Raw genomic sequence first — 56548 nt, 5'->3', positions numbered from 1 at the left:
ATCAACGGCTTGTCCAGAACGGAAAGAAGCCAATCGTCGCCATCGCCGCTCTCATGAGAAAGATCGTCGTCATCCTCAATGCAAGGCTCAGAGATCAGATCCAACAACAGAGTTGATGACGGCCGAGGGGATGTGAGGTCATGCCTTCCTCTCAGGACGTCATCCCGGCCGCAGGCGAAGCCGGAGAGCCGGGAACCATTGGCACCCTCAGCGGAGGTTGGTTGCACAGACCTTTCCCCGCGTCGTCCCGGGCAAGGCGCAGCCGCGATCCGGGACCGGAGAGGCACGGTGCGTGTGGCGTCGTTCGGGCGCGCAGCCGACAGGCCCTCGGCTCGCCGGTCCCGGCTCGGCGCTGACGCGCCGTCCGGGAGGACGCGGGGAGGGGCTGTGCCGGAGGATGAAGGGGGTCAGGAACGGACACGGCAAGCGCCGTCAGGCGGGCGTGAGACGGAAGGCGTTCGCTCCATTCCACGGCTGTCATACCTGCGAAGGCAGGTATCCAGTATCCGCCGGGGCTGGTGGTGGCGTGACGGCGGCAGCCTCCGACCGCCCGGCGGTAGCGCCGAAGCTTGAGCCTCGCGACCTGTGGTTACTGGGTCCGGTCTTCGGCAAGCCGAAACCGGGACGACAGGCCGAGCGTGGGGCTAGTGCGGGCGCGTCCTCGCCGCCGCTCTGGCAGCCAATAGACCCCGGCTCTCCGGCTTCGCCTGCGGCCGGGGTGACATCCGTGGGTTGGGTGACCGGCGCGTGCTTGCGCGCGACCGGGGGGCTCCGAGATGGGGTGAGGTCGCGCCTCATTCTCAGGACGTCATCCCGGCCGCGCGCAGCGCAGAGCCGGGACCCATTGGCGCCCTCAGCGGATATTTGTCGCACATGCCTCTCCCCGCGTCTTCCCGGACGAGGCCGAAGGCCGACGATCCGGGACCGGGGAGCCACGAACGTTCGTGGGGATGGACACGGCAAGCGCCGTCAGGCGGATGTGAGACGGAAGGCGTTCGCTCCATTCCACGGCTGTCATACCTGCGAAGGCAGGTATCCAGTATCCGCTGGGCTGCATGATTGTGCGAGGGCAGCAGCCTCCGACCGCCCGGCGGTAGCGCCGAAGCTTGAGCCTCGCGACCTGTGGTTACTGGGTCCGGTCTTAGGCAAGCCGAAACCGGGACGACAGGCCGAGTGTGGGGCTAGTGCGGGCGCGTCCTCGCCGCCGCTCTGGCAGCCAATAGACCCCGGATCTCCGGCTTCGCCTGCGTCCGGGACGACGAAAAGAGAGGCGCGCGGGAGGACGAAACGCGAGGGCGGTGCGTCCCGCGCGCGCCGACGCGTGGCCGTCGCCGCTTTGCTCTTGTCCCGCCCGTCGCGGGGAGGGTCAGTGCGAGGTGACCAGTCGCGCCCGGCCGGCCATGCGGGCGCTCTGCTTGCGCCCGCCCTGCGCCCAGAAATAGGACTGGCGCTCCTCCGTCGGGGTGCAGTTGTAGCGCTCCCGGTAGCATTTGGTGAAATGCGAAGTGGAGGCGAAGCCGCAGGCGATGGCGACGTCGAGCACCGGCCGGTTGGTGCGCCGCAGCAGGTCGCGCGCCGTCTCCAGCCGCAGCTTGAGATAATACTGGCCCGGCGTGCAGTCGAAATGGCGGCGGAACAGCCGCTCCAACTGGCGCGGGCTGAGGTTGACCGTCATCGCCAGTTGCTGGCAGGACAGCGGATCCTCGATATGCAGGTCCATGATGCGGATGGCGTCGAGGATCTTGACGTTGGAAATGCCGGTGCGGCTTTCCAGATCGTGGCGCTGCGCGCTCTCGCCCGAGCGCATGTTCTGATAGAGCGCCACCTCCGCCACTTCATGCGCCAGATAGGCGCCGTGCTGGATGGCGATGACGCGCAGCATCATGTCGAGCGCGGCCATGCCGCCGGCGCAGGTGATGCAGTTGCGGTCGATGGCGAAGAGGTCGCCCGAGACCTCGATCTCGGGAAACTCCTCGCGGAAGGAGCGCAGGTTCTCCCAGTGGATCGTACAGCGGCGACCGTCGAGAAGATGGTAGCGGGCGAGCACATAGGAGCCGGTGCAGACCGCGCCATAGGTGCGCCCGCGCGCGTTCAGCTTGCGCAGCCGCGTCCCCAGTTCCTTGGGCAGCGGCACGCGCTCCACGTCGACGCCGGAACAGATCAAGGTGATGTCGGCGTCCTCAAGGTCGTTGATCGACCCCTGGACCGAGAGATGGCAGCCGTTGCTGGCCTGCACCGGGTTGCCGTCCACCGAATAGGTCTTCCAGGAATAGAACTCCTGGCCGAGCACCCGGTTGGCGATGCGGATCGGCTCGATCGTCGAGGTGAAGGCGATCAGCGAGAACTGATCCAGAAGGATAAGGGCCACCGTCTGCTGTTCGGTGGAGGTGGTCTGATCTGCCATGCGCACTGTGCCCGGGCTGCGAGGGGCTGACCCCTAGTCCAATGGAAGGTTTTTGCTTCTATTTGCGGGCAGTTTGTGAGTAGCCGTCAATCTTGTCAAATAAAAACGGCGGCGAATACATGTATGGCGAAATTATGCCGGCAGACATGAAATAAAGCGGGGCGGGGTCAACAAAACGTCATGGCGATGCGCGGGTGCGACATGCTGCCGGCGTCGGGCATGGGGAAAATCCACAGGCGTCCAAATTCCGCCTTGCGCAAGCCGGCCCGCTCCTTTAGATACCCCTCACCAGCCGACAGGCCATGGGCGATTAGCTCAGCGGGAGAGCGTTCCGTTCACACCGGAAAGGTCACTGGTTCAATCCCAGTATCGCCCACCATTCCTTCCCGCATTTTGGTCCTTCCCGCAGCCCGGCCGTTTCGGCCGTCCTCCGGCGCTCGCGGGCGTCCTGTCCTTCATCGTTTTCGCGACCAGCCTTGCGGCTGCGGTCTCAATGCGCAGTCGCCCGCGATCGGGCAGACGGTGCCTGCGTCATTGTGCGCCGCGCGGCCGCATTTGCGAATGGTTTACTTCATCGGCATTTTTTTAGGCCGCAGGGCGTTTTTGGTCCCGGAATAAAGTCTCGTTCAAGGCCCTGCCGGCATAGTCGCCGGAAACAGAGGGCGGTTTTGCGAATGCACGGACATATCGTCAGAAGCAGTATGGTGCGCAGCGCGACACAACAGTGCAGTCGGCCGATGGAACGACGGGACGTGGCCGGCGTCGCGGCGATTTTCGCGAGCGCCTTTCGCAACGGCCGGCAGGCGCCGGGGCTGGAGGCCTATCTGGAGGCGCTGTGCTTCGGCAGCCCGCATCTGTCGTCCGACAACGGCAGCCGGGTGTTCGAGGACGAGAGCGGCACCGTCCGCGCGGCGATCCTGTCGGTGCCGATGCGTTTTCGCGTCGAGGGCCAATTGGTGACGGCGCGGCTCCTGTGCAACTTCATGGCCTCCGGCGAGGCGGGGTCGCGCGGGGCGGCCAGCCTCTCCCGCTATTTTCGCGGCAAGCGGCACGATTTCCTGTTCTCGGATACGGCCGTCGAGACCAGTTCCCACCACTGGCGGGCCGCCGGGGGGCATGTGCTGCCGATCCAGAGCCTGGAGTGGCGCCGCCTGTTCCGGCCGCTGGCCGCCGAGGTGCCGCGCCTGCACCGCGCCCTGCGGAGCAGGGCGGGGCAGATCGCGCTGGCGCCGCTCCGACTGCTCGATGCGGGCCTGCGCCGTCGCCACAGGCGCCTTGTCGCCAGAATGCCGGAGGGCCTTGCCGTTGAGGCCGTCGGCCCGGCGCGCTTCCTGTTCGAGGCCCGGCCGATGCTGGGGCGGTTCAGCGTCCGTCCCGACTGGGATCCGGCGGAGTTCGCCTGGCTGATGCGGATGGTGGAGAGCAATCCGGGCCTTGGAGCGCTGCGCTTCTGTCTGGTGACCGATGCCGGCGGCGCGATCATCGGCGCCGCCGCCTATTGCGGCAGCGGGCGCGGGCGGGCGACCGTGCTCAACCTCCTGTGTCTCGAAGGGCGGGAGCGCGAGAGCGTCGCGGCGCTGCTGGCCGATCTCGACCGGCAGGGATATGCAGAGGCCCGCGGCATGACGCAGCCCTTCCTGATGCCGGCGCTGCAGGCGATGGCTCACGTAACGTTCCGCCATCGCGGCTTTTTCTGCGTTGCCGGCCGGCTGCCGGCTTTGCACCGGGCGGTGGAACAGGACCTGCTCTATGCGGAAGGCCTGTCGTCCGAAAGCTGGTCGCGGCTGCTCACCGACTTCTGAGCGACTTCTGTCCGCTTTCTGGCCGGCGCCGCCGGCGCCCGGTCCTGGGCTCGGGGCTCAGCCGACGGCGAGGCCGAGGCCGAGACGGTCGAGGGCGGAGCGCAACTCGTCGAAATGGTCGATGACCGCGTCGGGCGAAAGCTCGCGCACCGGCACGGCGGTGTAGCCGAAGGTGACGGCGACCACCGGAATGCCGGCGGCGCGGGCCGCGTCGATGTCGGCCCGGCTGTCGCCGATCATCACCGAGCCGGCAAGCCGCGCGCCGGCGCGCTCGATCGCGCCGAGCACCGGCATGGCGTCGGGCTTGGACCGCGCGAAGGTGTCGCCGCCGACCAGCGCGTCGAACAGGTCCAGCATTTTCAGATGGTCCAGAAGCTGGCGGGCGATCGGCTCGGACTTGTTGGTGCACACGGCCAGCCGCCAGCCTTCGGCGCGGAAGGCGACCAGCAGATCCAGGATGCCGGGAAAGGGCAGGCTGCGGCCGGCGATGTCGGCCCGGTAGAGCGCGATGAAGCGCAGAAACAGCCGCTCGATCTCGATCGGGTCGGGGTCGGCGATGCCGTTCTCCAGCAGCGCCTTGGCGAGCAGCGGCCGGGCGCCGACGCCATAGAGGTGTCCGAACGTGTCGAGACCGACTTCTCCGAGGCCCTCCTCGCGCATCACCCCGTTGACCGCGGCGGCAAGGTCGTGGCGGGTGTCGACCAGGGTGCCGTCGAGATCGAAGACGAGGGCGGGCGAGGGCATGGGCGGCTCCTGGAGGCTGCGGCGGCTGTTCGGGGGCTTATACCCGCGCCGCTTGCCCATGGGGAAGGGGGATAACAGGCCGGCGCTGCGGCGGCCCGGCGGCGACAGGCGCACAGGGCGCCCTCCGGCCCGGCCCTGTGCTTTTGCGCGAGTGTCGCAAGATTCGGCCGTTTTGAGACAGGATTTTGCAAAATCCGTCGCAAATTTCGGCGTGGCTCCCAAAGCGAAACGCCGGCCAAGGCGGCCGGCGTTTCAAGGGTTTGGCTTGTTTTTGAGGCTCAGGCCATCTCGCTGGTGACGCCGAGGCGCTTGTCGAGATAGGCGCCGCACTCGGCCATCAGCTCTTCCATATGGTTCTCGAAGAAGTGGTTGGCGCCCGGAATCACCTTGTGATCGATGACGATGCCCTTCTGCGTCTTGAGCTTGTCGACCAGGGTCTGGACGTCCTTCGACGGCACCACCTTGTCGGCATCGCCATGGACGATCAGGCCGGAGGAGGGGCAGGGGGCCAGGAACGAGAAATCATGCAGGTTGGCCGGCGGAGCGGCGGAAATGAAGCCTTCCACCTCCGGGCGGCGCATCAGGAGCTGCATGCCGATCCAGGCGCCGAAGGAGAAGCCGGCGATCCAGCAGGAGCGCGCGTCCGGATGTACGGTCTGCACCCAGTCGAGGGCGGCCGCCGCGTCCGAAAGCTCGCCCTGGCCATGGTCGAAGGAGCCCTGGCTGCGCCCGACGCCGCGGAAGTTGAACCGCAGCACGGCGAAGCCGCGCTTCGCGAACATGTAGTAGAGCTGATAGACGATCTGGTTGTTCATCGTCCCGCCGAACTGCGGATGCAGGTGCAGGATCAGGGCGATGGGGGCCGTTCGCGATTTCGCCGGCTGAAAGCGGCCTTCGATCCGGCCGGCCGGACCGTTGAAAATCACTTCAGGCATGGACCACCTCGTTCATGGGGCATTCGTTCCTTAACTTTCCTTGCCGTTCGCCGGGCCGCGCGGGGTTGCGAAGCTCAGGGCAATTGCGTAGTCCGACTTGACTCGGCTGGCCCTGGTTCCTACAACTTCTTTAGAATCGTTCGAAAGTTGACGGCGGAGGCCGCGTCTCGTCCGGTTCACGTCGGCGGCCCGGTCGACCAGTCGTGTCGATCTGTCCGTCCGGCCAGCGTGGTATATAGGGATGTCTTAAACCGATCTCCACGCGGAATTGCAAGAATTGCATCGCGCAAGATGACAGCCGGGTCGGTTTTTTTGTCGGACGGACGGTCCGGCGGAGCAGTTTTGAGCGGCGTGTTTTCGGCGCAGACGGTACGAGGGTCATGACGTCAGGGGCCGGCATCTATCTCGATCACAATGCAGGCGCGCCATTGCGCCCGCAGGTGGCCGAGCTTGTCTGCCGGGTGCTGACCCAGACCGGCAACGCCTCGTCGGTGCACGGGCCGGGCCGGCGGGCGCGCGGCACGATCGAGACGGCGCGGGCGCAGGTCGCCCGGCTGTGCGGCGTGCCGGGCGCGCAGGTCACCTTCACCTGCGGCGCCACCGAGGCGAACGTGACGGCGCTGTCGCCGGTCTGGAAGGACGGTCGCGGCGAGCGGCGGTTCACCCGGCTGCTGGTGGCGGCGAGCGAGCATCCCTCGGTCGCGGCCGGCGGGCGCTTTCCGGCCGAGGCGCGCGAGAGCGTCCCGGTCGACGGCCAGGGCCTCGTCGATGTCGCGGTGCTGAGCGCGCGGGTCGGCGAACTGACGGCGGCGGGCGAGAGCCTGCTGGTGGCGGTGATGGCGGCCAACAACGAGACCGGCGTGCTGCAGCCGCTGGGCGAGATTTCGTCGGCACTCAAGGGCAGCGGCGCGGTGCTGCATGTGGACGGCGTGCAGGCGGCCGGCCGCATCGCCATCGACATGGAGGCCTGGGGCGCCGACAGCCTGGCGCTGTCGGCCCACAAGATCGGCGGCCCGCAGGGCGCGGGCGCGCTGGTGGTGCGCAGGGCAGGGTTGCACCCGGCCCCCTTGCTCACCGGCGGCGGACAGGAAAACTGGCGCCGCGCGGGCACGGAGAATGTCGCGGCGATCGCCGGTTTCGGCCTTGCGGCGGAACTGGCGGCGGCGGAACTGGTTGGATGGGACGAAATTACGGCCCTTCGGGATGGCATGGAGCGGCAGCTTCGCCATATATGGGCCGACACAGTGGTTTTCGGCGCCGGCGCACCGCGGCTCGGCAACACGAGTTGCTTCGCGGTGCCGGGCGTGGCGGCGGAGACCGCGCTGATCGCCCTCGATCTGGAGGGCATCGCGGTGTCGTCCGGCTCCGCCTGCTCCAGCGGCAAGGTCGGCGTCTCGCCGGTGCTGTCGGCGATGGGCGTGGAGCGGGATCTGGCGCGCGGTGCCATCAGGATCAGCCTCGGGCGCAACACCGCGCCGGATGAGATCGAGATGTTTCTTGCCGCATGGCGGCGGATATCGGGACGGATCAGGCAGACAGGCGCGGGCCGCGCCGCCTGACGGGATCCGGACCACACGAGCGATAAGGGGCGCGGCCTGCGCCCCGTCACGACCCGGACGCGGCTCGGCTGCGTCCAGAACGGAAGAATGACCGGGGGCGGCCGGCGGCCGCGCCCATCACATAGTGCGACAACCCGCGGTCCTTGACACCGCAGTGGATGGAGACACGCATGGCTGCAGTTCAGGAGACGATCGACCGTGTCCGGTCGATCGACGTCGATCAATACAAGTACGGTTTCATCACCGACATCGAGTCCGAAAAGGCTCCCAAGGGACTCAACGAAGACATCATCCGCTTCATCTCGGCCAAGAAGAACGAGCCGGAGTGGATGCTGGAATGGCGGCTGGAGGCCTATCGGCGCTGGCTGACCATGACCGAGCCGACCTGGGCCCGCGTCGAGTACCCGAAGATCGACTTCAACGACATCTATTACTACGCCGCGCCGAAGTCCGCGCCGGGGCCGAAGAGCCTCGACGAGGTCGACCCGGAGTTGCTGAGGACCTATGAGAAGCTGGGTATCCCCTTGCGCGAGCAGGAGATTCTGGCCGGCGTCGAGCCGAAGAGCCGGGTCGCGGTGGATGCGGTGTTCGACAGCGTGTCGGTGGTCACCACCTTCAAGGAGGAGCTGAAGAAGGCCGGCGTCATCTTCTGCTCGATTTCCGAGGCGCTGCGCGAGCACCCCGAACTGGTGCGCAAGTATATCGGCTCCGTGGTGCCGGTCACCGACAACTTCTACGCGACGCTGAATTCGGCGGTCTTCACCGACGGTTCGTTCGTCTACGTGCCGGAGGGCGTGCGCTGCCCGATGGAGCTGTCGACCTATTTCCGCATCAACGAGAAGAACACCGGCCAGTTCGAACGCACGCTGATCATCGCCGAGAAGGGCGCCTATGTCTCCTATCTGGAGGGCTGCACGGCGCCGCAGCGCGACGAGAACCAGTTGCACGCGGCGGTGGTCGAGCTCATTGCCCTGGACGATGCCGAGATCAAGTATTCGACCGTGCAGAACTGGTTTCCGGGCGACAAGGAAGGCAAGGGCGGCATCTACAACTTCGTCACCAAGCGTGGCGATTGCCGTGGCAAGAATTCCAAGATCTCCTGGACCCAGGTCGAGACCGGGTCGGCGATCACCTGGAAGTATCCGTCCTGCATCCTGCGCGGCGACAATTCGCGCGGCGAGTTCTACTCGATCGCGGTGTCGAACGGCTATCAGCAGATCGACAGCGGCACCAAGATGATCCATCTCGGCAAGAACACGTCGAGCCGCATCATCTCCAAGGGCATCTCGGCCGGCAAGTCGCAGAACACCTATCGCGGCCTCGTCTCGGCGCATCGCAAGGCGTCGAACGCGCGCAACTTCACACAGTGCGACAGCCTGCTGATCGGCCAGGATTGCGGCGCCCACACGGTGCCCTATATCGAGTCGAAGAACGCGACGGCCGTGTTCGAACACGAGGCGACCACCTCGAAGATCTCCGACGACCAGATGTTCTACTGCCAGCAGCGGGGGCTCTCCGACGAGGAAGCGGTGGCGTTGATCGTCAACGGCTTCGTCAAGGACGTGATCCAGCAACTGCCGATGGAGTTCGCCGTCGAGGCGCAGAAGCTGATCTCCATCTCGCTCGAAGGCTCGGTCGGCTGACGCCGGCCGACCGCCTCGCATACCGAACATCCTGAAAGACCGACGGATACCAAAATGCTTGAGATCAAGAACCTGCACGCCCGCATCGCCGAAGACGGCACCGAGATCCTGCGCGGCATCGACCTTGTCGTGAAGCCGGGCGAAGTGCACGCCATCATGGGCCCGAACGGCTCCGGCAAGTCGACCCTGTCCTATATCCTCGCCGGCAAGGACGACTACGAAGTCACCGAAGGCGACATCGTCTATAACGGCCAGAGCCTCCTGGACCTGGCGCCGGACGAGCGCGCCGCCGCCGGCGTCTTCCTCGCCTTCCAGTACCCGATCGAGATCCCGGGCGTGGCGACGATGACCTTCCTGAAGACGGCGCTCAACGCGCAGCGCAAGGCGCGCGGCGAAGACGAGCTCTCGACGCCGGAATTCATGAAGCGGGTCAAGGAGAAGGCCGGCGAACTGCAGATCACCATGGACATGCTGAAGCGGCCGCTGAATGTCGGCTTCTCCGGCGGCGAGAAGAAGCGCGCCGAGATCCTGCAGATGGCCCTGCTGCAGCCCTCGCTCTGCGTGCTCGACGAGACCGATAGCGGCCTCGACATCGACGCGCTGAAGGTGGTGTCGGACGGCGTCAACCGCCTGCGCGGGCCGGATCGCTCCTTCGTGGTGATCACCCACTACCAGCGCCTGCTCGACCACATCGTGCCGGACGTGGTGCATGTCCTGTCGAAGGGGCGCATCGTCAAGACCGGCGGCCCGGAGCTGGCGCTGGAACTGGAGCAGAAGGGCTACGCCGACTTTGTCGACGCGGCCGCGTGAGAGGTCAGGATAGAGACATGACCATCGAACCACGCACCCTGGAGACCAGGGCCGAAACCGACCTGGCCGAGGCCTATTACCGCGACCGCGACGCCCTGCCGGGCGGAGCGGCGGTCGCCGGGCTCCGCAAGTCGGCCTTCGACGCCTTCCGCAGAAGCGGGCTGCCGCATCGCCGGGTCGAGGAGTGGAAGTACTCCGACCTGCGCGCGAGGCTGAAGAGCGTTCCGGCCTTTGCCGCGCGCCGCAGCGACGATGACGCGAAGGCGGCGCTCGCCGCGCTCGACGACGTCTACGGCGTGGCCGACCGCTACCGGCTCGTGATCGTCGACGGCCATTTCCATGCCGGCCTCTCCGACGTTGCCGCGCTGGCCGAGGCCGGCGTGGGCGTGCGCCCGCTCGCCGAGGCGCTTGTCGAAGAGGGCGAGAGCCTGATGCACCTGCCGCAGATCGCCGCCGGCGATGCGGCGACGGGCCTCAGCGCCGTCTTCTGCGCCGACGGCCTCGTGCTGTCGCTGGCCGAGGGGGCCTCGCTCGACAAGCCGGTCGAGATCGTCCACGCGCTGTCGGCGAGCGCCGTCTCGACCAGCGAGCGGGTGATCGTGACGGCGGCCAAGGGCGCCAAGGCGACCGTGCTGGAGACCTTCGTCGGCGGGGCGGAGGGGAGCTTCTCCAACACGCTGACCGACATTCGCGCCGGCGACGAGGCGGAGGTGACCGTCGCCCGCCTGCAGGCGGAAGCCGCCGGCACCACCCATGTCGGCAGTGCCGTGGTGACGCTCGGAGCCGAAACCAAGGTGAAGCTGATCGGCGCCGGCATCGGCGCGGGCTTTGCCCGGCACCAGTCCTTCATCGCCTTCACCGGCGAGGGGTCGCGCGCCGACCTGCTCGGCATCACCATGGTGCGGGCCGGCCAGCATGTCGACCAGACGCTGGTGGTGGACCATGCGGTGCCGCATTGCGACAGCCGCGAGCTGTTCAAGACGGTGGTCGGCGACGGCGCCAAGGGCATCTTCCAGGGCAAGATCATCGTCCGCCCGCATGCGCAGAAGACCGACGGCCAGATGATGACCCAGTCGCTGCTGCTGTCGGACGACGCGGAGATGTCGCTGAAGCCGGAACTGGAGATCTTCGCCGACGACGTGCAGTGCGCGCATGGCGCAACGAGTGGCCAGATCGACGAGGATCTGCTGTTCTACCTGCGCTCGCGCGGCATTCCGGAGGCCGAGGCCCGCACGCTGCTGGTGCTCGCCTTCCTGTCGGAAGCGGTCGAGGAGATCGGCGAGGAGATCGTCGTGGAGGCCTTCGAGGAGCGTATCCGCGCATGGCTGGCCGCCGGGGCGTAAGCCCTGGCCCGGCGTGCTTCCGGGGCACAGAGCCCCGATGCAAAGGCTTCCGGGGCGCAAAGCCCCGGCAGCACCGTACAGGCCGGGGCAGGCGCCCCGGCGAAGCGGGAGAACGCAGATGACGTCGATGCCCGATCCCGGTGCCGTTGCAAGCGCCCCCTATGACGTGATGGCGGTGCGCCGCGACTTTCCGATCCTGTCGCGCCAGGTCTATGGCAAGCCGCTTGTCTATCTCGACAATGGCGCCTCGGCCCAGAAGCCGCAGGCGGTGATCGACGCGGTGACGAAGGCCTATTCGCACGAATACGCCAATGTCCATCGCGGGCTGCACTACCTGTCGAACACGGCGACCGAGAATTTCGAGGCCGCGCGCGAGACCGTGCGCCGGTTCCTCAACGCGCCGTCGCAGGACGAGGTGATCTTCACCCGCTCGACCACCGAGGCGATCAACCTGGTCGCCCAGACCTTCGGCGTGGAGCGGATCGGAGCGGGCGACGAGATCGTCCTGTCGATCATGGAGCACCACTCCAACATCGTGCCCTGGCACTTCCTGCGGGAACGGCAGGGCGCGGTGCTGAAATGGGTCTATGTGCGCGAGGACGGCTCGTTCGACCTTGAGGCTTTCGAGGCGGCCTTGTCGCCGAAGACCAAGCTGGTGGCGATCACCCAGATGTCGAACGTGCTCGGCACCGTGGTGCCGATCCGTGACCTGTGCCGCATCGCCCATGCGCGCGGCATTCCGGTGCTGGTCGACGGCAGCCAGTCGGCGGTGCACATGCCGGTCGATGTGCAGGACCTCGGCTGCGACTTCTTCGTCTTCACCGGCCACAAGGTCTACGGCCCGACCGGCATCGGCGTGCTGTGGGGCAGGATGGAGCATCTGGAGCGGATGCGTCCGTTCAACGGCGGCGGCGAGATGATCCTCGACGTCACCGAGGAGATGGTGACCTACAACAGCCCGCCGCACCGCTTCGAGGCCGGAACGCCGCCGATCGTCCAGGCGATCGGCCTTGCGGCCGCGCTCGACTACATGGACGGGCTCGGACGCGAGCGGATCGCCGCGCATGAGGCGGCGCTGCGCGACTATGCGCAGGAGCGGCTGAAGCAGATCAACTCGATCCGCATCTTCGGCGAGGCGCCGGGCAAGGGCGCCATCATCGCCTTCGAGATGAAGGGGGTGCATGCTCATGACGTGTCGATGGTCATCGACCGCGAGGGCGTCGCCGTGCGGGCCGGCACGCATTGCGCGCAGCCGCTGCTGGCGCGCTATGGCGTGACCTCCACCTGCCGGGCGAGCTTCGGCCTCTACAACACGTTCGACGAGGTCGACAGGCTGGTCGAGGCGTTGCAGAAAGCCCACGACTTTTTCGCATGAGGGCGAGATGAGCGAAGACCAACTGATCCAGGACGAGGACGCCCAGGCCGAGATTTCGGCCACCGGCTCCGCCTTTTCCGAAGACGAGCTGAAGCGCCTGACCGACGACATCGTCGGGGCGCTGAAGACCGTCTACGACCCGGAAATTCCCTGCGATATCTATGAGTTGGGCCTGATCTACAAGGTCGACATCGAGGACGACCGCTCGGTCGCCATCGACATGACGCTGACCGCGCCGGGCTGCCCGGTCGCCGGCGAGATGCCGGGCTGGGTGGAGAACGCCGTCAGCGCGGTTCCGGGCGTCGGCGACGTCAACGTGCAGATGGTGTTCGATCCGCCGTGGACGCCCGAGCGCATGTCGGAAGAGGCCAAGGTGGCGCTCAACTGGTATTGAGCGCCGCTCGGCCCTATATTGACGGCTAACGCGGAGGCTTCGGGCCCCGCCAAACGCTAGTAGAACCGGGGAACGGATATGGCTTCCAGATTCCAGGTCCTGAAACTGACCGACGCCGCCGCCGAGCGCGTGCGCGAGATCATCGACAATTCGGCCAGGCCCGTTCTCGGCCTGCGCGTCGGGATCAAGAAGGGCGGCTGCGCCGGCATGGAATACGACATGAGCCTCGTCGAGGAGGCAAAGCCGGGCGACGACGTGATCGACGACAAGGGCGTCAGGATCTTCATCGAACCGTCGGCGGCGCTGTTCCTGCTCGGCACGGAGATGGATCACGAGGTGACGAAGTTCCGCTCCGGCTTCGTGTTCCGCAATCCCAACGAGGTTTCCGCCTGCGGCTGCGGCGAATCCGTCTCGCTGAAAGAGGCCGACGCTGAGGCGTTCGGGGCCTGAAAGTAAGCCTTGCGCTTGCATTCCCGGCCGCGATGCCGAACGGCCCAAAAGCACGGCGCCGGAGGGCGGGCATGAACCTCTCCTTGCGTCCTCCCGGACGGCGCGTAGCGCCGAGCCGGGAACCAGAGGTACCCTCAGCGAGCGTTTGTCGCACATACCTTCGCCTGCGTCTTCCCGGACGAGGCCGAAGGCCGACGATCCGGGACCGGAGAGCCACGGCGCCAGTGGTGTCCTTCCGGAGCGCGGCCGACAGGCCCTCGGCTCGCCGGCCCCGGCTCGCGCTTCGCTTGGCCGGGGTTGACGAAAGAGAGGCTTGCGTGCAGGAGGACGCGGGGAGGGGTGGTCGGCGCCGCGTCCCCGGCCATCGTCCGCCGGGGCCTGGGCGCTACCTCTCCGTAAACCCTGACTGACCTTCTCAGCCCTCCCGCAGGGCCTTCAGCAGGGTCTCGATCTCCACTTCCGTGTTGTAGGCGTGCAGCGAGGCGCGCAGGACCGCGTCGAGACCGCGACGCGGCAGGTCGATGCGCGCGGAGGAGGCCGTGGAGACGGAGGTGTTGATGCCGGCAGCCGTGAGACGGGCCTTCGTCGCGGACGGGGCCTCGCCCGCCACCGTCAGCGTGACGATGCCGCAGCGGCGCGTGCCGCGGTCATGCACGGCGACGCCGGGGAGCTTCACGAGTTCCTCCCGCAGCAGGGCGGCAAGGGCGCAGATGCGGTCTTCCAGCCGCTGCGCGCCCACCTCCAGCGCATAGCGCACGGCGACGCCGAGGCCGATCTGGCCGGCGAAATAGCGCTCCCAGTTCTCGAAGCGGCGCGCGCCGTCGACGAGGCGGTAGCTCGCCGCGTCGAGCCACTCGGCAGATTCCAGATCGATGAAGGCGGGCTCGAGCTGGTCGAGCACGGCGTCCGAGACATAGAGGAAGCCGGTGCCGCGCGGCCCGCGCAGATACTTGCGCCCGGTGCCGGAGAGCATGTGGCAGCCGATGCGGGTGACGTCGAGGGCGATCTGGCCGGCGGACTGGCAGGCATCCAGCAGGTAGAGCAGCCCATGGCGGCGGGCGATGGCGCCGACCTCCTCGGCCGGATTGACCAGCCCGCCGAAGGTCGGGACATGGGTGAGGGCGATCAGCCGGGTCTTCGGGGTGATCGCCGCCTCCAGCGCCTTCAGGTCGATCTGGCCGGTCTCGTCGTCGTCGATCAGGTCGATCTCGATGCCGGCGCGGGCCTTCATCTGCAACAGCGCCACATAGTTGGAGACATATTCGGCGCGGCCGGTGATCACCCGGTCGCCGGGGCGGAACGGGATCGAGTAGAAGGCCATGTCCCAGGCGCGGGTGGCATTCTCCACATAGGCGATCTCGTGCGGGGCAGCACCCAGCAGCGCGGCAACGGCCGGATAGAAATCGGCGACCATGGACGCCGCCCGGTCGGCGGCCTCGTAGCCGCCGATCTCCGCCTCCAGATCGAGATGCGCCTTGACGGCGGCAAGGACCGGGGCGGGCGGCAGGCTGGCGCCGGCATTGTTGAAATGGACGAGCCGGCTGGCGGCCGGCGTGTCGATCCGCAGACGCGCGGTGTCGGCGTCGGTCCAGCCATGGGATTGCACATAGGGAAGGGTGGTCATCGGCCGGGCGATCCTTTAGGCAGAAGGGAGAGGCGCGCGGGGGGAGCCGCGGGGGCGGCGCGCCACGGGAACGAAACGCATGACCATCACGTATTTCGGTTACGGATCGCTCGTCAACACCCGGACGCTGGGTCCGCAGGCGCGGGCGGAGGCCGGAACGCTCGCAGGCTGGCGGCGCGAGTGGCGCGCCTGGTGGCGCCCAGTAGGGGCGGAAAACCTGCCGAAGGTGTGTACGCTGACCGTGCGCCGGGCGGAGGATACGGCGATCCGCGGCGTGATGGTGAGCGAGCCGGCCGAGCGGCTTGCCGAGCTCGACGCGCGCGAGCGGCGCTATCGCCGGATCGACGGCATCGGCCCGTCCTTCCGCCGCGACGGCGACGGGGCGAGCGGCGCGGCGGGGGCCTTCCTCTACGAGGCGGACAGCGAGATCCGCCGTCCCGGCGACGACGATCATCCGATCCTGCAGAGCTATGTCGACTGCGTGCTCGCCGGCTTTCATGCCTTCTGGGGCGAGGAGGGCGTGCGTCACTTCATCGAGACGACGGACGGCTGGGACGCGCCGATGCTGGCCGACCGGGCGGCGCCGCGCTATCCGCGCGCACAGCAGATCGAGCCGGACCTGCTCGGGTTGTTCGACCGGCTGCTGGCCCAGACCGGCCTGCGCCGCATCGCCGTCTGAGGCGGGTCGCAGGGCCGCTCAGGTCAGCAGCCGCTCCAGGAAAAAGCCGATCGCCCAGGCGAGGGCAGCAGCGCCAAGGCCGATGGCGAGCGTCTCCGTGCCCGAGCGCAGCCAGCCCTGCGTCGACCAGATCGACTTGGCCGAGCCGATGGCGAAGAAGACCGCCCCGGTCGCCACCACGGCGGCGGTGGCGGAGGCCTCCAGTCCGGCGAGGAAGGGGACGAGCGGAACCGCGCCGCACAGCACGAAGGCGGAGAAGGTGGCAAGCGCGGCGCGCAAGGGATCGCGCAGGCCCCCGGAAACGCCATGTTCCTCGGCGAGCATGGTCTCGACCCAGACGGCGCGGCGGGAGGTGATGAGCTCGGTCATCTGCTCCAGTTCGGCGCCGTCATAGCCTTTGCCGCGGAAGATCTGGCGGATCTCCTCGCGCTCGCCGTCCGGCACCTTGTCGATATGGCGCTCTTCCATCGCCTTGAGCCGGCGGTAGTCGTCGTGTTCGGCCTTGGTGCCCGAGTAATTGGCGGCGGCCATGGAGAAGCCGTCGGCGATCAGGTTGGCGACGCCGAGGATCAGCACGACGCGGGCCGAAAGGTTCGCGCCGACGCTGCCGGCGACGATTGCGAAGGTGGTGATGGCGCCGTCGATGCCGCCATAGATCCAGTCGCGCAGGTAGCTGATGCGCGGGCCGCGGGCAAGGCGCGCCGCGATGGCGGCGGCGGAGTGATCGTGTTCGAGCGGCATCCGGCTGGCTCTCCTGCGGGTGGCTGGCAGGTCGTGGCTTGCTGATCCTTGCAGAGAGTTTCAGGTCGCGCGCTCGCGGGCAATGCGCAAAAGCGCGGTGCGGCGTTGTGGCAGGCGCCCGCGACGTTATCTGTGGCCTCGTCTCGCTGGCGCGTGTATAACGCCCGGCACCTGCCGTCCGCGCGACATCCGTTTGGCGTGGCGAGCGGACGGACGAGGCAAACGAAACACGCAACCGGAGCGGATGCCTGCTGGCACAAGATCTTGCCGAAGGTCTTTTACACGGAGTTGGAGCAATGGCGCAGAACTGGACACCGGATAGCTGGCGGTCGAAGCCGATCGTGCAGGTGCCCGAGTATCGCGACGCGGACGCGCTCGCGGAAGTGGAGCGCCGCCTGTCCGACTTTCCGCCGCTCGTTTTTGCAGGTGAGGCGAGAAAGCTGAAGGCCCAGCTCGCCGAAGTGGCCGAAGGACGCGGTTTCCTGCTGCAGGGCGGCGATTGCGCGGAGAGCTTTGCGGAGCACCACGCGGATCATATCCGCGACTTCTTCCGCGTCTTCCTGCAGATGGCCGTCGTGCTCACCTATGCCTCGGCGCAGCCGGTGGTGAAGGTCGGCCGCATCGCCGGCCAGTTCGCCAAGCCGCGCTCCGCGCCGATGGAGAAGCAGGGCGACGTGGAACTGCCGAGCTACCGCGGCGACATCGTCAACGACATCGCCTTCACGCCGGAGACCCGCGAGCCGGATCCGCAGCGCCAGGTCATGGCCTACCGCCAGTCGGCCGCGACGCTGAACCTCTTGCGTGCCTTCGCGCAGGGCGGCTTCGCCAATCTCGACCATGTGCACCGCTGGATGCTGTCCTTCGTCAAGGACAGCCCGCAGAGCCACCGCTATCAGGCGCTGGCCGACCGCATCTCCGAGAGCCTGGAGTTCATGCGGGCCTGCGGCATCGATCCGGACAGTGCGCCGCAACTGCGCTCGACGGATTTCTTCACCAGCCACGAGGCGCTGCTGCTCGGCTACGAGCAGGCGATGACCCGCGTCGACAGCACCTCCGGCGACTGGTACGCCACCTCCGGCCACATGCTGTGGATCGGCGACCGCACCCGCCAGCCGGACCATGCGCATGTGGAGTTCTTCCGCGGCATCAAGAACCCGATCGGGCTGAAGTGCGGCCCGAGCCTGAAGGCCGACGAACTTCTGGGCCTGATCGACACGCTGAACCCGGCCAACGAGGCCGGCCGGCTGACGCTGATCTGCCGCTTCGGCGCCGACAAGGTGTTCGAGCACCTGCCGCAGCTCGTGCGCGCGGTCGAGCGCGAGGGCAGGAAGGTGGTGTGGTCCTGCGATCCCATGCATGGCAACACGGTCACCGCCGGTGGCTACAAGACGCGGCCGTTCGAGCGGATCATGCGCGAGGTCGAGGCCTTCTTCGCCGTGCACCGGGCGGAAGGCACCTATGCCGGCGGCATCCATGTGGAGATGACCGGCAAGAACGTCACCGAGTGCACGGGCGGGGCCCGGGCGCTGACGGCGGAGGATCTCGCCGACCGCTACCACACCTATTGCGATCCGCGGCTCAATGCCGAGCAGGCGATCGAGCTTGCCTTCATGGTGGCCGAGAACGTCCGCAAGGAGCGCGATCAGCGGAGCAATCCGGAGCGCGAGGCGGCCATCGCCTGACTGTAGCCGGCCCGTGAAGCCGAGATAACGATACCCGCCGCCGGTTTGCAGCCGGCGGCGGTTTCGTTTCCCACCCTTGGTAGTTTTTCGGAAACATGTCCTGAGGTAAGGGTCATGCGCGCCGCGCCGGACATTTCACGGCGGGGTTGCACTGGAAAAACTTACGTAAGGAAATTTTTCCGTATTTCGCATATTTTTAAGTATGGGCGCATCGGGAGGGGACCGAGCGGCATGGTTTTAGATCTTTCAGCAGTGTCGGTGCTCGTCATCGACGACAATTCGCATATGCGCAGCCTGTTTCGGGCGATCCTTGGCGGCTTTGGTGTGCGCCGCATCTTTGATGCGGTGGATGGAGCGGAAGGGTTCGCGACGACTGTGGACAGGAAACCGGACGTCGTCATCTGCGACTGGGTGATGTCTCCGTTGAGCGGTGCCGAGTTTCTGGCGCTCCTGCGCGCGGACGCCGACATGGGCGTGGCGACCACCCCGGTGATCCTGGCGAGTGCCGACGCGCGCAAGCCGGTGGTGCTGGAGGCGGTCGACCTTGGCATCCACGAGTTTCTGGCAAAGCCGCTGGCGCCGGCCATGCTGTACCACCGCTTGCAGCGGGTGCTGACCGAGCACCGTCCGTTCCTGCGCAGCGGCGGGCGGTTGCGGCCGGCACCGCGCGGCTGCACGCGGGCGTCGGCACGGCCGTCTCCGGCCGTCGCGGCAGCGGCGCTGGCGACACCAGGGGCGGGGAGCAACACCCTTTATATCTGAGCCGGCCGTCGGGCCGCGGTGTAGCGGCCGCCATGCGTTCTCGCCGATTGCGCAGGCGCAAGGGCCGGGCTACACCGTTTGGCATGAGCGCGACCCCGACCGAATCTTCCCCGAAAACCGGCTCTTCGGCCCTCCCTGACAGGCTGCGCCTGGCGGTGGCGCAGATGAACCCGACCGTCGGCGATGTCGAGGGCAACCTGGCGCTGGCGCGCCGTGCCCGCGCGCAGGCCGCCGCCGGCGGAGCCGATCTGCTGCTGCTGTCCGAGCTGTTCCTGTCCGGCTATCCGCCGGAGGATCTGGTGCTGAAGCCGGCCTTCGTTGCCGCCTGCCGGGCGGCGCTGGACGAGTTGGTGGCGGACACGGCCGACGGCGGACCGGGCATCGTCATCGGCCTGCCCTGGCGCGAGGGCGACAAGCTGCATAATGCGGTGGCGCTGGTCGACGGCGGGCGCATCGAGGGCGTGCGGTTCAAGTATGACCTGCCGAATTATGGCGAGTTCGACGAAAAGCGCGTGTTCCAGGCAGGTCCCTTGCCGGGGCCGGTCGGCTTTCGCGGCATCCGTCTCGGTCTGCCGATCTGCGAGGACGCATGGACCGAGGAGGTCTGCGAGTGTCTCGAGGAGACCGGCGCGGAGCTGCTGCTGGTGCCGAACGGCTCGCCCTTTCACGCCGGCAAGCCGGATGTGCGGCTGCAGGTGATGGTGGCGCGGGTGGTCGAGACCGGCCTGCCGCTGGTCTATTGCAACCAGCTTGGCGGCCAGGACGAACTGGTGTTCGACGGGGCATCCTTCGCGCTGCAGGCCGATCGGCGGCTTGCCTTCCAGATGGCTGAGTTCGTCGAGGAGATCGCGATCACCGACTGGCATCGCGATGCGGACGGGCGCTGGGTCTGTGAGAGCGGGCCGAAGGCGGAGCTGCCGGACAACGATGCTGCGCGCTGGCAGGCCTGCGTTCTCGGCTTTCGCGACTATGTGAACAAGAACCGTTTCCCGGGCGTGGTGCTGGGCCTGTCCGGCGGCATCGACAGCGCGGTGGTTGCGGCCATGGCCGTCGACGCGCTGGGGGCTGACAAGGTCCATTGCGTGATGCTGCCCTATCGCTACACCTCGACGGAGAGCCTTGTCGACGCAAAGGCCTGCGCGGATGCGCTCGGCGTGCGCTACGACACGGTGGCGATCGCCCCGGCGGTGGAAGGCTTTGCCGAGGGGCTGTCGGCGCTGTTCGCCGGCACCGAAAGCGGCGTGACGGAAGAAAATCTCCAGTCGCGGGCGCGCGGCACGATCCTGATGGCGATCTCCAACAAGTTCGGCGCCATGGTCGCGACCACCGGCAACAAGTCGGAGATGTCGGTCGGCTACGCGACGCTCTACGGCGACATGAATGGCGGCTTCAACCCGATCAAGGACCTCTACAAGACGCAGGTCTACCGGCTCGCTGCCTGGCGCAATGCCAACCGGCCGGACGGGTTGCTCGGGCCGGCGGGCGAGGTGATCCCGGTCAACATCATCGACAAGGTGCCGACCGCGGAACTGCGCGAGAACCAGACCGACCAGGATTCGCTGCCGCCCTATGACGTGCTCGACGACATTCTCGAGTGCCTGGTGGAGAACGAGATGTCGGTCGGCGACATCGAGGCGCGCGGCCATGACCGCGCGCTGATCCACCGCATCGAGCACCTACTCTATATCGCCGAGTACAAGCGCCGGCAGTCGGCGCCGGGCGTGAAGATCACCCGCAAGAATTTCGGCCGCGACCGCCGCTATCCGATCACCAACCGCTTCCGCGACCGCAGCTAGGCCGCTTTTCCGGCGGCGGCATCCCGGACCGGGCTGCCGCCGTTCCCGCCACGCGAGGGATCATGCGCCTCGACAGGCTCCGCCTGATCGCCATCCTTGCTGCCGGCCAGATCGTCGGCTGGGGGACGACCTTCGACATGCCCGGCGTGCTGGGGCGGCGGATCGCCGCCGAACTCGGCATGTCGAACGCGCTCGCCTTCGGCGGGTTGACGGCGATGATGCTGCTGGGCGGCTTCGCCGGCCCCTGGACCGGACGGCTGATCGAGCGGCATGGCGCAGCACAGGTGCTGGCAGCGGGCGCCGCGACCATGGCGGCGGGGCTGCTCGCCATGAGCCTGGCGCAGGGCGTTCTGATCTACTACGCCGCCTGGCTGGTGATGGGGATCGGCGGCGCACTCGGCCTGACCGTGCCGTGCAACGCGGCGGTGGTCGAGCGGGAAGGGGCGGGCGCCCGGCGCTCCATCGGCATCCTGATGATCTTCACCGGCCTGTCGGCCGCCGTCGCCTGGCCGCTGTGGAGCCTGCTGGAAGGGGCGATCGGCTGGCGCATGGCGATGCTGGCGGCCGCCGGTACCCAACTCGTGCTGTGCCCGCTCTATCTCTTCGCTCTGCCGTCGCCGCGCGACGAGGACGGAGGCGCCGCGCGGGCCGCGGCGGCCGCGGTGGAACCCTTGCGGCTGACGCAGGCGCGGGCGCGACTTGCCTTCCTGCTGATTGCGCTGGTCTCCATCGTCTTCAGCCTGGTCACCACGGGTCTCGCGCCGTCGCTGATTGCCCTGTTGCAGATGTCGGGCGCCTCGCCGGCGCTGGCCCTGGAACTCGGCGCGCTGCGCTCGGTGCTCGGCATCACGGCGCGGCTTGCCGATGTCCTGGCGGGGCGGTTCGCGACGCCGCTGACCTCCGGCCTCATTGCCGCCGCGCTGCTGGTGGGCTCGCCCGTGCTGTTGCTCCTCGCCGACGGGCAGGCCTCTCTGCTCTATCTGTTCATCGCGTTCTACGGGTTCGGATCGGGCATTTCGGCGCTGACAAGGGCGCTGCTGCCGCTCAGCTTCTTCTCGGCGAGCCGCTATGCGCGCGCGGCGGCCAACCTGTCGCTGCCGAGCAATATCGCGATGGCGGCAGGTCCGCTGCTGGTGACCGTGGTGCTGGACAGTGCCGGTGTGGCGGGTGTGGTGCTCTACGCTTCGGGGTTGGCGATGCTGGCGCTGGCCGCGCTTGCCTGCCTCACCGTCCTGGCATGGAGATGCCCGGCGGAAACCGCGGCGACCTGAGACGGGCATTGTCGGAAAGCGCCCTCTCTTTCGCCGGGGGAGAAACTTCTCTATCCTGACGGCTCTTTCCTGGTCCTGCGACCGGTGCCGCCGGCCCGCGCTCCACCTGATCGACTCGCGGTCGCACCGCCTTTCGTCTCGCGCCAGGCCCCGGCTGACGCGGGCGCGGGCGTGCCGGCCTGCTCACCTGCCACCTTTGCCGCGGATCGCCGCCATGCCGTTCTTCATCTTCCTGCGCGACAATCTCCGCTGGCTCGGCGCCGGGCTGCTGCTGACCTTCTTTTCCAGCTTCGGGCAGACCTATTTCATCTCGCTGGTGGCAGGCGACCTGAGGGCCGAGTTCGGCCTCAGCCACGGCGCGTTCGGCGGGCTCTACATGGCCGCGACGCTGTGCTCGGCGCTGTCGCTGACCTTTGTCGGCAAGGCGGTCGACAATTTCCCGCTGGCGCTGGTCGCCGGCGGCGTGGTGGCGGGGCTTGCCCTGTTCACCGCCGGCATGGCCAGCGTCTCCTCGGTCGCCATGCTGTTCGTGGTGCTCTACGGCTTGCGGCTGTTCGGCCAGGGCATGATGACCCATGTGGCGATGACCGCGATGGGCCGCTGGTACGACGCGCAGCGCGGCCGCGCGGTCTCCATTGCCTCGCTCGGCATCCAGTGCGGCGAGGCGAGCCTGCCGCTGGTCTTCGTGACGCTGGCGGGGCTGCTCGGCTGGCGCGGGACGTGGTGGCTGGGTGTCGCCGTGCTGGTGCTGGTGGCGCTGCCGGCGCTGCTCCTGCTGCTGAAGGTGGAGCGGGTGCCGCGCGGGACCGTGCTCACCGACGCGCGGCCGGTGGCGCAGCGGCAATGGACCCGCGCCGAGGTGCTGCGCGATCCGGCCTACTGGATCATTTCCGCCGGCACGCTGGCGCCGCCCTTCATCGGCACGACGATCTTCTTCCACCAGGTCTACCTGGTGGAGCTGCGTGGCTGGTCGATGGAGCTGTTCGCCTCCGCCTTCATGGCGATGTCGGCAATGACCATCAGTTGCGCGCTGCTGGCCGGCCACCTCGTCGACAAGGTGACGGCGCTGCGGCTGCTGCCGACCTTCCTGCTGCCGCTGGGGCTCGCCTGCGTGCTGCTCGGCGCGGTGGCGCACCCGCTTGCCGCCTTCGGCTTCATGGCGCTGCTCGGCGTCAGCTATGGCTTCAGCTCGACGCTGTTCGGCGCGCTATGGCCGGAGATCTATGGCGTGCGCCACCTCGGGTCGATCCGCTCGGTGACGGTGGCGATGATGGTCTTCGCCTCGGCGCTGGGGCCGGGCCTGACCGGCTATCTGATCGATGCCGGCGTGTCCTATTCCTTGCAGGCCTATGCCATGGCGCTGTACTGCCTGCTGGCGGCGCTGGCGCTGACGCTGGTTTCGCGCCATGTGCGCCAGCGGCAGGGGGAAGGCGCCGTTGCGAGTGCTCGGGCTTCCGGCTAAGAGGGGGCCATGACCGTCACCGTTCGCTTCGCCCCGTCGCCGACGGGCTTCCTGCATATCGGCAACGCCCGCCCGGCGCTGATCAACTGGCTCTTCGCGCTGCGCCGCGAGGGGCGCTTCATCCTGCGCTACGATGACACCGACAAGGAGCGCTCGAGCGAGGAGTTCGCCGCCGCGATCGCGGAGGATCTCGGCTGGCTCGGCATCGCGCCGCATGAGAGCTTCCGCCAGTCGGACCGGCTGCCGCTCTACGACGCGGCGGCCGAAAAGCTGAAGGCGGCCGGGCTGCTCTACCCCTGCTTTGAGACATCGGACGAACTGGAGCGGCGGCGCGCCAGGGCGCGGGCGCTCGGTCGCCCACCGGTCTACGACCGGGCCGCTCTGAAGCTCGGCGATGAGGAGCGGGCGCGGCTGGAGGCGGAAGGCCGGCGGCCGCACTGGCGCTTCCTGCTGCCGAACCATGACGGCGATCCCTTCGTCACACAGCGGGTGGAGCGCAGTTGGGACGACCTGTGCCGCGGGGCGCAGAGCATCGACCTTGCCTCCCTGTCCGATCCGGTGCTGGTGCGCGAGGACGGCAGCTATCTCTACACGCTGCCCTCCATCGTCGACGACATCGCCGCCGGGGTGACCCATGTCATTCGCGGCGAGGACCATGTCGCCAACACCGGTGTGCAGATCGCCATTTTCGAGGCGCTGGGGGCAGCGCCGCCGGCCTTCGGGCACCACAACCTGCTGACGACGGTGTCCGGCGAGGGCCTGTCGAAGCGCAAGGGCGCGCTGTCGCTGCGCTCGCTGCGCGAGGACGGGTTCGAGCCGATGGCGGTCGCCTCGCTCGCGGTTCTGACCGGCACCAGTCATGCGGTGGAGCCGGCGGAAAGCCTGGCGCGGCTGGCGGAGGTCTTCGACCTTGCCGACGTGTCGCGTTCGTCGGCGAAGTTCGATCCGCAGGAGTTGCGGCCGCTCAACGCGAAGCTGGTGCATGCTCTGTCCTATGCGGATGTCGCCGCGCGGCTGTCCGGGATGGGCATCCTTGATACTCCTCCCGGGGGCGAAGCCTTCTGGCTGGCGGTGCGGGAGAATTGCGAGACGGTGGCGGATGCCGCGCGCTGGTGGCGCGCCGTGACTGCGCCGCAGCCACTGCCTGTCGCCGAAGAGGACCAAGCGTTTCTTGTCGAGGCGGCGGAGCTGCTGCCGCAGGAGCCCTACGACGAGACGACGTGGGGCGCCTGGACCGGCGCGCTGAAGGAACGGACGGGCCGCAAGGGGCGGGGGCTGTTCTTGCCGCTGCGCAAGGCGCTGACGGGCGAGGAGCACGGGCCGGACATGAAGGCGTTGCTACCGCTTATTGGGCAACGAAATAGCGCGGCCCGACTATCCTGACGGTGCGCTCCTGCGGCGCCTCGGACGGGTCTGCCGCATCGGATGTGGCCGTCTCCGGCTCCCGGGCGGCCTCGGGCGGTGTCCGCCGTGAGGGCATGCCGAGAACGGGCAGCGATGGCCCCTGGCGCACCGGCGAATAGCCAAGTTCCATGTTGAGGCGGGTGTCCGGATCCTGGAGCTGCAGGGCCTCGATGGCGTCCTGTGCGTCCTCGCCAAGGCCGTCGGGAGCAAGGCCGCTGCGCAAGTCGCGGGACGCACCGGCGGTGACGTCGCGCAGGTAGGACGCGGCCTCGTCGTCGCCGCTGCGGATCAGGCTCGCCATGGTCTGGCGGTCGGCGCTCGGCTGGCAGCCGCAGCCTTCCACATAGGCGGTGCGGAAGCGGTTGGCATTCTCCAGATCGCCATAGGGCATGCCGGTGACCGAGACGAGGTTCTCGACGCTCTCGCCCGGATTGCGGTGAACGAAGAGCTCTGCCTCGGCGCCCGGACACATGGAGCGGCACACGGCGGCGTCGCGGCCGAACCCTTCCTCGCCGGTCGCGAAGCTGACGGGGAAGAAGAAGCCGTCGCACATGCGCACGCACATGGTCCGATAGGTCGGGCCGGAGGGCCGGCGAGCGATGGTGGCGCTGCTGTCGCTGGAGCCGACGCGCACGGTGGAGCGCATGCGAGGCTCGTTGCGGGCCGCGTCCACGCTCACCTGCTGGGGGATGGCCTCATTGCCGCGACCGATGCCGAACAGCGACAGGAAGCCGCCGCCGGACGGCGGAGCCGCCCGGATGCCGGTTGGGGCGGGGGCCTGTGCCGTGCGCGGGGCATCGCAGTTCTGCCGGGCCATGGCGCGGCGCAATTCGGCCTCGCGGGCGTTGGTCCGCGCGCCGGCATGACGGGCGCGCTGGCGCTCGATCTTGGCGAGATTGGCGCGCATGCTCTCGATCTTGGGGCCGAGCCCCTGGCAGGAGGGCGCCGCCGCCGCGCCCGAACACCCGAGGTGGCGGAAGTCGCGCTCGGCCAGCGACAGGGCCTGCGACTGGGCGCGATGGGCCTCGTCCCATCTGGCATATTCGGGCGAGCGGGACGCGCCGGCCGTCACCTGCCGCAACTCGGCGCCAAGATCCGCGCAGGTTGTCGCCAGCGCCGGGCCGGGCGCGGCAAGGACGGCGCCGGCGACCGCAAGGCCGCGCAGCAGCGTCTGTCCTCTGCCTAGTCCAAGAGCCATCGGCCGGATCCGTCCACGCAAACACACTGGCCCGGCCGGGGCCGGGTCTCCTGTGCCGACTATGGCGCCAGGCTCCGCCCCGGCACAAGGAAATGCTCGACTTTTAGTAAATTCACGCCTAACCGGCGGCGGGCGGGTCGTCGCGCTGCAGGTGAAGGCTCAGGTCCTGCGCGCGCCTGGCGAGCTGGTCCAGCACCTTGTCGAACACCTCCCTGTCGGACGGATCGAGGGGCGCGAGCAAGGCGTCGGAGAAACGGCGCGCCTCCGGCACCAGCTTGCGATAGGCATCGGTACCGGCATCGGTAAGCTGCAGGATGCTCTCGCGCATGTCGCGGGTGTTGGGGGTGCGCAGGATCAGGCGGCGCTGCTCGAGGCTGGCGACCGCGCGCGACACCTTGGTCTTGTGCATGCGGCTGTGTTCGCCGATCTCCTTGGCCGTCATCGTGCCGAACTGGCCGAGGGTCGCCATGACGCGCCATTCCGGGACGCTGATCGCATAGCGCCGGCGATAGATGCCGGCCAGCGACTGGCTGACCGTCTCGGCCAGCACATTGAGCCGATAGGGCAGAAAGCCCTCCAGCTCGAGAGGCCTGTCGTCGTTGCGCATCGAGGGCTCGCTTTCAGCGGTTGCAGGGGAGGCGCGACGGGCCGCTGCGATGCGCCCCGCGGAGGTGATTGCGATTGTAACGATCGGGAAAGGGCCGGCAAGGTGCGACACAGGGTTGCGCCGGTCCTGCTTGCGGCCGGCGACGCGGCGTGGCAGTCAGACGCATGCGCGGGCAGATGACCCGGCAGGAAATCGCGAAAGGATGGCAGGCAGGATGGCGAAGGCGGCAGGACGGAAGGGCAGGGCGGCACGGCAGACGGACAGCGCGCCGGCGGCACCCAAGCCGCAGAGTCCGGCGCTGGTCTGGCTTGTCCTCAATCATGTGCTGCTGTTGCCGCTGGCGGGCGCATTCGCGCCGATGCTGGCGTTTCGCGCCGGCCTTCTGCATGGCGACGGCCTGCTGATCACAGCGCTGCTGGGGCTGCTTGTCGTGCTGACCCACGGCGCGTGCTGGCGTCTTGCGGCGCGCGCCGGGGAGAGGCGGCTGGCCGCGGCCTCTCTGGGGCTGGGCCTGCTCAGCCTTGCCGCTCTTCTGCTGTTCTCGACGCCGTCGCCGCTGGTGGCGGTCGTGCACGTGGGCAAGCTCCTGATCTGAGGTGAGCGAGCTTGCGGCCGGGAGCGGCGGCTCCCATATGCCGGTCGGACAGATCTGGAGATCGAGACGATGCAATCCTTCCTGCGTGCCGCCGTTCTTGCCGTGACCGCGCTGGCGGCGCTGGCGCAGCCGGCTGTTTCCGCCGACGAGCCGGACCTGATCTTCAAGAAGTCGACGGTGTGGAAGTTCCTGACGCCCGACCACAAGCTGGCGACCTATGCGGTGGACGATCCGCTGGTCGACGGCGTCGCCTGCCATTTCACCGTGCCGGAAAAGGGCGGCGTCTCGGGCTGGCTCGGGGTCGCGGAGGAAGTCTCCGATATCTCGCTGGCCTGTCGCCAGGTCGGGCCGGTGACCTTCAAGGCCAAATTCGAGCAGGGCGAGGAGATGTTCCGCCAGCGCCGCTCGTTCCTGTTCAAGAAGATGCGGATCGTGCGGGGCTGCGACACCAAGCGCAACGTGCTGGTCTATCTCGTCTATTCCGACAAGATCATCGAGGGCAGCCCGAAGAACTCGACCTCGACCGTGCCGATCATGCCCTGGGGCGAGGCGGAGGCGCCGCGCTGCGCCGACTGGCTGTCGAGGTAAGGGGAAAGGGCGGGCCCGGCGGTAAGACGTCTGCGGCGCCGTCAGCCGGCGCCCGCAGTCTCCAGCCGCCTGCGTGCCCGCGCGGTCGTCTCCGGCGGGCAGAAATGCTTCTCCAGCAGCGACAGCACGTCCTGCGCAATCTCGCTGTCCAGCGTGTAGTAGATCGTGGTGCCCTCGCGGCGCGTGCGCACCAGTCCCTGGGCCCGCAGCAGCGCTAGCTGCTGGGAGACGGTCGGCATGCGCATGCCGGTAAGTTCGGCAAGCTGGCCGACATTGGTTTCGCCATTGGCCATGTGGCACAACAGCATGAGGCGGGGAGCGGAGGCGAGCATCTTGAGAAAACTCGCCGCGTCCTCAGCCCGTTCCTGAAGCGCGTCGATCATGTCTTTCCTTCCCGAATGCCGATGGGGGCAAGGGGCGGTCCCGATACCGCACCTGCGCGACACACCGGCTTCGAGCCGCAACGATACTGGAATTCCCTTAAGGGGAATCCCTATCGTCTGCAATTCGAAGTCGCGACATTAGACGGGAACAATTCCTTCAGTGCAAGATATCAGCGATTGCTAAAAGTCAGGCTTCGACCCGACTGATGTGTGACGCAGCCGATTTCTCCAGCGCGGCACAGGGGATAGGTGTTCGCGCCCTGGGTGCTGAGGGCGATCCGGTCGTTGCCGCGCGCGGTGAAGTCGGTGGCGAGAACGAAGCCCGCGACAGGCGCCAGCATCAGCGCGCCGAACAGCGAGGCGGCGACGATCTGGCGGAGGACGGCGCTGCGGGCGCTGGAAGAACGGGTCGAGAAGGTCGTCTGCATGGCACGGGCTCCGATACGCTGGGCCTTGAATACTCTGGCCTTGAACTGTGCCGATCATGCAGTGGGGCGAGTGAACCCGTGCTGAGGCGCGCCTTTATGCGCCGTTCAGATTGGTAAAGGCGCCGCCCGGTGGGCGACGCCTTGAGTTTGCCTTGGTCGGTCCTGCGAGGGGCGGGCGAACGCCGCCGCTACAGATTGGCCGGACGGAGCTGGGCAATCGCCTTGGCCAGCACCTTGTCGCGCTCATAGATATCGCTGCGGAAATGCACCGAGCCGTCCTTGTTTACCCAGGCGGTCAGATAGGTGAGGTGGACGGGCAGCGGCTTCGACAGCTTGATCACCCGCCGTTCGCCGCTGTCGCGCACCGTCTCCAGCTTGGCCTTGGTCCAGCCGTCGGGGCCAAGCAGCGCCTCGCCGAGGTCGAACGGGGCCTCGGCGCGGATGCAGCCATGGCTGAACGAGCGCTGGGCGCGGGAGAACAGCGACTTCGACGGCGTGTCGTGGATGTAGATGTTGAACTTGTTCGGGAACATGAACTTGATGCGCCCGAGCGCGTTTCCCTCGCCCGGATCCTGGCGCAGGGTGAAGGGGAAGCTGGCGCGGCTGTAGGAACTCCAGGCGACCGACCAGGGATCGATCTCGCGGTTGCCGGAGAAGACGCGGATGTTTTTGCCCTGCAAGGCACCGGGGTCGCGCTGCAGCATCGGCAGGTATTCCGTCGTGGCGATGGAATAGGGCACCGTCCAGTAGGGGTTCACCTCCGCATAGGTCATCTCGTCGGAGAAGACCGGCGTGGCATGAAAGGGCTTGCCGACGACCACGCGGGTGGTGTGGACGGTCTTGTCGTCCTCCACCACTTTGAGGTTCTGGTCGGCGAGGTTGACGAAGACATAGCGGGGCCCGAGATCGTCCGGCATCCAGCGCCGGCGCTCCATGTTGAGCTCCATCTGCCCGATGCGCGTCGAGATCGGCACGTTGATCTCGGCGAGCGTCGCCTTGCCGATGATGCCGTCGACCTCCAGCCCGTGGCGCTCCTGGAACAGTTTCACCGCCTCGACCAGCGCCCCGTCATAGACGGCGCCGGAATGGCTGCCGGGTGAAAACAGGTCCTGCTCCGCGAGGCGCTGGCGCAGAGTGTCGAGTCGCGCGTCGGTCATGCCGGGCTTGAGGGTCTCGCCCTCGGGGACCGGGGTGAAGCCGCCGGCGGCTTCCTTTGCCCGATAGTCGGCGAGCGCGGTCTTCAGTCGGGCATAATTGGGCGTGTTGGGAGAGAGGCCGTCGATCGCCGTGGCGAAGTCCTCGGAGCTCTCGACATATTCCAGCACGACGGACGGATCGGGCGCCTTGGGGAAGAGGTTGAGCGAGCGGTTGACCTCGTTGGGCTTGACCCGGCCGGCAGTCAGGTGATTGGCATAGATCACGAAGGTGTTGGAGATCGCCACTTCCAGTTCGGCGAGGGCGGCGGTGTCTCGCGCCGCACCGGCGAGGTCGCGCAGCCGGTCGGGCGCATAGTCCTGCGGATCGAGGGCATGCTCGCCTGCCCGCTCGAAGGCCGCGAGCAGCATCTCGCCATGCGGGTTGAGCCCCTGCTCGCTGACCCAGAGCGGCTGGAACACCCGGCCCTGGTAAAAGCCCTGGATGCCGAGTTCCAACTCGTCCTCGCTGCCGGCATTGATCGCCGCGTCGAGCATCACGGTGGTGTTGACCGAAAGCTCACGGGCGATCGCCATGGCGAGCGGGTCGGTCGGCAAATGCGCCTCGCCAACGACGATCGAGGTGCTTTCCACCGGCAGGGTCGACTGGGCACGCGCCGGGGTCGCGGCGCTCGTCAGCAGGGCGGTCATGGCAAGCGCGGTGCCGGCAAGGGCAAGGCGCGCAAAAACACCCGGCCGGAACCGGGTTTCACTGGCGATCGGGCTCATCACATTCTCCCACATATGGCCCCCGTCATACGGCGGAGCCGCAGCCCTAATATGACGCAGCCTCCTCAACGCCAGTGTGATGCAGGACACGCGGCGAACGCCAGTAAAAAGCCCTGCCGGAGCGCGCGAAGACGTCTATTGCCGCTTGACCGGGCAGGGCAAACCGGTCAGAACACTTGCCATGCACACGGCCCATCGGAAGATCATTTCGATTCTCATTATTTGCAGCTAGCGACAAAGCTGGCTGTGGCCGTTCCCCTCATGCGCGAAGCTCTCCGACAAGGGAGATGAGACGGACGCCCCGGCCAGCCGGCCAGGAGACGACCGATCATGCTGTCCGCTCATCGATTGAAACTGACCAACACGCTGACCCGGGCGAAGGAGGACTTCGAGCCGGAGGACGCCGGGAACGTGCGCATGTATGTGTGCGGGCCGACGGTCTACGACTACGCCCATATCGGCAACGCCAGGCCCGTCGTGGTGTTCGACGTGCTGTTCCGCCTGCTGCGGCATCTCTATGGAGACGCCCATGTCACCTATGTGCGCAACATCACCGACGTGGACGACAAGATCAACGCGCGGGCGCTGCGCGACTATCCCGAGCTGCCGCTGAACGAGGCCATCGCGCGGGTGACGCGGAAGACTGCCGACCAGTTCCATGCCGACGTGAAGGCGCTGGGCTGCCTCCCGCCCAGCCACGAGCCGCGCGCCACCGCCCATATCGGCGGGATGATCGAGATGATCGGCACGCTGATCGCCAAGGGCCATGCCTACGAGGCGGAAGGCGAGGTGCTGTTCGATACCGGCTCGATGCCGGCCTATGGCGAACTCTCCAAGCGCAATCTGGAGGATCAGAAGGCGGGCGCGCGGATCGCGGTCGACGCCCACAAGAAGAACCCCGGCGACTTCGTGTTGTGGAAGCTCTCGTCCGACGAGGAGCCGGGCTGGGACAGCCCGTGGGGGCGCGGGCGTCCGGGCTGGCACATCGAATGCTCGGTGATGAGCGCCCATCACCTCGGCCCCGTCTTCGACATCCATGGCGGCGGGCTAGATCTGATCTTCCCGCATCACGAGAACGAGATCGCCCAGTCCTGCTGCGCCCATGGCACCAAGCTGATGGCGCGCTACTGGCTGCATAACGGCTTCCTGCAGGTGGAAGGCGAGAAGATGTCGAAATCGCTCGGCAACTTCATCACCCTGCACGACCTGCTGCAGACGGAGAAGGTGGGCGGGCGCACCTGGCCGGGCATGGCGATCCGCCTGGTGCTGTTGATGACCCAGTACCGCCAGCCACTCGACTTCACCGAGAAGGCGCTGGAGGAGGCCGAAGGGCTGCTGCAGCGCTGGGACGAGCTGATCACCCGGGCGGGCGTGCAGCCGGCAGCGGAGGCGCGGCCGCCGGAGGCGCTGATCGAGGCGCTGTGCGACGATCTCAACACGCCGCGCGCGATCGCCGCCCTGCATGGGCTTGCCCGCGAGGCACGCGGCGGGGATGCGGCCGCCGCTCAGGCGCTTGCCGATGCGCTCGGTTTTCTCGGCTTCGACCTTGCCGAAATCCGTGCGGCGGTGGAAGCGGCGCAGGAAGCGGCGGCTGATCCGGACCTGGTGGCGAAGGTGGACGCGCGCATCGCCGAGCGGCTCGCCTTTATCGAGGCGAAGGACTGGGGCGAGGCCGACCGCATTCGCGCGGAGCTGGCCGATGCCGGCGTCCTGCTGAAGGACGGCAAGGACCCGGCGACCGGCAAGCGCGTGACGACCTGGGAACTGGCGCAATGATCGTGGCATCTCGCTCAAGACTCGTTGAAAAGTCTCATGCTGGACCCACGCGCCAGTCTCCCCCCTTGAGGGGGAGATGCCGGCGGAGCCGAAGAGGAGACAGCAGATGACTGACGCGGTCATTCATACCGGCGGATGCCAGTGCGGGGCGATCCGCTTTCGGGTCGAGGGCGCGCTGGGCACGGCCTCCGTCTGCCATTGCCGAATGTGCCAGAAGGCGTTTGGCGGCTTCTACGCGCCCCTGGTCGCGGTCGAGCGGCCGCAACTGACATGGACGCGGGGGGAGCCGGCGCATTTCCGCTCCTCCAACCATGTGACGCGCGGCTTCTGCCCGTCCTGCGGGACGCCGCTCACCTATGAGGAGCCGGACGACAAGCTGGCGCTGGCCATCGGCGCCTTCGATCATCCGGAGGAGATCGTCCCGACGATCCAGTTCGGCGTCGAGGCGAAGCTGCCTTACGTCGATACGGTTTCGGCGCTGCCGCGGCGCGATACGCTCGACGACCTGGAGGCGGCCTCCTTCCTCGCCTCGATCCGCTCCAACCAGCATCCCGACCATGAGACCGAAAGCTGGCCGCCCGCCGAGTGGCCGCAGGACGCCTGGTCGAACGCTCCCTCCCACCTGCCACGCAACCCCGGGAAAGCCTGACCGGCCAGGTGCCGGCCCCCATCCACGAAGACCGGCCGCAAAGGCCGGCGACCCAAGGACCAGACCATGACCCGCGAACGCCTCTACCTGTTCGACACGACGCTGCGCGACGGAGCGCAGACGGCCGGCATCGACTTCTCGGTGGAGGAGAAGATCGTGATTGCCGAACTGCTGGACCGGCTGGGCGTCGACTATGTGGAAGGCGGCTATCCGGGCGCCAATCCGACCGACACGGCCTTCTTCGAGGTCAAGCGCACCGCGGGTGCGACCTTCACCGCCTTCGGCATGACCAAGCGGGCAGGGCGCTCGGCCGCCAACGATCCGGGGCTGCAGATGCTGCTCGGCTCGGCGGCGGAGGCGGTGTGCCTCGTTGCCAAGAGCTGGGACTATCATGTGCGCGTGGCGCTGGGCTGCAGCAACGAAGAGAATCTCGCCTCGATCCGCGAGAGCGTGCAGGCGGTGGCCGCGAGCGGCCGCGAGGCGATGATCGACTGCGAGCATTTCTTCGACGGCTACAAGGCCAATCCCGACTATGCGCTGGCCTGTGCGAAGACCGCCTATGAGGCCGGCGCGCGCTGGGTGGTGCTGTGCGACACCAATGGCGGAACGCTGCCGCAGGAGGTCATGGAGATCGTCGCGGCGGTTGCCAAGCATGTGCCGGGCGCGCATCTGGGCATCCACGCCCATGACGACACGGGGCATGCGGTCGCCAATTCGCTGGCGGCTGTCGCGGCCGGCGTGCGCCAGATCCAGGGCACGCTCAACGGCATCGGCGAGCGCTGCGGCAATGCCAACCTGATCACCCTGGTGCCAACCCTGATGCTGAAGGCGCCCTATCGGGAGACGTTCGAGCTCGGGGTCAGCCAGGGGGCGCTGGCCGAGATCACGGCGATTTCGCGCGCCTTCGACGAGATCATCAACCGCTCCCCCGACCGGCACGCCCCTTACGTCGGCGAGAGTGCTTTCGCCACCAAGGCCGGCATCCATGCCTCGGCGATCCTGAAGGAGCCGGAGACCTATGAGCATGTGCCGCCGGAAAGCGTCGGCAACCGGCGCCGGGTGCTGGTCTCCGACCAGGCCGGCAAGTCGAACCTGATCGGCGAACTCGCCCGGCTCGGCATCGCCGTCGACAAGGCCGACCCGCGGCTCGATGCGCTGCTGGCCGACGTCAAGGAGCGCGAGGCGCAGGGCTATGCCTATGAAGCGGCGGATGCCTCCTTCGAGCTGCTGGCGCGCCGGCGGCTCGGCGAGGTGCCGCGCTATTTCGACGTGCTGTCGTTCCGGGTGATGGTGGAGCGGCGCTTCAATGCCATCGGCGAACTCGTCACCGTTTCCGAGGCGGTGGTGAAGATCGACATCGACGGCGAGGTGCACATGTCGGTGGGCGAGGGCAACGGCCCGGTCAATGCGCTCGACACGGCCCTGCGCAAGGATCTCGGCCGCTACCAGTCGGTCGTCGACGAGATGGAGCTGACCGACTTCAAGGTGCGGATCCTCAATGGCGGCACGGATGCGGTGACACGCGTGCTGATCGAGAGCCACAACAGGAAGACGCACAAACGCTGGTTCACGATCGGCGTTTCGGGCAATATCGTCGATGCGTCGTTCCAGGCGCTTATCGATTCCCACACCTACACGCTGCTGAAGGCCGGGCTCTGACAGGCAGCCTCGCAGCCCAGCGGACCACGCGATCATGACCTCCCAACCGACAGCCGCGGCGGCCGATGCCGAGCGGCGCCTCGGGCTTGCCTTCGCCCTCTCTGCGTTCCTGCTGTGGGGCTTCCTGCCGGCCTATTACAAGTGGACGGCGGCGATCCCGGCGGATCTGGTGGTCGCCCACCGGATCCTGTGGTCGGTGCTGTTCCTGGCGATCTTCCTGGGGCTGCGCGGGCGGCTCGGCGAGGTCGGGGCGATCCTGCGCGACCCGGCGACCCTGTCGAAGCTGGCCTTGTCCGCCTCGGTGATCTCGATCAACTGGCTGGTGTTCATCTGGGCGGTGGAGCGCGGCCGCATCCTGGAAGTGAGCTTCGGCTATTTCGCCAATCCGCTGGTCTCGGTCGCTCTCGGCCTGATCGTGCTGAAGGAGACGCTGAGCCGCTGGCAGTCGATCGCCATCGCGCTTGCCGTCGTCGCGGTGGCGGTGCAGGCGGTGGCGCTGGGCGGATTTCCCTGGGTGTCGATGGCGCTGGCCTTTTCCTTCGGCGCCTATGGCTACTTGCGCAAGACGGTGGCGGTCGGCGCCTCGCCGGGGCTGATGGTCGAGGCGATCGTGCTGGCGCCGCTGGCCTTTGCCTATCTGGTCTATGCGGGCATTGCCGGGGGCGGGGCGGCGATGGCCGACGTGCTGCCGGTGGACCGGCCGGGCCTGTTCCTGCTGCTGATCGGCACGGGCGTGGTGACGGCGGTGCCGCTGGCACTGTTTGCCGCCGGCGCAAGGCGGCTGTCCCTGACGGCGGTCGGGCTGATGCAGTACATCGCCCCCAGCATCCAGTTCGTGCTGGCGATCTATGTGTATGGCGAGGAGGTCGAGCCGGTCAGGCTTGCGACCTTCGCTCTGATCTGGGTGTCGCTGGCGATCTTCACCACCGACACGATCCTGCGGCACGAGCGCTCGCGCGGCTGACAGGTTCTTCCTGGCCTGCCGCGGATCGAGAAAAACCCCGATGCCGCTTGCCGGAAGCGGTGGGGAGAGCTAGAACCCATTCATCGGTAAATAACGATGATTGGGCATCCCATGCAAAGCCGCGCCGCCGCCAAGCTCCGCAACGGGCCGGCACGCTATCCCGCCGCCGCCGTCGAGAGCGAGCGTCTCGCCCGCATCTTCAAGGCCCTGGCGCATCCGGTGCGGGTGGAGATCGTCTCCTCGCTCGCCGCCTGCTCCGGCGCCTTTTGCGGCGACATCGTGCGCGGCCTGCCGCTGGCGCAGTCGACCGTCTCGCAGCATCTCGCCATCCTGCGCGAGGCGGAGCTGATCGAGGCGGAAGAAAACGGCCGCTGCTGCCACTACCGTCTGACCGCCGGCGCCCGTGCGCTGGTGGAGGGCGCGGTGGCCGGGCTCTTCGCCGCCGCCTGCTGCGGCGAGCCGGAAGAGGCGGGCGGCCGCGCCGCACGCATGGGAGCCTGTCGAAAGGACACGGAATGACCAGCCGCCGCTCCGGCGTTTCCGGCCCCGCCCCGCGCATATCGGCGGACGAGGTCTCCACCTTCCGCACCCTCGGCCAGCTCTGGCCCTATATCTGGCCCTCCGACCGTCCCGACCTGAAGGCGCGGGTCGCCCTGGCCGTGCTGGCGCTGGTGGTGGCGAAGATCGTCACGGTGCTCTCGCCCTATTTCTTCAAATGGGCGACCGATGCGCTGACCCTGCAGCAGGGCGATCCGTCGGCAGCCGGCGGCACGCTCGGCCTCGATGTGCTGCCGGCCTGGCTGGTGGCGCCGGTGATGCTGGTGATCGCCTACAATGTCGCGCGGGTGCTGTTCGTCGGCTTCAACCAGCTTCGCGACGCGCTGTTCGCCCGTGTCGGCCAGCACGCGGTGCGGCAACTCGCGTTCCTGACCTTCCGCCACCTGCACGCGCTGTCGCTGCGCTTTCATCTCGCCCGGCGCACCGGCGGCCTGTCGCGGGTGATCGAGCGCGGCGTCAAGGGCATCGAGAACATCGTTCGCTTCACCATCCTCAACGGCATCCCCACCGTGATGGAATTCGGCGTGATGGCGGCGGTGATCTGGTACCAGTTCGGCTGGATCTATGTCGCCGTCGTTGCGGTGATGATCGTCGCCTACACCTGGTTCACGGTGCATACCTCGAACTGGCGCATCGCCATCCGCCGGGAGATGAACGACAACGACACGGAGGCGAATTCCAAGGCGATCGACAGCCTGCTGAATTTCGAGACGGTGAAGTATTTCGGCAACGAGCAGATGGAGGCGGAACGCTTCGACCGGTCGATGGCCGGCTACGAGCGGGCGGCGACCCGGACCTGGACCTCGCTGGCCTGGCTCAACTTCGGCCAGGCGGTGATCCTCGGCGTCGCCACCGCGATCTGCATGGTGATGTCGGCGCGCGCGGTGATGGCCGGCACGCAGACGCTGGGCGACTTCGTGATGATCAACGCGCTGCTGCTGCAACTGTCGATCCCGCTCAACTTCATCGGGTTTCTCTATCGCGAGATCCGCCAGGGCCTTGCCGACCTGGAGTCGATGTTTCAACTGCTCGGTCAGCCGGCGGAGATCACCGACCGGCCGGGCGCAGCGCCGCTCGCCGTCGCGGGTGGCACCGTGCGCTTCGAGGATGTGACCTTCCACTACGATGCCAACCGGCCGATCCTGAAGGGCATCAGCTTCGAGGTTCCGGCCGGGCGGACGGTCGCCATCGTCGGGCCCTCGGGGGCCGGCAAGTCGACCATCTCGCGGCTGCTGTTCCGCTTCTACGACGTCAGTGGCGGGCGCATCACCATCGACGGACAGGACGTGCGGGACGTGACGCAGGAGAGCCTGCGCCGGGCGACCGGCATGGTTCCGCAGGACACGGTGCTGTTCAACGACACGATCGCCTACAATATCCGCTACGGCCGGCCCGGGGCGAGTGAGGCGGACATACGCGAGGCGGCCCGCATGGCGCAGATCGCGGGCTTCATCGAGGCATTGCCGGACGGCTATCGCACGGAGGTGGGCGAACGCGGGCTGAAGCTGTCGGGCGGCGAGAAGCAGCGCGTGGCGATCGCCCGCACGATCCTGAAGGCGCCGCCGATCCTGATCCTCGACGAGGCGACCTCTGCGCTCGATACGCACACGGAACGGGAAATCCAGGCCGCGCTCGACCAGGTCTCGCGCAACCGCACGACCCTGGTGATCGCGCATCGGCTGTCGACCGTGGTCAATGCCGATGAGATCCTGGTGCTGGAAAAGGGGCGTATCGTCGAGCGCGGACGTCACCAGGACCTGCTGGCCGGGGAGGGGCTCTATGCCTCGATGTGGGCGCGTCAGCAGGAGGCGAGCGAGGCGGAGGAGCGGCTGCGGGCGGCAACCGCCGACAGCGACGGCTTCGTCGTCCGGGGCGCGCGCGCCGGCGAGGACGTGCTGGCGGAATAGGGCCGGCGGAATAGGGGGAGAAGGCCGCCTCAATGAGGCGTTGACGCCGGCATGGATTGATTTTCCGGCCCGCTCCGGTGCACAAGGGGCGGGTTCGCCCTGTCTGCGGGATATGCCTTCCGCGACGGGCCGCCACAAACGGAACCGCTCATGTCGCTGACCGATACGATCACCAAGACCTTCGTCCCCATCCACCGTGAGGGCTGGCCCTTTGTTGCCGGAGCCGGCGCGGCGACGCTGATCATCGGCTGGTTTTCCTCTCCGGTGTTCTGGGTCGGCCTGATCCTGACCGCCTGGGTCGCCTATTTCTTCCGCGATCCGCAGCGGGTGACGCCGATCGACGACGACATCGTCGTCTCGCCCGCCGACGGAGTGGTCTGCCAGGTGGGGCAGGCGGTGCCGCCGCCGGAACTGGATCTCGGCAGCGAGCCGATGATGCGCGTCTGCATCTTCATGAATGTCTTCAACTGCCACGTGAACCGTGCCCCCTATGGTGGCCGCATCACCCGCGTCGCCTATCGTGCCGGCAGCTTCCTCAATGCCGAATCCGACAAGGCGAGCGAGGAGAACGAACGCAACGGCCTGGTCATCGAGAGCGGCGAGACCCGGATCGGCGTGGTGCAGATCGCTGGCCTCGTGGCGCGGCGCATCGTCTGCTTCGTGCGCGAGGGCGAGAACATCGGCGCGGGTGAGCGGTTTGGACTGATCCGTTTCGGCTCGCGTCTCGACGTCTACCTGCCGGACAACGCCGGCGTGAAGGTGGCTGTCGGCCAGACCATGGTGGGCGGCGAGACCGTTGTTGCGGAACTTGGCGCCGAGACGCGCGGCACCGTCCTGACCCGCGTCAGTTGAGCGAGCAGTCGCAGATGACAGGTCCCTTCGCCCCTTACGATCCCGGTCCGACACGCCGCCGGCGTGGCCGTGCCCCGCGGTTCCGCCGGGTGCCGCTGCGCCTGATCCTGCCCAACCTGGTGACCCTGCTCGCCCTGTGTTCCGGCCTCACCGCCATCCGCATGGCGCTGGAGGAGCGCTGGGACTATGCCATCGGCGCCATCGTCATCGCAGCGGTGCTGGATGCGCTGGACGGACGGGTGGCACGGCTGCTCAAGGGCACGTCGAAGTTCGGCGCCGAGCTCGATTCCCTCGCCGATTTCGTCAATTTCGGCGTCGCTCCGGCCCTGATCCTCTATTCGTGGCTGCTGCAGGAGGTGAGTTCGATCGGTTGGATTGCGGCGCTGATCTTCTCGATCTCCGCCGCCCTGCGGTTGGCGCGCTTCAACGTGTCGATCGACGATCCGAACAAACCGGCCTGGGCGGTGAACTTCTTCACCGGCGTGCCGGCGCCGGCCGGCGCCTTGAGCGTGCTGTTCCCCGTCTATCTCGAATTCGTCGGCATCCTGCCGCACTGGCCGGAACTGGCTCCGGCCGTGGCGCTCTATGTGGTGGCGATTGCGCTGCTGATGGTCAGCAGATTGCCGACCTTCTCCGGCAAGAAGCTGGGCACCCGGGTGCGCCGCGATCTGGTGCTGCCGCTTTTTGTGGCCGCCGTGTTCCTGGTGGCCCTGCTGGTGAGCTATCCGTTCGAGATGCTGGCCCTGGGGGCGGCGGCCTATCTGGTGTCGATCCCCTTCGCCTGGCACTGGTATCAGCGCTATCGCAAGGCGGAGCCTGTCGTGGAGGGCGCTGCCGGAGCGGACAAGGGCGACGATGACGAGGAGACCGACCTCGATCATCTCGGCGAGAGCGACAAGGACGACGCGCCGTAAGCCGGGACTTGCGAAGGTAAGCCACCGGAACGGAAAAAGCCCTGCGTCAGACGCAGGGCTTTTCGATTCAGGTCGGAGACCTTGTCAGTCTTGACAGTTTTCCAGGGTTGAGGGCCGTCGGCTCACGTTACGAGGCGACTTGAACAAAGTCCCGCAACTGTCTGGACGGAAAATCGAACAGCTTGCCGTTGGCGGTGTTGTCCGGTGCCACGAAATCGAGCAGCGCTGGGGCAAGTTCCGAAGGATGCGGCAGGGTCTGCGGATCCTCGCCCGGCATCGCCTCGGCCCGCATGGCGGTGCGCACGGGACCGGGATTGACCAGCATGCCGGTGATCGGCGTCTGGGCGGTCTCGGCGACATAGGTGCGCACCAGCGCTTCCAGGGCGGCCTTGGAGACGGAATAGGGCCCCCAATAGGCCTTGCACTTGTGGGCGGCGCCGGAAGACAGGAACAGCACGCGCCCGGCATCCGACTGGCGCAGCAAGGGGTCGAACGAGCGGAGCAGCCGCCAGTTGGCGGTGACGTTGATCGCCATCACCTTGTCCCAGATGCGCGGGGTGACGTGGCCGAGCGGCGACAGGCCGCCAAGGATGCCGGCATTGCCGATGAGGACGTCGAGCTTGCCCCAGCGTTCGTGGATGGCCGCGCCGAGCCGGTCGAGGGCGTCGTAGTCGGTCAGATCGACCGGCACCAGCGTCGCCTGGCCGCCGGTGGAGCGGATCTCGTCATCCAGTTCCTCAAGTCCGCCGACCGTGCGGGCGAGCGCGATCACATGCGCCCCCTCGGCCGCCAGCGCCTTGGCGGTGAAATAGCCGATGCCGCGCGAGGCGCCGGTGACGACGGCAACCCGTCCCTCGAAGCGTTTGGTCATGTGCTGCCTGTCATCCTACTTCGACGAGGCGAGGCATGTGGGTGAGATCCCCGTCCTGCGCCATGTCGGTGAGCGGCGTCGGATAATCGCCGGTGAAGCAATGGTCGGTGAACTGCGGCGCCTCGTTGTTGCGCCCCTCATAGCCGATCGCCTTGTAGATGCCGTCGACGGAGAGGAAGGCGAGCGTGTCGGCGCCGATATAGTTGCGCATCTCGTCGAGGCTGTATTTCGCCGCCAGCAGCTTTTCGCGCACCGGCGTGTCGATGCCGTAATAGTCGGAGAAGCGGATCGGCGGCGAGGCGAGACGGAAGTGCACCTCGCGGGCGCCGGCGTCGCGGATCATCTGCACGATCTTCAGCGAGGTGGTGCCGCGCACCAGGCTGTCGTCGACCAGCACGACGCGCTTGCCCTCGATCTGGGCGCGGTTGGCGGAGTGCTTCAGCTTGACGCCAAGGGTGCGGATCTGCTGGGTCGGCTCGATGAAGGTGCGACCGACATAGTGGTTGCGGATGATGCCGAGCTCGAAGGGAATGCCGGACGCATCGGCGAAGCCGAGCGCCGCCGGAACGCCCGAATCCGGAATGGGGACGATGACGTCCGCCTCGACCGCGGTTTCCAGGGCGAGCTGACGGCCGAACTCCTTGCGCACATCGTAGACGCTGCGCCCGCCGAGGATCGAATCGGGGCGCGAGAAATAGATGTATTCGAAGATGCAAGGCCGGGCCGGGCGGCGGCCGAAGGGGAAGAAGCTCTCGATGCCGCCGGGAGTGCAGACGATCACCTCGCCGTTCTCGACCTCGCGGATGAACTTGGCGCCGATGATGTCGAGCGCGCAGGTCTCCGAGGCGAAGATCGGCGCGCCGTTGAGGTCGCCGAGCACGAGCGGGCGGATGCCGAACGGGTCGCGGGCGCCGATCAGCTTCTTGCGGGTCAGTGCGACCAGCGAGAAGGCGCCTTCCATCTGCATGATGGCATCGATGAAGCGGTCGACGATCTTGTCCTTGCGCGAGCGGGCGACGAGCTGCAGCACGACTTCCGAATCGGAGGTCGACTGGCAGATCGCGCCGTCCTTGATGAGCTTGCGCCGGAGCGTCATCGCATTGGTGAAGTGGCCGTTGTGGCAGACGGCGATGCCGCCCCCGTCAAGTTCGGCGAAGAGCGGCTGGACGTTGCGCAGGATGGTCTCGCCGGAGGTCGAGTAGCGCACATGGCCGATCGCGTAGGGACCCGTCAGGCGACGGATCGTTTCGGCATCGGAGAAGTGGTCGCCAACGAGACCGAGATGACGCTCGGAGCGGAACTGGTTGCCGTCGAAGGTGACGATGCCGGCAGCTTCCTGGCCGCGGTGCTGCAGGGCGTGCAGGCCGAGCGCGGTGATCGCGGCGGCATCGTCATGGCCGAGAATGCCGAACACGCCGCATTCCTCGTGAAGGCGGTCGCCTTCGATCTCCTCGCGCCAGAAATCCCTGGCGGTGTCGCGGTTAGGGCTTGCAGCGTGATCGGGGGCGGTCTGATTATCGGCGTAGGCCATGGCCTTGGCTCCTGGTTGCCCGTGCGCTGCGGGGCGGTTGCGCAACGGGCCTTCAAAACGCGCCAGGGACGGCACCGGCTTGCGGTCCGTCCGTGGCACAGGGAAACTCGGTCATATGGTGCGATCCGTTTTGAGCGGATGCGCCTTAGTTGGTGGACGAACCCGAGGTCGTCAACTGCTCGATGCTGCGGCGCTCGCTGTCGGTATAGCCCTGATCCTCGGTCGCAGGCGCGTCGGCCGGCGGGGCGTCCTGCGGGCCGGCCGGGGCGGTTTCGGGCCGGTTGCGGATGCGGTTGAGGATGGTGTTCTCGGGGCTTTCCGGCAGGGCGTTGACGAGCCGGGTGCCGATCGTGTCGAGCACCGGCTTCGACTTGGCCGTGGCGATCCAGGCCGGCTGGTCCTGCGGCACGAACCAGTTGAAGAACATCATCGCGACGACGACCAGCAGCAGCCCGCGCAGCGCGCCGAAGACGAAGCCGAGCGTGCGGTCGAGCGCGCCGATGCGGCTGTCCAGCACGAAGTCGGAAATGCGCATCGTGATGTAGCTGACAATGATCAGCGTCAGCAGGAACACGGCGGCGGCGGCGACGCCGAGCGCCACGTTGTCGTTGTTGATGTACTGGCGCACGAAGGGAACGACGTGCCCGTGCAGGTAGAAGGCGGCAACGGCCGCCGCGATCCACGAGGCGATGGACAGGACCTCGCGGACGAAGCCGCGGATCATGGCCAGAATGGCCGACAGGAACATGATGACGAGAAGGATTCCGTCGAGAAGCGTGATCGGCATCGCTCGGCCTGGTCCCTGATCGCGTCGCTAGACGCCCTGTCGACCCAGTTCTCCGCGTGGGTCGGCCGCGGTGTTTACTGCCTTGCCCGGCGCGTGCAGCGATCGGGCGCTGCCGGCTGCCGGGTCTCGTCCGGGCCGGACCTAGTCCCGCTCGGAGGCGCCCGCGGATCGCGCCGCCACCTGGGCGACCAGATCCGCAAGCTCGCTCAGCCCCGTCACCGGGCCGCCCTCGCTCGCACCGTCTCCGGCATTCGATTCCGGCACGAAGGCCGAGGTGAAGCCGAGCTTGCGGGCTTCCTTGAGGCGGCTTTGCGCCTGCGAAACCGCGCGGACCGCCCCCGAGAGGCTGACCTCGCCGAAATAGACGCAATCGGCGGGAAGGGCAACCCCGCTGAGAGAGGAGATGAGCGCTGCGGCAACGGCAAGATCGGCGGCCGTCTCGTTGACCCGCAAGCCGCCGGCAACGTTGAGATAGACGTCGTTCTGGGCGAAGCGCACACCGCAGCGCGCCTCCAGCACCGCAAGGATCATCGAAAGGCGGGCGCTGTCCCAGCCGATGACGGCCCGCCGAGGGGTGCCGAGCGGCGAGGGGGCGACCAGCGCCTGGATCTCGATCAGGAGCGGGCGGGTACCCTCCAGCCCTGCGAACACGGCGGATCCGGGCGTGCGGCCCGAGCGTTCGCCGAGAAAAAGCGCCGAGGGATTGGCGACCTCGGCCAGCCCCTTGTCGGTCATCTCGAAGACACCGATCTCGTCGGTGGCGCCGAAGCGGTTCTTCACCGAGCGCAGGATGCGGTACTGGTGGGCGCCGTCGCCCTCGAAATAGAGCACGGCGTCGACCATATGCTCGACGACGCGGGGGCCGGCGATCTGGCCGTCCTTGGTGACATGGCCGACGAGAATCACCGTCGCCCCGCTCGACTTGGCATAGCGGACCAACGCCTGGGCGGAGGCGCGGACCTGGGTAACAGTGCCGGGCGGCGAATCGACCATCTCCGACCACAGGGTCTGGATCGAATCGATGATGACGATGGCCGGCGGCGGCCCGCTGGTAAGAGTGGCGAGGATGTCCTCGACGCTGGTCTCCGCCGCCAGGCCGACAGGCGCATCGGACAGGCCGAGGCGGGCGGCACGCAGGCGCACCTGGTCGATCGCCTCCTCGCCGGAGATGTAGACGGCGCGGTGACCGAGACGGGCGATCCGGGCGGCGGCCTGGATCAGCAATGTCGATTTGCCGATGCCCGGATCGCCACCGACGAGTAGCGCCGAACCGCGCACGAAGCCGCCGCCGGTGACCCGGTCGAGTTCGCCCACCCGGGTCTCGACGCGCGGCGGCGTGTCGCTCTCCCCGGCAAGGCCGACAAGAGGCACGACGCGGCCGCGCTTGCGGCTTGCTGCCGTCGGCGAGCCGCCGACCCCGCCGCCGCTGCGCTCCTCGACCAGCGTGTTCCACTCGCCGCAGCTCTCGCAGCGGCCGGCCCATTTGGACGTGACCGCTCCGCAGGACTGGCAGACATAGGCGGTGCCGCGCTTGGCCATCAGGCAGGGGTCCCGCTGTCGGAGGGCGTGCCGACATAGTGGCGGGCGAAGCGGGGCCCGAGCGATGTCAACAGTTCGTAGCCGATGGTGCCGGCACGGGCCGCCGTGTCGTCGACCGCGACATTGCGGCCGAACAGTTCGACGAAGGCCCCGCGGACGGCGATCCCTTCCGGAACCTCGCTGACATCGAAGGCGCTCATGTCCATCGAGATGCGGCCGAGTGCCGGCAGGCGATGGCCGGCAAGCCAGGCTTCGGCACCTGTCTTTGTGTCGGTGGAGCCGGCCGCGCGCAGGAACCCGTCCGCATAGCCGGCGGCGACCATGGCGACACGCATGTCGCGGGGGGCGATAAAGGTCGCGCCATAGCCGATCGCGCCGCCCTTGCGCAGCGTGTGGACCTGCAGGATGCGCGCCTCCAGCGTGACGACGGGATCGAGCCGGCTTTCCTCCAGCGCCGAGGCCTGGCCGCCATAGAGGGCGATGCCGGGGCGGGCGAGCTCGAAATGGAAGTCGGGGCCGAGGAAGATGCCGGCGGAATTGGCGAGCGAGCGAGGAACGCCGGGAAAGAGATCGGCAAGAGCGCGGAACCGGGCGAGCTGCGCCTGGTTCATCGGGTTGCCCGGCACATCGGCGCAGGCAAGATGCGACATGATCAGCGCGAGGTCGAGCGGCGGGCCGCCGGCCACCGCCTCGGCTTCCTCCGCCGTCAGTCCGAGACGGCTGATGCCGGTGTCGACATGGAGCGCGGCAGGGCCGGGCGCGCCTGCCGCCCGCCATTCGGCGACCTCGTCCGGAGAGCCGAGGCAGGGGCGCAGGCCGTTGGCGGCGTAGAAGCTCGCTGCGCCGGGATAGAGCCCGTTGAGCACATGGATCACGGCGTCGGGCAGGTGGCGGCGAACGCTCGCGCCTTCCTGCGGCGTTGCGACGAAGTAGCTGCGGCAGCCGGCGATCCACAGCGCCTGCAGGCATGGCGCATCGCCGAGGCCGTAGCAATCGGCCTTGACGGCGGCGCCACAGGCCGTGCCCTCGTCGAGCTGTCCGGCGAGCCGGCGCCAGTTGGTGGCAAGCGCGGCGAGGTCGACGGTGATGCGGCCGTTGTCGCCGGGATCGGTGGCGCTGGCGCCGGAGTGGGTCTCGGTCACATCCCTGGTCCAGGCTCTGGCCGCGTCAATGCGGCTCGGGGAATCGGTCCGGATCGGCGAGGTCGGAGAAGCGGGTGAACTCGCCCTGGAAGTGCAGGTTCACTGTGCCGGTCGGGCCGTGACGCTGCTTGGCAATGATCACTTCGGCCCGGTTGCGCACCCTGTCAAGCTTCTCCTCCCACTTGACGAAGTCCTCGGTGCCTTCCTCCGGCATCGTCTTGCCCAGGTAATACTCCTCGCGGAACACGAAGAGCACCACGTCGGCGTCCTGCTCGATCGAGCCGGATTCGCGCAGGTCCGACAGGATGGGGCGCTTGTCGTCGCGCGATTCCACCTGGCGGGAGAGCTGGGAGAGCGCGATGATCGGCACATGCAGCTCCTTCGCCAGCGCCTTCAGCCCGGTGGTGATCTCGGTGATCTCCTGGACGCGGTTGCCGCTGTTCTTCTGCGAGCCGGTGAGGAGCTGGATATAGTCGACGATCAGCAGGTCGAGGCCGCGCTGGCGCTTGAGGCGGCGGGCGCGGGCCACGAGCTGGGCGATGGAAATGCCGCCGGTCTGGTCCACATGCAGCGGGACGAGCTGCATGGTCTGGGCGGCGGCGGCCAGTTTTTCGAAGTCGTGCTCGGAAATGTCGCCGCGGCGGATCTTCGAGGAGGAAATTTCGGTCTGCTCGGAAATGATACGGGTTGCGAGCTGCTCGGCCGACATTTCCAGCGAGAAGAAGCCGACGACGCCGCCATTGACGGTCTTCATCGAGCCGTCCGGCTGTTCCTCGGCCATGTAGGCCTCGGCGACATTGTAGGCGATGTTGGTGGCGAGCGAGGTCTTGCCCATGGCCGGGCGGCCGGCGAGCACGATGAGGTCGGAGGGCTGGAGCCCGCCCATCAGCGCGTCGAGATCGCGCAACCCGCTGGCGATGCCCGACAGCGCGCCCTCGCGTTGGAAGGCGGCGGCCGCCATTTCGATGGTGGCGGTCAGCGCATCGCCGAAGGAGACGAAGCCGGTATCCGTGCGACCCTTTTCCGCCAGTTCGAACAGGCGCCGCTCGGCATCGTCGATCTGGGCTGCCGGCGGCATGTCGATCGGCGCGTCGAAGGCGATGTTGACCATGTCCTCGCCGATGCGGATGAGGTTCCGGCGGATGGCGAGGTCGTAGATCGCCCGGCCGTAGTCTTCCGCATTGATGACGGAGGCGGCGTCGGCGGCGAGCCGCAGGATGTATTGCGCCGCCGACATATCGGCGATGCGGGCGTCCTGCGGGAAGAAGGTCTTCAGCGTGATCGGCGAGGCGACCTTACCGGCACGGATGAGCTGGCCGGCTTTCTCGTAGATCTCCCGGTGCGGGGCGATGAAGAAGTGGTCCGGCTCGAGAAAGTCGGAGACACGGTAATAGGTCTCGTTGTTGACGATGATGGCGCCCAGAAGCTGGCGCTCGGCCTCCGCATTGTGCGGGGCAACGCGCATCGATGCGGCGCTGGTGTCGTTCGCCGGAACGGTAGCCTTCATGACGCCTGTTTTCCCTTCTCAGCCCTTGTTCCTAGCGGAGGCGGAAGGAGGGGGGAAGCGCAAAACCCGGGCAGCAGGATTTCCACGAAAGGAACGGGGAAAACGCCGCCGTCCGGTTGACGTGGCGAGCCGACTTCGTTCCGCCGGCAAAGGGCCTGACAGCGGCCTTGACCCCGCGCATGACAGGAGTTTGACCGCCTTGTCCGCAGTCGCTGGGGGAACGGGGCGGATCTGCGATTCCATACGTGCAAACGGGCTCTTGCGTCCGTCATGGAAGTGTCGCTTAATGTTCATGTGAGCGACATAAGGCGTTCATATGAAACAAATACGAAATGCGGAGAGTTTCGTTCAACGCGCCTTCCATGCCGGAAGCCGTGTTGGCCAGAACCGCATGTCGGGCCGGTTGCCCGAGCTTTGGGAGAGCAAAACATGGCTTATCGCAAGACCCTGGCCGGTCTGGTCGCCGCAACGATGCTTGCCGGCAGCACCACCGCGTCCTTCGCCGCCACCGAGATCCAGTGGTGGCATGCCTTTACCGGCCGACTCGCCGATCTGCTGAACGAGCAGGTCGAGAAGTTCAACGCCTCGCAGAGCGACTATGTCGTCGTCGCCTCGCACAAGGGCAACTATTCCGAGGCGCTGAATGCCGGCATTGCCGCCTTCCGCGCCGGCGAGCAGCCGCACATCCTTCAGGTCTTCGAAATCGGCACCGCCACGATGATGGCCGCCAAGGGCGCCATCAAGCCGGTCTACGAGCTGATGGCCGAGGCCGGCAAGCCGATGGACCAGAGCGCCTATCTCGCCTCCGTCGCCGGCTACTACACCACCACTGCCGGCGAGATGCTGTCGTTCCCCTACAACTCCTCGACCCCGGTTCTCTACGTCAACAGTGACGCCCTGCAGGCGGCCGGGATCGCCCCGGACGTCGACCTCACCACCTGGGAAAAGGTCGGCGAGGTGCTGGACACGCTGAAGGCTGCCGGTGCGGCCTGCCCGCTGACGACCGCCTGGCAGAGCTGGGTGCATCTGGAGACCCTGTCGGCCTATCATGACGCTCCGTTCGCCACCAAGGAGAACGGTTTCGCCGGCACCGACACCGAACTGACCTTCAACGGTCCCGTTCAGGTTGCCCATATCGAGGCGATGGGCCAGTGGGCCAAGGACGGCAAGTTCATCTATGCCGGTCGTCGCAACGAAAGCGGTGCCCGCTTCCGCGCCGGCGAATGCGCGCTGTTCACCGAATCCTCGGCCGGCTATGCCGGCGTGAAGGCCGAGGCGCAGTTCGCCTTCGAGATCCGCCCGCTGCCGTACTGGGCTTCGGTCGAGGCCGCGCCGCTCAACACGATCATCGGCGGCGCTTCGCTGTGGGTGATGGCCGGCCACAAGGCCGAGGAATATGCCGGCGTTGCCGAGTTCCTGAACTTCCTGTCGTCGGCCGAAATCCAGGCCAAGTGGCACCAGGACACCGGCTATCTGCCGATCACCTATGCCGCCTTCGACACGACCAAGGCGTCCGGCTTCTACGAGGCCAATCCGGGCACGGACATCGCCGTCATCCAGATGACCGGCAAGGCGCCGACGGCCAACTCGAAGGGCCTGCGGCTGGGCAGCTTCGACCAGATCCGCGGCATCATCGACGAGGAACTGGAAGCGGTGTGGGCTGGCGACAAGTCGGCGAAGGACGCGCTGGATACGGCCGTGGAACGCGGCAACCAGTTGCTGCGCCGCTTCGAGCAGGCCAACCGCTGATCTCCTGAAACGGCCGCGGAAGCACGGCGCGCCCGCTTCCGCGCCCACCCCGAGAAACGGGAAACGGTCCGGCGATCCGCCGGGCCGTTTTCGCCCGTCGGCGAGGCTGCCGGGCTGACCAGCCGGGATCGTGCGCCATGCACAAACACGTCGTCTTCAACAACCGGGTGCTGCCCTATCTGCTGCTCGCGCCGCAGATCCTGGTGACGCTCGTCTTCTTCTTCTGGCCGGCGGGCCAGGCGATCTACCAATCGGCCTATATCCCCGATCCCTTCGGCCTGTCCTCGCAGTTCGTCGGCTTCGGCAATTTCGAGTTCCTGCTGCGCGATCGCTACTATCTCGCCTCGTTCAAGACCACGGTGGTGTTCTCGACCCTGGTTACGGTGGTGTCGATGGGCGCCGCGCTCTGGCTGGCGGTGATGGCCGACCGGGTGATCAAGGGCTCAAGCGCCTACAAGACGCTGCTGGTGTGGCCCTATGCGGTGGCCCCGGCGGTCGCCGGCGTGCTGTGGCTGTTCATGTTCAATCCCAATGTCGGCCTGGTCGCCTGGTATCTGAAGGCGATGGGCTACAACTGGAACCATGTGCTGAACGGCGATGAGGCGATGGGGCTCGTCGTCGTCGCCTCCGCCTGGCGCCAGATCAGCTACAATTTCCTGTTCTTCCTGGCGGGCCTGCAGGCGATCCCGAGAAGCGTGATCGAGGCGGCGGCCATCGACGGGGCAAGCTTTGCCCGCCGCTTCTGGACCATCGTCTTCCCGCTGCTGTCGCCGACCACGTTCTTCCTGCTGGTGGTCAACGTCGTCTACGCCTTCTTCGAGACGTTCGGCGTCATCCATACGATCACCGGCGGCGGCCCGCAGCAGGCGACGACGATCCTCGTCTACAAGGTGTTTTCCGACGGCTTCGTCGGCCAGGACCTCGGCTCGTCGGCGGCCCAGTCGGTCATCCTTCTCTTCGTGGTCGGGCTGCTGACGGTGGTCCAGTTCCGCTACATCGAACGCAAGGTGCATTACTGATGAGCGGCATGGTCGAAAAACGCGGGCTCGGCATCTGGCTGACCCATATCGGGCTGATCATCGGCATCGCCATCATCTGCTTTCCGATCTACATGGCCTTCGTCGCCTCGACGGTGACGCAGCCGGAAATCGCCCGTCCGCCGATGCCGCTCATTCCCGGGCCGCATTTGATCGAGAACTACACGGCCGCATTGACGCGGGGCGTCAACTCGCCGGTGCTGCTGATGCTGTTCAATTCCAGCGTGATGGCGCTCGGCATCACCATCGGCAAGATCGCGATCTCGATCATCTCCGCCTATGCGATCGTCTATTTCCGCTTTCCGTTCCGCATGGCGTTCTTCTGGATGATCTTCCTGACCCTGATGCTCCCCGTCGAGGTGCGCATCGTGCCGACCTACGAGGTCGTCGCCGGGTTCGGAATGCTCAATTCCTATACCGGCCTGATCCTGCCGCTGGTCGCCTCGGCGACGGCGACCTTCCTGTTCCGCCAGTTCTTCCTGACCGTTCCGGACGAGTTGATCGAGGCGGCGCGGGTCGACGGGGCCGGGCCGGTGCGCTTCTTCCTCGACATCCTGCTGCCGATGTCGCGGACCAACATCGCCGCGCTGTTCGTGATCCTCTTCATCTACGGCTGGAACCAGTATCTCTGGCCGCTGCTGATCACCACCAAGCCGGAGATGAACACCATCGTGATGGGCATCAAGCAGATGTTCCCGTCCGGCGACGACATCGCCAACTGGCCGGTGATCATGGCGACGACGCTGCTCGCGATGCTGCCGCCCGTCGCCGTCGTCATCTTCATGCAGGGGCTCTTCGTGAAGGGGCTCGTGGAAAGCGAGAAATAGGTTCCATGGCGAAGATCGGTTTTTCGAATGTCCGCAAGTCCTACGGCCCCACCGAGGTCATCCACGGGGTCGACGCGGAAATCGCCGATGGCGAACTGATCGTCATCGTCGGGCCGTCGGGCTGCGGCAAGTCCACCTTGCTGCGGATGGTGGCGGGGCTGGAGACCATCACCGCGGGCGAGATCCGCATCGGCGACCGGGTGGTCAACGATCTGGAACCGCGCGAGCGCGACATTGCCATGGTGTTCCAGAACTACGCGCTCTATCCGCATATGTCCGTCTTCGACAACATGGCCTACGGCCTGAAGATCGCCGGCGTTCCCAAGGCGGAAATCGCCGAACGGGTCGCGCAGGCGGCGAAGATGCTGGAACTCGAGCCCTATCTCGACCGCAAGCCGCGCCAGCTTTCCGGCGGCCAGCGCCAGCGTGTCGCGATGGGCCGGGCGATCGTGCGCAAGCCATCGGTCTTCCTGTTCGACGAGCCGCTGTCGAACCTCGATGCCAAGCTGCGCGTGCAGATGCGCGTGGAGATCAAGACGCTGCAGCGCCGCCTCGGCGTCACCTCGCTCTATGTCACCCACGATCAGGTCGAGGCCATGACCATGGCCGACCGCATCATCGTCATGAACGGCGGCAATGCCGAGCAGGTCGGCACGCCGCTCGCCGTCTATCACAAGCCGGCGACGGTCTTTGTCGGCGGCTTCATCGGTTCGCCGCCGATGAACTTCCTGCAGGCGGCGCGGCTTGCGGCAAGCGGCCTCCTGCGCAAGGTGACGGAGACCGGCGGGGCGGCCGGCGCGCTCAATACGGTTGGCGTGCGGCCGGAGCACCTTGCCTTCTGCTCGGCAGGCGAGGCGGTGCTGTCGGGCAAGCTGATGATCGCCGAGGCTCTCGGGGCGGAAACACTGGCCCATGTGGAACTCGACGACGGCGAGCGGATGATCGTGCGCATCGAGGGCGGGCGCGAGGTTCCGGCGGCCGGCGCGCGGGTGCATCTTTCCTGTGCGTCCGAGCATCTGCACTATTTCGGCGCCGACGGGAAGCGGCTGCCCGATTGACCTGGACAACAAGTCCGGCCGGCGCTCGATTGGCGCCGGCCGTCCGTCTTCGTCCTCACTCCAGCGTTTCGATCAGCCTGACCATGAGTTGCATCCGCTCGCCCAAGGAGGGGATGAGGATGTGCTCGTTGAGGGTGTGGACATCGTCGCCGTCGGGCCCGAGCCCGTCGAGCGTCGGAACCTTGTCGGCGATGAAATTCCCGTCCGAGCCGCCGCCGGTCGTCTCGCCGATCAGCTCGAAGCCGATTTCAGCGGCCAGTCCCGTCGCATGGTCGAACAGCGCCTTGCTGGCGGGCGATTGCTCGAAGGGCTGGCGATTCATCCCGCCTGTGATCGTCAGCCTGGTGTCCGGCGTTTTCGGCGCAAGGCCGGTAATGCGGGCGACCATCTCCTCGGCCGCCGTGAGCGTCGGTACGCGCAGATCGATCTCGGCGCTCGCGAATTGCGGCACGACATTGGTGCCACTGCCGCCGCGAATCTCGCCGACATTGACGGTGATCTCGCGGTCATAGTCGGTCATCGCCTCCAGCGCGATGATCTGGTGGGCAAGCTCGGTCACCGCGCTGCGGCCCTGCCAATGACGGGCGCCGGCATGGGCGGGGCGGCCCTCCACCTTCAGCGTGAAACGGCCGACGCCCTTGCGGGCGGTGACCACATGGCCGCCGTTGCGAGCGGGCTCGGTTACGAGGGCGTATTTGGCTGCACCGCCGAGCCGCTCGATGAGCGCCCGCGACGTCGGGCTGCCGACCTCCTCGTCCGAGGTGAAGAGGATGCTGACCGCAAGGGCAGGGGGCGTGGCCCCGGCCTTGATGTCGGCCGCGACTGAGCGCATGGCGGCAAGGCCGTTATAGGCGCCGCCCTTCATGTCGCAGATGCCGGGACCGTAACAGCGGTCGCCTTCGATGCGGATCGGCAGGTCCTTGTCGATGGTGCCGCGTGGGTGAACGGTGTCGAGATGCGACAGGAAGAGAATGCCAGGCGCGGAGTGGTCGCCCCAGGGTGAGCGCACCAGCAGGTGGTCGCCATGGCCGTCGCGGCCGGGAAAGCGCTCGGCGGTGGCGCCGAACGCCTCGGCCTGCGCAGCGACGAGATCCATCAGCCGGTTGAGCCCCTCGACATCCGGCGTGTGCGTCTCGATGCGTACCCAGTCAAGCAGGCCGGCGAGCAACTCCTCCGACGACGGCTTCATGTCTATCCTCATGCGATGTGAAAGAAAATCGGGTGGGGGCGTCATGTTAGCCCGCTGTTTCGCTGTTAGCGAGGGGCAATGACGATGGGTGGGACGGCACGGCTTGCGAGCAACCGAAGCCGTAGCGTCGTGGGACGAAAAAAGCGCCGGCCCGAGGGCCGACGCTTCACGTTTGCTCCTTCCGCCCAGAGAGGTGGAGGCCTGGGAGGTGGAGGCCTGGGAGGCGGAGGCCTGGTCAGGCGGCGCGAACGCCGGTGAGGAAGCTCTCGACTTCCCGCTTGAGGGCGGCGGCGTCCCGGTTCACGGCGGCGGCGGCTGATGCCACGTCGCCGGCGGCGCTGCGGGTGTCGCTGGCGGCATGGGAGACGCCGAGAATGTTCGAGGTGACCTCCTGCGTGCCGCGCGAGGCCTCCTCGACATTGCGGGCGATCTCGCCGGTTGCCGCACCCTGTTCCTCGACGGCGGCGGCGATGGCGGCGGCAATGGCGTTCATCTCCTCGACCGTACGTCCGATCGACTGCACCGCGCCGACGGCGATGCGCGTTTCGCTCTGGATCGCGGTGATCTGGGAGGTGATCTCCTCGGTTGCCTTGGACGTCTGGGAGGCAAGCTCCTTGACCTCGGCGGCGACGACGGCGAAGCCGCGCCCGGCCTCGCCGGCGCGGGCCGCCTCGATGGTCGCGTTCAGCGCCAGCAGGTTGGTCTGCTCGGCGATGGCGGCGATCATGCTGACCACCTGGCCGATCTTCTCGGCGGCATTGGCAAGGCCCTGGATCTGGCTGTCGGTGCGCTGTGCCTCGCCGACCGCCTGCGAGGCGATCTGCGACGACTTGGAGACCTGCGAGCCGATCTCGGAGATCGACGACGACAGTTCCTCGGTCGCCGAGGCGACGGTCTGCACATTGGCCGCGGCCTGCTGGGCGGCGGTCGCGACCGTCGTCGAGCGGGCGTTGGTGCTTTCGGCGATGTCGGCCATGGAGCGGGCGTTCTGCTCCATGTTGCCGGCCGAGGAGGTCACCGCGGTCAGCAGGGCGGTGGCGCTTTCGTCGAAGCGCCGGGTCATCTCCTCGATGCGCTGCGCCCGCTGCTCACGCGCCCGCTGCTCCTCGACCTGGGCGGAGGAGAGATCCTGCGCGCGCAGCATGCCATCGCGGAACACTTCGGTCGCGTCTGCCATCTTGCCGATCTCGTCCTTGCGGCCGGCGCCCGGCACGGAGACCGAGAGGTCGCCCTGGGCGAGGTGGCGCATGGCCTCGGTGATCGCGGCGATCGGCCGGCTGATGCTGTTGGCCAGCAGCAAGGCAGCCACGCCGATCAGGGCGATGAGCGGCAGGATCCACAGGGCGCTGGTCAGCAGCTTGCCGTAGAAGGCACTGGTGACGTCGTCGACATAGAGCGACGTGGAAATCGTCCACTGCCAAGGTGCGTGGGGCAGCGAATAGGCGATCTTCGGCGCAGGAACCGTCTCGCCGAGGCGGGGGAACATGAACTCGGTATAGCCGCCACCATTTCGAGATGCGTTGACTTGGCTGCTTACGAAGTCGACGCCGTTTTCGTCGCGCGACGACCACATGTTCTTGCCTTCCAGCGCGGTGTTGGGATGGGCGAGTACCGTGCCCTGGTCGGCGGGGCTCGCGTCGATCGCGAGGAAATAGTCGGTGCCGTTGAAGCGCATGGTGCGCAGCATGGACTTGGCGAGCGCCTGGGCTTCCTCCACGCTCATCCGCCCCTGCCTTGCTTCCTCGGCAATGGCGGCCACGAGGCTGGCCGCAGTCTCAACCTGGGTGCGAACCAGTTCGCGGCGGTCGTGCATCATCGAGCCGTAGAGCGAATAGATCTGGACGCCTGCGACGAGAAGCAGGGCTGCCAGTGTGCCGGCGACAAGCGTCAGCATTTTCTGTTTGATGGACATGGCGGGAGGCGACCTCGAGACAGTGAAGATGTCGCAATAGGTAAGGGGAACTACTGAATTACCGGTAAATATTCCGGAGAAACAAATGAGATTCAGTTCTTGCCCATACGTCATCTACTTCATTTTTCAATCTCTGATTGTTGGTAATTTCTGTATTTGAACGTCTGGGTTGGTGTGTCGCCGGCGGGGGGGCAAACAGCCGTCGCGGCTTGGCCGGGTGCAATGTGGGCTATAAGGTCTGCTCCGACAGTGCGTTGCGATCCGATGACGAGGGGAGGGAACAGTTTGAGCCTTGTTCTTTACGAGTTGTGCGGCGCCGATGCGGGCCGCCCCTTCAGCCCCTATGCCTGGCGCATCCGCATGGCGCTCAAGCACAAGGGGCTCGATTTCGAATGTCGGCCGAAGCCGTTCACCGAGATCCCGGCGATCGCGCCGGAAGCCGGCAGGACGGTGCCGATCCTCGTCGACGGCGACAAGACGATCTGCGACAGTTGGGCGATCGCCACCTATCTGGAAGATGCCTATCCGGACCGGCCGAGCCTGTTCGGCGGGACAGGCGGACGGGCTGCGGCGAAGCTCGTCGAGGGTTGGGTGAACGGCTCGGTGAGCGCGCTGATCGCGCGGCTCATCGTCAAGGACATCTGGGACATCCTGGCTCCGGCCGACCAGGCCTACTTTCGCGAGACGCGCGAAGTGCGGTTCGGCATGAGCCTGGAGGAGGTGCAGGCCGGGCGCGAGGCGCGCCGCGCCGATCTTGCCACCGCGCTGCTGCCGCTGCACCTGATGCTGAAGAGCCAGCCGTTTATCGGCGGCGAGGCGCCCCTGCACGGCGACTACCTGCTTTTCGGGACGCTGCAATGGGCGCGGATCGCGAGCCCGTTCGAACTGCTTGAGCCGGACACGCCGGTTGCACAGTGGCGAGAGCGCTGCCTCGATCTCTTCGCCGGCTTCGGACGCAGCGTGCCGGCGGCCCGATCGATCTGAAAAACAGCGGAAAACAGCGACCCTTGCGCCTTGCGGGGGCGTCCGTCCCCGGCTATACGCATGGCGCGCCCGCTCACGGGCGCACCGAGATCATGGATCGTCCGGCATCAAGGCGCGGACGGGCGGGGCCCGCGGGGCGCGAGGTCCTGCCGGACAACAACGGGAAAACGACTGATGGCGATCGAGCGTACCTTTTCGATGATCAAGCCGGACGCGACGCGCCGCAACCTGACCGGCGCGATCACCAAGATGCTGGAGGATGCCGGCCTGCGCGTCATCGCTTCCAAGCGCGTGTGGATGTCGCGCCGCGAGGCCGAGGGCTTCTACGCGGTGCACAAGGACCGTCCGTTCTTCGGCGAACTGGTCGAGTTCATGTGCTCGGCGCCGACCGTCGTGCAGGTTCTGGAAGGCGAGAACGCCATCGCCAAGAACCGTGAAGTGATGGGCGCCACCAATCCGGCCAATGCCGACGAGGGGACCATCCGCAAGACCTTTGCCCTGAACATCGGCGAGAACTCGGTGCACGGCTCCGACG

Annotated in this window: 49 protein-coding genes, 1 tRNA gene and 1 pseudogene (1 of these 51 cut by a window edge); 33 read left to right on the top strand and 18 right to left on the bottom strand. The window is 67.3% G+C overall.

The window, feature by feature from the left end; genetic code table 11:
- Positions 1-116, top strand: a pseudogene (locus P2PM1_RS25320) (IS110 family transposase); the annotation flags it as partial.
- Positions 117-1366: 1250 nt separating this feature from the next.
- Here the strand turns inward: P2PM1_RS25320 and P2PM1_RS00940 are convergent.
- Positions 1367-2404, bottom strand: a complete 1038-nt coding sequence (locus tag P2PM1_RS00940; protein ID WP_186389349.1) for a GlxA family transcriptional regulator — start codon at positions 2402-2404, stop codon at positions 1367-1369.
- Positions 2405-2708: 304 nt separating this feature from the next.
- Between P2PM1_RS00940 and P2PM1_RS00935 the strand changes: the two genes are divergently transcribed.
- Together P2PM1_RS00935 and P2PM1_RS00930 are read left to right on the top strand one after the other, a co-directional pair.
- Positions 2709-2783 (top strand) — tRNA-Val (locus tag P2PM1_RS00935).
- A 358-nt stretch (positions 2784-3141) separates the two neighbouring features.
- Entirely contained in the window at positions 3142-4206 is a 1065-nt protein-coding gene (locus P2PM1_RS00930; protein WP_186397855.1) for a GNAT family N-acetyltransferase, read from the top strand.
- A gap of 57 nt (positions 4207-4263) precedes the next feature.
- On the opposite strand, the gene P2PM1_RS00925 is transcribed toward P2PM1_RS00930, so the two are convergent.
- Positions 4264-4950, bottom strand: coding sequence for an HAD-IA family hydrolase (locus P2PM1_RS00925; protein WP_186397854.1), 687 nt, complete (start codon positions 4948-4950; stop codon positions 4264-4266).
- Positions 4951-5228: 278 nt separating this feature from the next.
- The gene (locus P2PM1_RS00920; RefSeq protein ID WP_186389352.1) at positions 5229-5885 is read right to left on the bottom strand and encodes an alpha/beta hydrolase; all 657 of its coding nucleotides are present in this window, start codon (positions 5883-5885) and stop codon (positions 5229-5231) included.
- A 380-nt stretch (positions 5886-6265) separates the two neighbouring features.
- Between P2PM1_RS00920 and P2PM1_RS00915 the strand changes: the two genes are divergently transcribed.
- The 7 genes from P2PM1_RS00915 (at position 6266) to P2PM1_RS00885 (ending at position 13459) form a co-directional block, all read left to right on the top strand.
- On the top strand, positions 6266-7444 hold the full coding sequence (locus tag P2PM1_RS00915) for a cysteine desulfurase family protein (RefSeq protein ID WP_186397853.1): 1179 nt from the start codon (positions 6266-6268) through the stop codon (positions 7442-7444).
- Positions 7445-7614: 170 nt separating this feature from the next.
- Positions 7615-9087, top strand: a complete 1473-nt coding sequence (gene sufB / locus P2PM1_RS00910; protein ID WP_186389354.1) for a Fe-S cluster assembly protein SufB — start codon at positions 7615-7617, stop codon at positions 9085-9087.
- 54 nt (positions 9088-9141) lie between these two features.
- Positions 9142-9897: a Fe-S cluster assembly ATPase SufC gene (sufC, locus tag P2PM1_RS00905; RefSeq protein ID WP_186397852.1), complete on the top strand. Its 756-nt coding sequence runs from the start codon at positions 9142-9144 to the stop codon at positions 9895-9897.
- 17 nt (positions 9898-9914) lie between these two features.
- Positions 9915-11240, top strand: a complete 1326-nt coding sequence (sufD, locus tag P2PM1_RS00900) for a Fe-S cluster assembly protein SufD (protein ID WP_186397851.1) — start codon at positions 9915-9917, stop codon at positions 11238-11240.
- 127 nt (positions 11241-11367) lie between these two features.
- A complete protein-coding gene (locus P2PM1_RS00895) occupies positions 11368-12615 on the top strand; it encodes a cysteine desulfurase (RefSeq protein WP_244301377.1) in 1248 nt (415 codons plus the stop codon).
- Between the two features lie 7 nt (positions 12616-12622).
- A complete protein-coding gene (locus tag P2PM1_RS00890) occupies positions 12623-13009 on the top strand; it encodes an SUF system Fe-S cluster assembly protein (protein ID WP_186397520.1) in 387 nt (128 codons plus the stop codon).
- 78 nt (positions 13010-13087) lie between these two features.
- Positions 13088-13459, top strand: coding sequence for an iron-sulfur cluster assembly accessory protein (locus P2PM1_RS00885; RefSeq protein ID WP_186389358.1), 372 nt, complete (start codon positions 13088-13090; stop codon positions 13457-13459).
- A gap of 415 nt (positions 13460-13874) precedes the next feature.
- Here P2PM1_RS00885 and P2PM1_RS00880 read toward each other — a convergent pair whose 3' ends face one another.
- Positions 13875-15083, bottom strand: coding sequence for an aminotransferase class V-fold PLP-dependent enzyme (locus P2PM1_RS00880; RefSeq protein WP_186397849.1), 1209 nt, complete (start codon positions 15081-15083; stop codon positions 13875-13877).
- 79 nt (positions 15084-15162) lie between these two features.
- Here P2PM1_RS00880 and P2PM1_RS00875 point away from each other — a divergent pair, with 79 nt between their 5' ends.
- The gene (locus tag P2PM1_RS00875; protein ID WP_186397517.1) at positions 15163-15762 is read left to right on the top strand and encodes a gamma-glutamylcyclotransferase; all 600 of its coding nucleotides are present in this window, start codon (positions 15163-15165) and stop codon (positions 15760-15762) included.
- A gap of 18 nt (positions 15763-15780) precedes the next feature.
- On the opposite strand, the gene P2PM1_RS00870 is transcribed toward P2PM1_RS00875, so the two are convergent.
- On the bottom strand, positions 15781-16503 hold the full coding sequence (locus P2PM1_RS00870; RefSeq protein ID WP_186397848.1) for a VIT1/CCC1 transporter family protein: 723 nt from the start codon (positions 16501-16503) through the stop codon (positions 15781-15783).
- Between the two features lie 296 nt (positions 16504-16799).
- On the opposite strand from P2PM1_RS00870, the gene P2PM1_RS00865 reads away from it, so the two are divergent.
- The 6 genes from P2PM1_RS00865 (at position 16800) to gltX (ending at position 24859) form a co-directional block, all read left to right on the top strand.
- Positions 16800-18185: a class II 3-deoxy-7-phosphoheptulonate synthase gene (locus P2PM1_RS00865; RefSeq protein ID WP_186397847.1), complete on the top strand. Its 1386-nt coding sequence runs from the start codon at positions 16800-16802 to the stop codon at positions 18183-18185.
- Positions 18186-18416: 231 nt separating this feature from the next.
- Positions 18417-18947 carry a response regulator gene (locus tag P2PM1_RS00860; protein ID WP_186397846.1) on the top strand — a complete coding sequence of 177 codons (531 nt, stop codon included), beginning with the start codon at positions 18417-18419 and terminating at the stop codon, positions 18945-18947.
- A gap of 83 nt (positions 18948-19030) precedes the next feature.
- Positions 19031-20743 carry an NAD+ synthase gene (locus tag P2PM1_RS00855; RefSeq protein ID WP_186397845.1) on the top strand — a complete coding sequence of 571 codons (1713 nt, stop codon included), beginning with the start codon at positions 19031-19033 and terminating at the stop codon, positions 20741-20743.
- Between the two features lie 62 nt (positions 20744-20805).
- Positions 20806-22014, top strand: coding sequence for an MFS transporter (locus P2PM1_RS00850; protein WP_186397844.1), 1209 nt, complete (start codon positions 20806-20808; stop codon positions 22012-22014).
- Between the two features lie 214 nt (positions 22015-22228).
- The gene (locus P2PM1_RS00845) at positions 22229-23476 is read left to right on the top strand and encodes an MFS transporter (RefSeq protein WP_186397843.1); all 1248 of its coding nucleotides are present in this window, start codon (positions 22229-22231) and stop codon (positions 23474-23476) included.
- A gap of 9 nt (positions 23477-23485) precedes the next feature.
- Positions 23486-24859 carry a glutamate--tRNA ligase gene (gltX, locus tag P2PM1_RS00840; protein ID WP_186397842.1) on the top strand — a complete coding sequence of 458 codons (1374 nt, stop codon included), beginning with the start codon at positions 23486-23488 and terminating at the stop codon, positions 24857-24859.
- Here the strand turns inward: gltX and P2PM1_RS00835 are convergent.
- Positions 24822-26078, bottom strand: coding sequence for a DUF2865 domain-containing protein (locus tag P2PM1_RS00835; RefSeq protein ID WP_186397841.1), 1257 nt, complete (start codon positions 26076-26078; stop codon positions 24822-24824). The genes gltX and P2PM1_RS00835 overlap by 38 nt on opposite strands.
- A 118-nt stretch (positions 26079-26196) precedes the next feature.
- Positions 26197-26685, bottom strand: coding sequence for a MarR family winged helix-turn-helix transcriptional regulator (locus P2PM1_RS00830; protein WP_186389368.1), 489 nt, complete (start codon positions 26683-26685; stop codon positions 26197-26199).
- A gap of 214 nt (positions 26686-26899) precedes the next feature.
- Between P2PM1_RS00830 and P2PM1_RS00825 the strand changes: the two genes are divergently transcribed.
- Both P2PM1_RS00825 and P2PM1_RS00820 read left to right on the top strand, forming a co-directional pair.
- Complete coding sequence (locus P2PM1_RS00825) at positions 26900-27280, top strand: hypothetical protein (RefSeq protein WP_186389369.1); 381 nt, start codon at positions 26900-26902, stop codon at positions 27278-27280.
- A 69-nt stretch (positions 27281-27349) separates the two neighbouring features.
- Positions 27350-27868 carry a CreA family protein gene (locus P2PM1_RS00820; protein ID WP_186397509.1) on the top strand — a complete coding sequence of 173 codons (519 nt, stop codon included), beginning with the start codon at positions 27350-27352 and terminating at the stop codon, positions 27866-27868.
- A gap of 41 nt (positions 27869-27909) precedes the next feature.
- Here P2PM1_RS00820 and P2PM1_RS00815 read toward each other — a convergent pair whose 3' ends face one another.
- From P2PM1_RS00815 to P2PM1_RS00805, 3 genes are all read right to left on the bottom strand, one after another.
- Entirely contained in the window at positions 27910-28251 is a 342-nt protein-coding gene (locus tag P2PM1_RS00815) for a helix-turn-helix transcriptional regulator (protein WP_186389371.1), read from the bottom strand.
- A 170-nt stretch (positions 28252-28421) separates the two neighbouring features.
- Positions 28422-28679, bottom strand: coding sequence for a hypothetical protein (locus P2PM1_RS00810; RefSeq protein WP_186397840.1), 258 nt, complete (start codon positions 28677-28679; stop codon positions 28422-28424).
- A 188-nt stretch (positions 28680-28867) separates the two neighbouring features.
- A complete protein-coding gene (locus tag P2PM1_RS00805; protein ID WP_208985152.1) occupies positions 28868-30601 on the bottom strand; it encodes a murein L,D-transpeptidase in 1734 nt (577 codons plus the stop codon).
- Between the two features lie 330 nt (positions 30602-30931).
- On the opposite strand from P2PM1_RS00805, the gene cysS reads away from it, so the two are divergent.
- From cysS to pssA, 8 genes are all read left to right on the top strand, one after another.
- Positions 30932-32377, top strand: coding sequence for a cysteine--tRNA ligase (cysS, locus tag P2PM1_RS00800; protein WP_186397839.1), 1446 nt, complete (start codon positions 30932-30934; stop codon positions 32375-32377).
- Positions 32378-32483: 106 nt separating this feature from the next.
- Positions 32484-33026: a GFA family protein gene (locus P2PM1_RS00795; protein ID WP_371636244.1), complete on the top strand. Its 543-nt coding sequence runs from the start codon at positions 32484-32486 to the stop codon at positions 33024-33026.
- A 66-nt stretch (positions 33027-33092) separates the two neighbouring features.
- Positions 33093-34685 (top strand): citramalate synthase, encoded by a 1593-nt coding sequence (gene cimA / locus P2PM1_RS00790; protein WP_186389375.1) that lies wholly within the window; start codon positions 33093-33095, stop codon positions 34683-34685.
- Positions 34686-34719: 34 nt separating this feature from the next.
- A complete protein-coding gene (rarD, locus tag P2PM1_RS00785) occupies positions 34720-35649 on the top strand; it encodes an EamA family transporter RarD (protein WP_186389376.1) in 930 nt (309 codons plus the stop codon).
- A 111-nt stretch (positions 35650-35760) separates the two neighbouring features.
- A complete protein-coding gene (locus P2PM1_RS00780; protein ID WP_186389377.1) occupies positions 35761-36168 on the top strand; it encodes a helix-turn-helix transcriptional regulator in 408 nt (135 codons plus the stop codon).
- On the top strand, positions 36165-38114 hold the full coding sequence (locus P2PM1_RS00775) for an ABC transporter ATP-binding protein/permease (RefSeq protein ID WP_186397837.1): 1950 nt from the start codon (positions 36165-36167) through the stop codon (positions 38112-38114). Before P2PM1_RS00780 ends, P2PM1_RS00775 begins: the two co-directional genes overlap by 4 nt.
- Before the next feature lie 150 nt (positions 38115-38264).
- Positions 38265-38966 carry a phosphatidylserine decarboxylase gene (locus P2PM1_RS00770; RefSeq protein WP_186397836.1) on the top strand — a complete coding sequence of 234 codons (702 nt, stop codon included), beginning with the start codon at positions 38265-38267 and terminating at the stop codon, positions 38964-38966.
- Between the two features lie 14 nt (positions 38967-38980).
- Complete coding sequence (gene pssA / locus P2PM1_RS00765) at positions 38981-39880, top strand: CDP-diacylglycerol--serine O-phosphatidyltransferase (RefSeq protein WP_186389380.1); 900 nt, start codon at positions 38981-38983, stop codon at positions 39878-39880.
- A gap of 127 nt (positions 39881-40007) precedes the next feature.
- On the opposite strand, the gene P2PM1_RS00760 is transcribed toward pssA, so the two are convergent.
- The 6 genes from P2PM1_RS00760 to P2PM1_RS00735 form a co-directional block, all read right to left on the bottom strand.
- Positions 40008-40751, bottom strand: coding sequence for an SDR family NAD(P)-dependent oxidoreductase (locus P2PM1_RS00760; RefSeq protein WP_186389381.1), 744 nt, complete (start codon positions 40749-40751; stop codon positions 40008-40010).
- A 10-nt stretch (positions 40752-40761) separates the two neighbouring features.
- Positions 40762-42282, bottom strand: coding sequence for an amidophosphoribosyltransferase (gene purF, locus P2PM1_RS00755; protein WP_186394228.1), 1521 nt, complete (start codon positions 42280-42282; stop codon positions 40762-40764).
- Positions 42283-42427: 145 nt separating this feature from the next.
- Complete coding sequence (locus P2PM1_RS00750; RefSeq protein WP_186389383.1) at positions 42428-43069, bottom strand: CvpA family protein; 642 nt, start codon at positions 43067-43069, stop codon at positions 42428-42430.
- Positions 43070-43210: 141 nt separating this feature from the next.
- A complete protein-coding gene (gene radA, locus P2PM1_RS00745) occupies positions 43211-44608 on the bottom strand; it encodes a DNA repair protein RadA (protein ID WP_186397835.1) in 1398 nt (465 codons plus the stop codon).
- A complete protein-coding gene (gene alr / locus P2PM1_RS00740; protein ID WP_186397834.1) occupies positions 44608-45750 on the bottom strand; it encodes an alanine racemase in 1143 nt (380 codons plus the stop codon). Before alr ends, radA begins: the two co-directional genes overlap by 1 nt.
- Before the next feature lie 25 nt (positions 45751-45775).
- Positions 45776-47257 carry a replicative DNA helicase gene (locus P2PM1_RS00735; protein ID WP_186389386.1) on the bottom strand — a complete coding sequence of 494 codons (1482 nt, stop codon included), beginning with the start codon at positions 47255-47257 and terminating at the stop codon, positions 45776-45778.
- 429 nt (positions 47258-47686) lie between these two features.
- Here P2PM1_RS00735 and ugpB point away from each other — a divergent pair, with 429 nt between their 5' ends.
- The 4 genes from ugpB to P2PM1_RS00715 all read left to right on the top strand — a co-directional run bounded on the left by ugpB (position 47687) and on the right by P2PM1_RS00715 (position 51928).
- A complete protein-coding gene (ugpB, locus tag P2PM1_RS00730) occupies positions 47687-49006 on the top strand; it encodes a sn-glycerol-3-phosphate ABC transporter substrate-binding protein UgpB (RefSeq protein ID WP_208985151.1) in 1320 nt (439 codons plus the stop codon).
- 137 nt (positions 49007-49143) lie between these two features.
- Complete coding sequence (gene ugpA, locus P2PM1_RS00725; RefSeq protein ID WP_186389387.1) at positions 49144-50025, top strand: sn-glycerol-3-phosphate ABC transporter permease UgpA; 882 nt, start codon at positions 49144-49146, stop codon at positions 50023-50025.
- Between the two features lie 8 nt (positions 50026-50033).
- Entirely contained in the window at positions 50034-50870 is an 837-nt protein-coding gene (gene ugpE / locus P2PM1_RS00720) for a sn-glycerol-3-phosphate ABC transporter permease UgpE (RefSeq protein WP_186397859.1), read from the top strand.
- A gap of 5 nt (positions 50871-50875) precedes the next feature.
- On the top strand, positions 50876-51928 hold the full coding sequence (locus tag P2PM1_RS00715) for a sn-glycerol-3-phosphate import ATP-binding protein UgpC (protein WP_186397833.1): 1053 nt from the start codon (positions 50876-50878) through the stop codon (positions 51926-51928).
- Positions 51929-51983: 55 nt separating this feature from the next.
- On the opposite strand, the gene P2PM1_RS00710 is transcribed toward P2PM1_RS00715, so the two are convergent.
- Positions 51984-53117, bottom strand: coding sequence for a M20 family metallopeptidase (locus P2PM1_RS00710; protein ID WP_186397832.1), 1134 nt, complete (start codon positions 53115-53117; stop codon positions 51984-51986).
- Between the two features lie 235 nt (positions 53118-53352).
- Positions 53353-55029, bottom strand: a complete 1677-nt coding sequence (locus P2PM1_RS00705) for a methyl-accepting chemotaxis protein (RefSeq protein WP_186394234.1) — start codon at positions 55027-55029, stop codon at positions 53353-53355.
- 285 nt (positions 55030-55314) lie between these two features.
- Between P2PM1_RS00705 and P2PM1_RS00700 the strand changes: the two genes are divergently transcribed.
- Both P2PM1_RS00700 and ndk read left to right on the top strand, forming a co-directional pair.
- A complete protein-coding gene (locus P2PM1_RS00700; protein WP_186397831.1) occupies positions 55315-56013 on the top strand; it encodes a glutathione S-transferase family protein in 699 nt (232 codons plus the stop codon).
- A gap of 174 nt (positions 56014-56187) precedes the next feature.
- A protein-coding gene (ndk, locus tag P2PM1_RS00695) for a nucleoside-diphosphate kinase (protein ID WP_186389392.1) crosses the window boundary here: on the top strand, positions 56188-56548 show its 5' portion. 62 nt of this gene lie beyond the right edge of the window; only the first 361 of its 423 coding nucleotides appear in the window; it begins with the start codon at positions 56188-56190; its stop codon lies off the right edge, out of view.

Source organism: Stappia sp. P2PMeth1 (genome assembly GCF_900185735.1).
Lineage (GTDB): Bacteria > Pseudomonadota > Alphaproteobacteria > Rhizobiales > Stappiaceae > Stappia.
This window is presented reverse-complemented; position numbering and strand designations above follow the sequence as displayed.

What these genes read in the sequence shown, in the direction of transcription:
- P2PM1_RS00940 (WP_186389349.1), bottom strand. Translation starts at nt 2,404, where the DNA reads ATGGCAGATCAGACCACCTCCACCGAACAGCAGACGGTGGCCCTTATC.
- P2PM1_RS00930 (WP_186397855.1), top strand. Translation starts at nt 3,142, where the DNA reads ATGGAACGACGGGACGTGGCCGGCGTCGCGGCGATTTTCGCGAGCGCC.
- P2PM1_RS00925 (WP_186397854.1), bottom strand. Translation starts at nt 4,950, where the DNA reads ATGCCCTCGCCCGCCCTCGTCTTCGATCTCGACGGCACCCTGGTCGAC.
- P2PM1_RS00920 (WP_186389352.1), bottom strand. Translation starts at nt 5,885, where the DNA reads ATGCCTGAAGTGATTTTCAACGGTCCGGCCGGCCGGATCGAAGGCCGC.
- P2PM1_RS00915 (WP_186397853.1), top strand. Translation starts at nt 6,266, where the DNA reads ATGACGTCAGGGGCCGGCATCTATCTCGATCACAATGCAGGCGCGCCA.
- sufB (WP_186389354.1), top strand. Translation starts at nt 7,615, where the DNA reads ATGGCTGCAGTTCAGGAGACGATCGACCGTGTCCGGTCGATCGACGTC.
- sufC (WP_186397852.1), top strand. Translation starts at nt 9,142, where the DNA reads ATGCTTGAGATCAAGAACCTGCACGCCCGCATCGCCGAAGACGGCACC.
- sufD (WP_186397851.1), top strand. Translation starts at nt 9,915, where the DNA reads ATGACCATCGAACCACGCACCCTGGAGACCAGGGCCGAAACCGACCTG.
- P2PM1_RS00895 (WP_244301377.1), top strand. Translation starts at nt 11,368, where the DNA reads ATGCCCGATCCCGGTGCCGTTGCAAGCGCCCCCTATGACGTGATGGCG.
- P2PM1_RS00890 (WP_186397520.1), top strand. Translation starts at nt 12,623, where the DNA reads ATGAGCGAAGACCAACTGATCCAGGACGAGGACGCCCAGGCCGAGATT.
- P2PM1_RS00885 (WP_186389358.1), top strand. Translation starts at nt 13,088, where the DNA reads ATGGCTTCCAGATTCCAGGTCCTGAAACTGACCGACGCCGCCGCCGAG.
- P2PM1_RS00880 (WP_186397849.1), bottom strand. Translation starts at nt 15,083, where the DNA reads ATGACCACCCTTCCCTATGTGCAATCCCATGGCTGGACCGACGCCGAC.
- P2PM1_RS00875 (WP_186397517.1), top strand. Translation starts at nt 15,163, where the DNA reads ATGACCATCACGTATTTCGGTTACGGATCGCTCGTCAACACCCGGACG.
- P2PM1_RS00870 (WP_186397848.1), bottom strand. Translation starts at nt 16,503, where the DNA reads ATGCCGCTCGAACACGATCACTCCGCCGCCGCCATCGCGGCGCGCCTT.
- P2PM1_RS00865 (WP_186397847.1), top strand. Translation starts at nt 16,800, where the DNA reads ATGGCGCAGAACTGGACACCGGATAGCTGGCGGTCGAAGCCGATCGTG.
- P2PM1_RS00860 (WP_186397846.1), top strand. Translation starts at nt 18,417, where the DNA reads ATGGTTTTAGATCTTTCAGCAGTGTCGGTGCTCGTCATCGACGACAAT.
- P2PM1_RS00855 (WP_186397845.1), top strand. Translation starts at nt 19,031, where the DNA reads ATGAGCGCGACCCCGACCGAATCTTCCCCGAAAACCGGCTCTTCGGCC.
- P2PM1_RS00850 (WP_186397844.1), top strand. Translation starts at nt 20,806, where the DNA reads ATGCGCCTCGACAGGCTCCGCCTGATCGCCATCCTTGCTGCCGGCCAG.
- P2PM1_RS00845 (WP_186397843.1), top strand. Translation starts at nt 22,229, where the DNA reads ATGCCGTTCTTCATCTTCCTGCGCGACAATCTCCGCTGGCTCGGCGCC.
- gltX (WP_186397842.1), top strand. Translation starts at nt 23,486, where the DNA reads ATGACCGTCACCGTTCGCTTCGCCCCGTCGCCGACGGGCTTCCTGCAT.
- P2PM1_RS00835 (WP_186397841.1), bottom strand. Translation starts at nt 26,078, where the DNA reads ATGGCTCTTGGACTAGGCAGAGGACAGACGCTGCTGCGCGGCCTTGCG.
- P2PM1_RS00830 (WP_186389368.1), bottom strand. Translation starts at nt 26,685, where the DNA reads ATGCGCAACGACGACAGGCCTCTCGAGCTGGAGGGCTTTCTGCCCTAT.
- P2PM1_RS00825 (WP_186389369.1), top strand. Translation starts at nt 26,900, where the DNA reads ATGGCGAAGGCGGCAGGACGGAAGGGCAGGGCGGCACGGCAGACGGAC.
- P2PM1_RS00820 (WP_186397509.1), top strand. Translation starts at nt 27,350, where the DNA reads ATGCAATCCTTCCTGCGTGCCGCCGTTCTTGCCGTGACCGCGCTGGCG.
- P2PM1_RS00815 (WP_186389371.1), bottom strand. Translation starts at nt 28,251, where the DNA reads ATGATCGACGCGCTTCAGGAACGGGCTGAGGACGCGGCGAGTTTTCTC.
- P2PM1_RS00810 (WP_186397840.1), bottom strand. Translation starts at nt 28,679, where the DNA reads ATGCAGACGACCTTCTCGACCCGTTCTTCCAGCGCCCGCAGCGCCGTC.
- P2PM1_RS00805 (WP_208985152.1), bottom strand. Translation starts at nt 30,601, where the DNA reads ATGAGCCCGATCGCCAGTGAAACCCGGTTCCGGCCGGGTGTTTTTGCG.
- cysS (WP_186397839.1), top strand. Translation starts at nt 30,932, where the DNA reads ATGCTGTCCGCTCATCGATTGAAACTGACCAACACGCTGACCCGGGCG.
- P2PM1_RS00795 (WP_371636244.1), top strand. Translation starts at nt 32,484, where the DNA reads ATGACTGACGCGGTCATTCATACCGGCGGATGCCAGTGCGGGGCGATC.
- cimA (WP_186389375.1), top strand. Translation starts at nt 33,093, where the DNA reads ATGACCCGCGAACGCCTCTACCTGTTCGACACGACGCTGCGCGACGGA.
- rarD (WP_186389376.1), top strand. Translation starts at nt 34,720, where the DNA reads ATGACCTCCCAACCGACAGCCGCGGCGGCCGATGCCGAGCGGCGCCTC.
- P2PM1_RS00780 (WP_186389377.1), top strand. Translation starts at nt 35,761, where the DNA reads ATGCAAAGCCGCGCCGCCGCCAAGCTCCGCAACGGGCCGGCACGCTAT.
- P2PM1_RS00775 (WP_186397837.1), top strand. Translation starts at nt 36,165, where the DNA reads ATGACCAGCCGCCGCTCCGGCGTTTCCGGCCCCGCCCCGCGCATATCG.
- P2PM1_RS00770 (WP_186397836.1), top strand. Translation starts at nt 38,265, where the DNA reads ATGTCGCTGACCGATACGATCACCAAGACCTTCGTCCCCATCCACCGT.
- pssA (WP_186389380.1), top strand. Translation starts at nt 38,981, where the DNA reads ATGACAGGTCCCTTCGCCCCTTACGATCCCGGTCCGACACGCCGCCGG.
- P2PM1_RS00760 (WP_186389381.1), bottom strand. Translation starts at nt 40,751, where the DNA reads ATGACCAAACGCTTCGAGGGACGGGTTGCCGTCGTCACCGGCGCCTCG.
- purF (WP_186394228.1), bottom strand. Translation starts at nt 42,282, where the DNA reads ATGGCCTACGCCGATAATCAGACCGCCCCCGATCACGCTGCAAGCCCT.
- P2PM1_RS00750 (WP_186389383.1), bottom strand. Translation starts at nt 43,069, where the DNA reads ATGCCGATCACGCTTCTCGACGGAATCCTTCTCGTCATCATGTTCCTG.
- radA (WP_186397835.1), bottom strand. Translation starts at nt 44,608, where the DNA reads ATGGCCAAGCGCGGCACCGCCTATGTCTGCCAGTCCTGCGGAGCGGTC.
- P2PM1_RS00735 (WP_186389386.1), bottom strand. Translation starts at nt 47,257, where the DNA reads ATGAAGGCTACCGTTCCGGCGAACGACACCAGCGCCGCATCGATGCGC.
- ugpB (WP_208985151.1), top strand. Translation starts at nt 47,687, where the DNA reads ATGGCTTATCGCAAGACCCTGGCCGGTCTGGTCGCCGCAACGATGCTT.
- ugpA (WP_186389387.1), top strand. Translation starts at nt 49,144, where the DNA reads ATGCACAAACACGTCGTCTTCAACAACCGGGTGCTGCCCTATCTGCTG.
- ugpE (WP_186397859.1), top strand. Translation starts at nt 50,034, where the DNA reads ATGGTCGAAAAACGCGGGCTCGGCATCTGGCTGACCCATATCGGGCTG.
- P2PM1_RS00715 (WP_186397833.1), top strand. Translation starts at nt 50,876, where the DNA reads ATGGCGAAGATCGGTTTTTCGAATGTCCGCAAGTCCTACGGCCCCACC.
- P2PM1_RS00710 (WP_186397832.1), bottom strand. Translation starts at nt 53,117, where the DNA reads ATGAAGCCGTCGTCGGAGGAGTTGCTCGCCGGCCTGCTTGACTGGGTA.
- P2PM1_RS00705 (WP_186394234.1), bottom strand. Translation starts at nt 55,029, where the DNA reads ATGTCCATCAAACAGAAAATGCTGACGCTTGTCGCCGGCACACTGGCA.